The organism is Nocardiopsis valliformis DSM 45023 (assembly GCF_000340985.1).
Taxonomy (GTDB): domain Bacteria; phylum Actinomycetota; class Actinomycetes; order Streptosporangiales; family Streptosporangiaceae; genus Nocardiopsis; species Nocardiopsis exhalans.
In genome coordinates this window covers 1-45,004 of sequence record NZ_ANAZ01000049.1, presented here as the reverse complement: position 1 = coordinate 45,004, position 45,004 = coordinate 1, and the positions used below count along the sequence as shown (strand labels likewise).

The window sequence follows — 45,004 nt, the reverse complement described above, 5'->3', positions numbered from 1 at the left end:
CGGTCGTGGAGTGACTCACAACCAGCCTGGCAAAGAGGGCCAGGAGCGAAATCGGCGCCGAACTTGCTTCTGGTAGCAAGATCACCGGGGATACAGGGGTTTCGGAAGCAGCGGACACGCATCCGCCCGGGTTGAGGACAGCCCGCGGGGCGCCCAACCGACTGCGGTGAGGCCCGCCATCGCCCCCGCGCACCCCACGTCGGAGAAGCCCGGGTTCGACCGCGCATAACCGCAGTGGCCTCTGAGTAGTCGCGCGATAGGGACCTGAACAGGGGTTCCCCGCCGAGGAAGTCCATCGTGAAGGCGCATCCGGGGCCAAGGTACCGGCTCCGATGACGAGTACTCAGGGTGCCTGGTGATGGAAAACCACACCTTTATCGATCAGGTGCCGGCGCGAGCACGCCTGAACAGCCGGGGTGCCGCGAACGGGGTCTCCCTGGTCGAAGCCCAGCGGAACTACCGGGACTTCGGCGCTGATGAAGAGCGCCATCTGGTGTTTGTCAGGCCGCCGAACTCCGATGAGCCGCTTGATCCGGAGTGGCGTCCGATCGATCTCGCGCGCGGCTCCTTCGAGGACTGGGAGGCGGCGGACCGCCTCCCATGGCCCGAGGATCGTTCCGTGCTCTGCTGGTGGCTTCCCACGTTCTGGCGCCGCGGTTAGGGCTGGTTCAGTCGGCTTCGAAGCGGCGGTGCCACCAGGGGTGGTCGAGGTCGGCGAAGGGGTTGGGGAGGGTACGGCGGAGGTAGAGCTCGTCGAGGGGGGCCAGGTGGCGGTGCAGTTCGCTGTGGGCTCGCTTGGGGAGCTTCCGCAGGACGAACTCGAGGAGGTCGCGGGCGTGGCGCACGTCGTCGAGGTCGCAGCCGGGACAGAGGCAGGCCGCGTTGGCTGGGAAAAGCGCCCCATAACCGCCGGTCCTCACGAACCGCTCGTACTTGTCCAGGGCTATGGCGGTGAAGCCGACGGAGTGGGCGGCGTTGCGGGAGCGCCGCTCGATCAGGTGGATGGCGTGGCAGGTCCCGGAGGAGATCCCTCGGATGTGGGACCGGGAGGACTTGGTCGGGGGCTGTTCCGCGCGTAGGGCGCCGGGGCTTCTACGCGGCATCTCCCTTGTGAGTGGTCATGTCGACATGGTGCCAGGTGTTCCGGGCGAAGGCCAGGGAGGCTGCCTCTGTGGCTCGTTCCGTGCTCTGGGCCCCACGAAGACCGTCGACGGGTCGCTTCCAGGGCGCGGTACGGGTCCCGGATTCGGGAACGGACTTCGCGTCCGGGAGGCGGGATCCGTTGCGAATTCGGGGAGTTCGCGCTCCGGCTCCGTGCAGGTGGGGAGGATTTGCTCCCGGCCAGACCCCATATACGGCTGACGGCGGTGGTTTGGGCCGCTCTGACGCAGGTATGCCCCGGAGTCACCGCTTCGATACACCCAGCCCGGCGGTACATTCACGAGAGTTCGAGGTGAGGACGATCAGAAGAGCTCCTTGGAGACAGAAGGTCCTGTGGGTCATCCTCGGGATCGTCTTCACGGCCGGTGCCCTGGCGGTGCTGGTCCCCTACTTCGGAGGGACGTGGGTCGTCTACTTCTTCGTGCTCGCGCCCTTCGTCGTGAGCGGCGCCTATGTTCTGGCCAGTCACGGCGGCCGTGAATCAGGCGGGCCCGATCGCGACGGGTAGGCCCTTTCGACGCGGTCGGGGCCGTCCGCGATTGCGGACGGCCCCGGCCGGTGAGACGAACCCCTAGTTGTCTTCGTCGGCGTGCTTGGGGAGCACCACCACGGGGATCTTGGAGCGGTGCAGGACCCCCTGGCTGACGGAGCCGAGGAGCAACCCCCGGACCGTGCCCCGGCCCCGGGATCCCACGACGACGGCGTCGGCGCTCGCGGAGGCCTCCAGGAGGGCGTCGACCGGGTTGGACCGGGTCCGCACCACGGTGACATCGATGTCGACGTCGTCGCGCTGCTCGTCCATGACGTCGGCGATCAGTTCGGCGACCAGTTCCTCGGAGTGCTTGTCGAAGACGTTGTCCTGGGGCAGGTAGCCCGCGGCGGTCATCGCGACGGGGTCGTACGGGTAGACCACTTCCCAGCTGTTGACCACGACGAGTTCGGCGTCGGCCTCGGCCGCGAGGCTGACGGCCAGGCCCAGGGCCCGGCGGGCGGTCGTGGAGTCGTCGACGCCGACGACGATCCGGTCCAGCTTGGTGGTCGCGGGCTTGCCCTCGTCGTCGGAGGGGACCACCACGACGGGGCACGGGGCCTGAGCCGCCACACGCACGCTCACGGAGCCGACGAACATCGACGCGACGGTGCCCAGACCGCGGGTGCCCAGGACGATGAGGTCGCCCGGGTGGGCCTGCCGGATCAGTGCCAGCGGAGCCTCTTCGAGGGCGGTCAGCGAATCGACCTCAAGGGTCGGCTGGGACTTCTGGACCTGGGCGACGGCGTTGGTGAGCACGACGGTGGCCTGGTCCGAGATCTCGTCGGTGGGTCCGAAGCGGGTCGGTCCGCCGTAGGCCGAAACGATCAGCGGCATGCCGAGCGCGTGCACGATGTGCAGTGGGACCCCACGGCGTACGGCCTCGGCTGCGGCCCATTCGAGTGCCGCATGCGAGTGGTCCGAACCGTCCGCACCCACGATGACCTTGGCCTGCCGGTCCTGGCTGCTTGCCATTCTTCCCCCTTTGGGACGTGATCCAGCGCTGCCCACCATCATCACCAAGTAGAGCAGGATCATGCGGGAACGGCGCGGGGAAAGCGACCCCCGTAACAGGGACCTTCGCCTCTGGGCAGTCAGTCGGTCTCGTCGGAGTGCGGCGGGAGTACAGCGACGGGGCCGCGGGCGTGGTGCAGGACCCCCTGGCTGGTGGAACCCATGACCAGGCCCCGGACGCCACCGCGGCCGCGGGAGCCGACGACGATGAGGTCGGCGTCCTCCCCGGCTTTGAGCAGGGCCTCCACCGGGTCGGCCTGCATGCGGACGGCGCTGATGTCCAGGTCCTGGGTCCGGTCGTCGATCACCTCGGCCAGTACCCCGGCGACGACTTCTTCGGACTGGCGGTCGAAGACCTCCTCGTGCAGCGACTGGGCGTCGGCCGCGAGGGAGGCCTCGTCCTCGGGCAGCGGCACCTCCCAGCTGTTGACCACCATGACCTCCGAACCCGTGGCCAGCGCGTGGTTCAGGGCGAAGCGCAGGGCCCGGCGGGAGGAGTCCGAGCCGTCCACGCCCACGACCACTTTCCCCCGGTGCCGGTCCCGGTCGTCCGATTCGGGAACGACCACCACCGGGCAGGGCGCGTGTGAGGAGGTCCGTACGCTCACCGAACCGAGCATGATGGCGCGTATAGCGCCCAGACCGCGGGAGCCGACCACGATCACATCCCCGCGCCGGGCCTCGTTGAGCAGGACCGCCGGTGCGTCCTCCGGGGCCAGTACCGTGGCCACGTCCAGATCCGGCCGAGCGCCGCGCGCGTAGGCGGAGCTCTCGGTGAGGACGGTGTGACCGGCCTCCCGGGCCGCCTCGCCTGCCTTGTACCGCTCCGACTGGGAGTCAGAGAAGGTTCCCATCACCATCGGCACACCGAGGCCGTGCACGATCCGGAGTTGTTCCCGGCGCCGGGCAGCGGCCTCCGTGGCCCAGATCAGTGCCGCGTGGGCGGTGGGTGAGCCGTCCACCCCCACGATGACCGCGGGCGGGCGTTCCTGTGCGTTCATGTCCACCTCTTCCCCTCTCTTCCATTGTCGGGATCGAGTCGTGAGAAACCAGAGCGGGGAGGCCCGCGCGTTTTGGGATCTCCCTCTCTCCGGAGCGCCGCCCCACCCGTTCCCCGAACCCGATCCGGCTGTCGAGGCTAGCGGGCGAAGGCCTCGCCCACGCTCGCGGCCAGTTGCAGGTAGGCGTCCTTGGTGGCGGGCGCGAGCTGGTCCAGGTCCACTTCGGCACCCTCCTCCAGGTGGCCGTCCCAGGGGACCCGCACGACGGAGCGGCAGCGTCCGGCGAAGTGCTCCTCCAACCGGTTGAGATCGACGCTGCTCTTGGCGTTGGAGCGGACCATGGACAGCACCACGACAGCGCCGCGGACCAGGTCGACGTGGCCGTGGGCCTCCAGCCAGTCGAGGGTGGCGCTGGCGCTGCGCGCCCCGTCCACGGAGGCCGAGCTGACCAGCACCACCTGGTTGGCCAGGCCGAGCACCCCGCGCATGGCGTCGTGCAGGAGTCCGGTGCCGCAGTCGGTGAGGCAGATGGAGTAGAAGTGCTCGACGATCCGGGCCACCTCGCGGTAGTCGGCGTCGCTGAAGGCCTCCGAGACCGCCGGGTCGCGGTCGGAGGCGAGGATCTCCAGGCGGCTGGGCGACTGGGAGGTGAAGCCGCGGATGTCGGCGTAGCGGGACACCAGGTGGCGTTCGTTGAGCAGGTCCCGGATGGTCGCCGCGGTCTCCAGGCGCACCTTGTCCGAAAGGGTCCCGCGGTCGGGGTTGGCGTCAACCGCCAGGACCCGGTCGCCGCGCAGGGAGGCCAGGGTGGCGCCCAGCGCGACCGTGGTGGTGGTCTTGCCGACCCCGCCCTTGAGGCTCAGGACCGCCACCCGGTGGTGGCCGGAGGCGACCGGGGTGCAGGCTCGGGCGACGAGCTCGCGTTGGCGCAGTACGCGCGCGGACTCGCCCGGGTTGATCAGGCCGAGGCTGGCGGTGTGCACGGCCTTGCGCCACCCGGTGCTGGGGCCCTGGCGGCGGTTGCGGACCAGGGTGGCGGCGTTGAGGGAGTCGGAGGTCTCGCCCTGGTCCGCGCCATTACGGGTGGCGGGCGCGGGGGAGGACGTGGGCGCGGGCGGCCGCCCCGGAGCGCCGGTCCCGGCCCAGGGTGAGGGCGCCGATCCGGGGTCGCGCGGCCCGGTCAGGGATCGCGGCGGGTCCGGACGTTCGGGGAGCGGTTCGGTCCGCTGCACCGCGTTCCCGCCGCTGGGGGTGCCCCAGGGGTTGGGCGTGCCCAGGCTCTCCGTGCCCGTGGCCTCGGTACCGACGGACCCGGTACCGACCGACTCAGCTTCGGTGGGCCCGGCGCCGGCGGATGGGCCGCTCGAGGGCCCGGTGTCTTCGGTGCCCCACGGTGCCAGGGGTGCGTTTCGGGGAGGGGCGCCCGGCCCCAGGCGCTCGGTGCGCTCGGCCTCCAGCGGGGGCAGCTGTTCGGGTTCGGGGACGTCGGAGTCGCCGCGCAGCTTGCGCGGGCCCAGCGGGTCCTGTCCCAGACGTTGGGGGCGCTGCGGGCGGCGTTCCTCCTGCCAGGGCCCCGAGGGCCGGGGACGGTTCCGGCTGCCCGGCATCAGGCGGACTGTGCTACTGCGCATCTCCTCCGGGTCGTCGGCGTCGTCAGCCGAGTCGTCCGACGGCTCGTCAAAGGTGGCCTCGTCGTCCTCGGTGCGGTCCGCGGCCTCCTCCGGGGCCGGTGCCCGGAAGGGGGTCCCCCGCGGCGGGGGCGGGGTGTCCTCCGGGATCTGGGCGTAGGGCGGCGGTGGTGGTGGCGCACCCTCGAACCCGCCGAACCACTGTTCCCTGGGCGAGGGGGCGGGTGCGGGTTCGGGTTCGGACGTGGATGCGGCCGTGGACGGGCCCTGGGTGACCTCGGTCGCCGACTCGCCGAACTCCGCCGAGTCGTCCGTCCGGCGCCGGATCGACTCCGTGCGCTCGTGCGACTCCGATTCGGCGCCTGACCCGTTCTGTTCGTGCTGTGCCACCGGGGCTACTCCTGCGTCAAGGGGGCGTGCTGTGGAGGTCGGGCCCTTTCGGGGTGTCGGGGTGGGCCCTCGGGGTTCTCTTACCCGCACAGACCCAGCAAAGCATCCCTTCATGGGCGCTGAACAGTGTTCCCCCACTCCCGTCCCCTCCAGAGGCTGGGTACTGTCGGCCCCATGCACGCGATCCGAATCACCGAACCGGGCGGACCCGAGGTCCTGTCCTGGTCCGAGGTCCCCGACCCCGTCCTCCAGGAGGGCGAGGTCCTGGTGGACGTGGCAGCCACCGCGGTCAACCGGGCTGACGTGGCCCAACGCCTGGGCAACTACCCGCCGCCGTCCGGCGCCTCCGAATATCCGGGCCTGGAGTGCTCGGGCACTATCACCGAACTCGGCCCCGGAGCCGAGGGTTCCGGCTGGTCCGTGGGGGACCCGGTCTGCGCCCTGCTGACCGGCGGCGGGTACGCCGAGAAAGTCGCCGTCCCGGTCGGCCAGCTCCTGCCGATTCCAAAGGGGGTGGACCTGGTCGAGGCGGCCGCGCTGCCCGAGGTGGCCTGCACGGTGTGGTCGAACCTGGTGATGGTCGGCGGCCTGCGCTCCGGGCAGACCGTCCTGGTCCACGGCGGCGGCAGCGGGATCGGCACGTTCGCCGTCCAGTTCGCCCGCGCCCTGGGCGCGCGGGTGGCGGTGACCGCGGGCAGCGACGAGAAGCTGGGGCGCTGCCGCGAGCTGGGCGCCGAGATCACGGTGAACTACCGGACCGAGGACTTCACCGAGCGTCTGCGGGCCGAGGGCGGCGCCGACCTGATCCTCGACATCATGGGCGGTTCGTACCTGGATGCGAACCTGCGTTCGCTGACCACGAACGGCCGTCTGGTGATCATCGGGCTGATGGGCGGGCGGCGATCCGAGATCGACCTGGGCCGCATGCTGGCCAAACGCCTCTCCGTCCAGGCGACCACACTGCGCTCCCGGCCCGGGGCCGAGAAGGCGGCCATCGTCTCGGGAGTACTGGAGCAGGTTTGGCCGTTGGTAGAGGGAGGAGCCATCCGCCCCGTCGTCGACCGCACCCTGCCCCTGCGGGACGCGGCGGAGGCGCACCGTGTCATGGAGTCGAGCGCGCACACCGGCAAGATCCTTCTCACCCGTTGACCGCGTGCCGTACACAGCCGAACTAGGGGATCGATGAGCAACGCAGACAGCCAGAAGGAACCACAGGTCCTGGTGGTGGGGACCGAGGACAACCACGGGGCCGGGGCCGAGGACGGCTCAGGGGAGCCGCGCTCGCTCGCGGACATGGTGGAGCAGCCCGCCAAGGTGATGCGGATCGGCAGCATGATCCGCCAGCTGCTGGACGAGGTGAAGGCGGCCCCGCTGGACGAGGCCAGCCGCGCCCGGCTGAAGGAGATCCACACCTCCTCGATCAAGGAACTGGAGGACGGGCTCGCCCCCGAGCTCATCGAGGAGCTGGACCGGCTGACCCTGCCCTTCGCCGAGGGTTCCGCGCCCAGCGACGCCGAGCTGCGCATCGCCCAGGCCCAGCTGGTGGGCTGGCTGGAAGGGCTCTTCCACGGCATCCAGACCACGCTGTTCGCCCAGCAGATGGCGGCCCGCGCCCAGCTGGAGAACATGCGCAAGGCGCTTCCCCCGGGGATGTCCGGGCTCCAGGCCCAGGGCCCCGGCGCCGACGGCCCGGGACAGGATGAGCAGCCGCACATGGGTTCGGGCCCGTACCTGTAGGCCCCTACAAGGAATCCGAAGCCTGTCGTAGACGCGAGCGGAGCCCGACCCCCACCGGGGACGGGCTCCGCTCGTGCGTTTCGGACTACTGCTGTGCCTACTTCTTGGCCTTGGGCGCCTGGACCGGTTCGAGGACGTCCTTGCCCAGGTAGGGCCGCAGGGCCTCGGGGACGACGACCGAGCCGTCCTCCCGCTGGTGGTTCTCCAGGATCGCGACGATCCACCGCGTCGTGGCGAGCGTGCCGTTCAGGGTGGCGGCGAAGCGGGGCTTGCCGTCCTCGTCCCGGTAGCGCACGTTGAGGCGGCGGGCCTGGAACTCGGTGCAGTTCGAGGTGGAGGTGAGCTCGCGGTAGGTCTCCTGGGTGGGGACCCACGCCTCGCAGTCGTACTTGCGGGCCGCGCTGGTGCCGAGGTCACCGCCGGCGATGTCCACCACGCGGTAGGGCAGTTCGAGCTTGTCCAGCATCTCCCGCTCCCAGGCCAGGAGCCGCTGGTGCTCCTCGTGCGCCTGCTCCGGAGTGGTGTAGACGAACATCTCCACCTTGTTGAACTGGTGAACGCGGATGATGCCGCGGGTGTCCTTGCCGTAGGAGCCGGCCTCGCGGCGGAAGCAGGACGACCAGCCGACGTAGCGGTTGGGCAGCGCGTCGGCGGGCAGGATCTCGCCGCCGTGGTACCCGGCCAGCGCCACCTCGGAGGTGCCCACGAGGTAGAGGTCGTCGGCGGGCAGGTTGTAGACCTCGTCGGAGTGCTCGCCGAGGAACCCGGTGCCCTCCATCGTCTCGGGTTTGACCAGGACCGGCGGGATCATCGCGGTGAAACCGGCCTCGATGGCCTGGTTCATCGCCATGTTGAGCAGGGCCAGCTCCAACTGGGCGCCCACGCCCTTGAGGAAGTAGAACCGCGCGCCGGAGACCTTGGCGCCGCGCTCCATGTCGATGGCGCCGAGCATCTCGCCCAGCTCCAGGTGGTCGCGCGGGGTGAAGTCGAACTCGCGGGGCTCACCCGCGGTCTCCAGCACCACGAAGTCGTCCACACCGCCGGAGGGAGCGCCCTCCTCGACGAGGTTGGGTACCCGCTTCAGGACGGCGTCGAGCTCGTCACCGAGCCGTCCGGCCTCGGCCTCGGCCTCCTTGACCTCGGCGGAGAGCGCCTTGGCCCGGGTGAGGAGCTCCTCGCGCTCCTCGGGAGAGGCCTTGGAGACGGACTTGCCCACGCTCTTCTGCTCGGCGCGCAGTGTCTCGAACCGGGTCAGCGCGGAGCGGCGACTGGCGTCCAGTTCGAGCAGCTTGTCGGCCACAGCGGGGTCCTCACCGCGGGCCCGCTGCGATGCACGGAGTTGTTCGGGGTCTTCTCGAAGAGCGCGAAGGTCGATCACGTCTTGCAGGTTACCGCCCGCCCCGGCCCGGGCCCACATCTTTTGCCGACAGTCACGTCATGAAACGTCCCGCGCCCCGTATCCCCTTCGAAGGGCCGACCGGGGAGTGAGGGCTTCCGGCGGCACACCGACCATGGGGAGTAGTCGTGAAACCGCTGGGTGAGATGACCACGGAGGAACTCGCCGAAGCGCTGGAGGCGCTCGACGACGCGCGCCCGGAGGACACCGCGCTGCGGCTGGCGCTGTACCTGGAGCTGCGCCGCGCCGCCGCGGAGGAGTGGCTCTTCGAAGAGGAGCAGACCGAAGCCGAGGCCCCCGCGGACGCCTGAGGGCCCGACGTTCGATTGCCTGTCAGTCCATTGTCTCTCTCAGCCCACCGTGCCTCTCAGTCCATGGCGCCGGCGCGGATGCGGGCGAGCCAGAGCTCGGCCTCGGCGAAGTCCGCGTCGGTGGTGGAGCGCGGGCGCATCTGCGGGGTGATCTCGGTGGCGCGGCCGCCGCGCGGATAGCTGCCCAGGAAGCGCACGTCCCGGCAGACACGGCGGATGCCCATGAGCGCCTCGCCCACGCGGGCCTCGGCGACGTGGCCCTCGGCGTCGATGCAGAAGCAGTAGCTGCCCAGGCCGTCGCCGGTGGGGCGGGACTCCAGGCGGGTGAGGTTGACCCCGCGGACGGCGAACTGGTTGAGCACCTCGATGAGCGCACCGGGGTGGTCATCGGCGATGAAGGCGACCAGGGAGGTGCGGTCGGCGCCGGTGGGTTCGGGAAGCGTTCCGGCGCGGGAGAGGTAGATGAAGCGGGTGGCCGCGTCGGAGCGGTCGCCCACGCCGGAGGCCAGGGCGTGCAGCCCGTAGCGCTCACCCGCGATGACCGCGCAGATGGCGGCGTCGTAGGGTGCGCCCGGCTCCGAGACGGCGCGTGCGGCGGCGGCCGTGGAGGAAACGGTGTGGGTGTCCGCGTCCGGGATGTTGCGCGCGAGCCAGCCGCGGCACTGGGCGAGGGCGTGAGGGTGGGTGGCCACCCGCTTGACGTCCTCGAGCACGGTGCCGGGCCGGGCGAACAGCGCGAACTCGACCGGGACCGCGGTCTCACCGGTGATGAGCAGGGGTTCGCCCTTGATGAGTTCGGCGATGGTGGTGGTGACGCCGCCCTCGACCGAGTTCTCCAGCGGGACGACCCCGCCGTCCACGACACCGGCGCGGACCGCGTCGAAGACAGCCACCACCCCGTCGCACGGGACGCGGGACCGGTCGTCGGCGTCGGGACGCAGGTCGCGGAGGGCGGCTTCGGTGAAGGTGCCCTCGGGGCCGAGGTAGGCGTAACGGTTGGGCATGCTGTTCAGGCTATACGGCCGGGGCAGCCGGGGGCGGTCAGTTCTCGGGGCGGGGTTTCGGTGCCCGGGGTCCGCTGTCCACGCTGACCGGTTCCTCGGCCGGTTGGCTGTCCCGATCACCGTCCGCTGCCCTGACCCGCTCCTCGGCCGATGCGCTGTCCGGTTCACCTTCGGCGCCCTCCGGTCCCTGGACCACCGTGACCAGCGCTTCCGAATCCGTATCCGGGGCGGGGTCGGAGGTCGCGGCGCGGGCCGGTTCCGGGGCGGCGGGTTCGGGCATCCCGAAGCCGATGCCGTTGCCCAGGCGGGCCGAGCGGATCACCCGGTACTCCTCGGGGCTGAGCAGGTGGTCGGCCTCGCCCCGGGTGACGGCCTTGGCGTAGGTACGGGTCTCGGTGCGCCCGTTGATGGAGGTGACGACCACCCCGTCACCGTGGGCGTTGAGCATGGCCAGGGAGAAGGAGCGGGCGCCCGACATCTCCTCCAGGGCGTCGTAGTGCAGCACGGCCACGTCGCGGACGGCCCGGGGGTCGGCCCCCGAGGAGTTGACCGCGAGGGCGCGCTGGGCCAGGGCACGGTACTCCCCCTGGACCTCGCGGGTCCGGTACAGCGCGTACACGCCGAGGGCGAGCCCGCCCAGCCCGATGAGCAGAGCGATGGAAGCCATGATCGTAGTGAACACAGCGCGAGCGTATCGCTACACATCGCACCCATGGGGTCGCTCTTAGCGATTTTTGCGAGTAATGTGCCCGATTTTTCTGGTCAATTCATGACCAGTACCGCGAGTCCGTCCCGCCACTCCCTGCCAGGCCCGGCTCAAGACCGGCCGCAGCTCCCGCGCGGCCAGGGCCCGCGCCACGTCCGTGAACTGGTGCGCCCGGTGCAGCTGGGCCCGCAGGTCCGTGCCGGTCGCGCGGTGCTCCAGGGGGACCTCGACCTCCACCACCCGCATGCCCCCGCGCAGGACGTCGATGGTCAGCCCGGTCTCCACCCCGAACCCGGGGGCGAGCGGACGGGCCTCCTCGAAGGCCTCCCGGGTCAGACAGCGCTGGCCGTTCAGCGGCTGCTCGGGTTCCCAACCGGTCGTCCTGCGTACACCCTCCCGGGCCAGGCGGACCACGAAGCCGTGCCCGCCCAGACGCATCCGGGTGGCCGGGAACAGCGCGACGGTCATGTCCGCCACGCCCTCCAGCACCGGCTCGACCAGAGGTGCCGCGTCCTTGGCGGTCACCCCGAGGTCGGCGTCGAGGAAGAGCAGGTGGCGCGGGGCGCGGGCGACACCCTCGGCCGCCTCGATCCGGCGCACGCCGTCGGCGCCGGACTCCATGGCCGCGCCCTTGCCCCGGTTACGGCCGTGCTTGAGCACCCTGGCCCCGGCTTCCAGGGCCAGGGCCGTCGTCCGGTCGGTGGAACCGTCGTCGACCACCACGACCAGGTCGACCCCGGGCAGTGTGCGCGCCGCGGTGACGGTGGTGCCAATCCGTTCGGCCTCGTTCTTGGCGGCGATGACCACGGCGACCCCGGCACTGCCCGGGTCCCGCGGCGCCGGCCGCGCTCGTGCCACCGGCGCTACTGCGCGGTGCCGGTCCCCGCGGCCACCGGCAACGCGTCGAGGTCGGGGTGAATCACGAAAACCTCGTCCAGGCCGGTGACCTGGAGGACCTTCATGACCGCCGGTTTGGGCGCCACGAGTTCCAGGTCGCCGCCGCGGTCGCGGGAACGCTTCATCGCGGAGAGCAGGACGCTGATGCCGGTCGAGTCACAGAACTCCGCCCTGGACATATCGATGACCAGCCGCCGTGTCCCTGCCTCCAGGGACTCGACGAGCTCGTTGCGCAACTGGGGTGCCGTGTACAGATCGATCTCACCGCCAACGGTTACCACTGCGACGTCATCTTGAGATCGGCTTGATATCTTCAACTCCACAGACGTGACTGTAGCGGCCAAGGCCAGGCCGGGCCACCTCGTTGGCGGCGTTTCCCCACATCGGTCACGTTCCTCCGCCCAGTATCCCAGGGCGTGAGACGGGGGTCCGGTGCAAAGGCGGCGAAGGGGTACAGCGGCGCTGCTCAGCGGCGACTCAGAGCGGACCGCTCCAGGCGGGTTCGCCCCGCTCGATCCGCAGCTCGAGCTCGACCATGTCGGCCGCGTCCGCATCCAACGCACCCGTGTCCACCGCGTCCGCGTGCACTGTGTCCGCGTCGTTCGGGTCGAGGCCGCCGTGCTCCTCGGTGGTGACCTCCAGGACCGCCCACACCGTGGTGGTGGTCGCGTCCATCTCGGTGCCCCAGCGGCCCGCCAGCATCTGCACGATGCTCAGCCCGCGGCCGCCCAGGCCGGACAGGGAGGGCCGCGACACCCGCGGCATGGTGCTGGAACCGCCGTCGCGCACCGAGATCTCCAGCCAGCTGTCGGCCGGGTCCGCGCCGGGGGCGACCTCCACCCGCCAGGACACACCCACGGTGTGGTCGGGCAGGGGGCTCGCGTGTCTGAGGGCGTTGCTGACCAGTTCACTGAGGATGAGGGCGGCGTCATCGACCCGGTCGGCGCACACGTCCAGGGCGCGCAGGTCGGTACACAGCCCTTGTCGGGCGAGGGTGACGCTTTCCGGGGCATAGGGAAGAACGACGCTTCGCTCGACCTTCAGAGGGTTCCGGAGGTCCCCGTTGTCGCGTGCGGCGTTGTCTCCTGACACAGCTTTCGTCCCTGCGAGTTCGTACTTCTCGGTCAGCCCGGAACCCGCCCGTTGTGTGCCAGCGAATTCCACCAGGGGTGGAAATGCCCCGATCCCCCACAGCGGAAACCCGCCGGGAGGTGAATCCGCCGGGACGATCCGCGCTTCGGACGCGCGTATCCGCGACGTGACAGGACTTCTGGGGCCCATGAGGTTTTTGTTGTTTCCCGTGACGCCCAGTGTCCGCTCTACGCCTTTACTGACGAAACCTCCGTTCCGCCCCTCCCCTGAGGTGTTTCGGACACGACGGCGCCGAGTTCGCCCTCCTCGCCCCGGTGCCGAGGCAGTGTGACCCGCATCCGGGTGCCGTTCTCCAGACGGTGGGCGGTCACCTCACCGCCCTGTTCACGCACCAGCTGGCGCACGATGTACAGGCCGATCCCCAGCCCGCTGTACCCCCGGCGGTCGCCGCGTTCGCCGCTCTGGAAAAAGCGTTCGAAGATCCGCTCCTCGTCGCCGGGGTCGATGCCGATGCCCTCGTCGTCGACGTGGATGGTGACGGTGTCCTCGCCCTCCTCCACCTTGACCCGCACCGTCCCGCCGCTGGGTGAGAACTTCAGGGCGTTCTCCAGCAGCTGGTCGATGACCATGCCGGTGACCAGCGGGTCTCCGACGGTCCAGAGGGTGCCGTCGGTGTCCAGGGTCAGGTCCTGGAGTTCGGCCAGCGGGCGGAAGGCGGTGACGGACTGGCCGAGCAGCTCCACGAGGTCGAAGGGGACCCGGTCCACAGTCATCTCGCCGCTGGCCACGTCCGACCCCAACCGGAGCCGCTCCACCAGCTCGGCGAGCGATCGGGCGCGATCCAGGATGATCTCGCTGGCCTCCTGTCGCCCCTCCGGGCCCAGCCGCTCGCCCTTGCGGGACAGCAGGGCCGCGTACCCCTGGATCACCGTGACCGGGGTCCGGAGTTCGTGCCCCGTGCTGGCCAGGAAGAACTCCCGCTCCTCCTCCAGCGCCTTCTGCGCGGAGATGTCGCGGAAGTCCACCACCCACTCGTCGGTGTCCGGGATCCGCGCCATGAGGATCTCCAGCCACCGGCCGCCCTCGTTGCGGTGCTTGACGGGTTCGCCGTGCGCGTCGGGGATCGGGAACGGCGGGTGCCGCCCCTCCATCATCTCGAACGAGTAACCGGTGAGCTCCGCCGCCGAACGGTTCCACTTGCGAACCCTGCCGTGGGAGTCCAGCACCGCGATCCCGTCCGCGCTGGAGTCGACGACCGCCTGCTCCCTGAGCCGCTGGAGCTTGAGCTCCTCGTAGGCCATCGCGTTGCCGATCGCCACCCCGGCGTGCGCGGTGAGCAGTTCCAGGAGTTCCAGCTCGACGTGCCCCACCTTGCGCTGGCTGTACAGCGCGTACAACGCGCCGTAGGGGCGGCCCCGCACGTTGGACACGCACAGGGCGATGGTGTGCAGCCCGGGCAGGTCGGCCCAGATCAGGTCCTCCAGGCTACGGGTGTCGCTGTTGGCCAGCAGCACGGACTTGCCACTGCGCAGGAGCTCGCCGAACAGGCTGGACTCCAGGGACGCGCTGACCCCGTGCAGCTCCTCGGACAGGTGGGTGAGGCTGACCAGCTTCACCCGGTTCTCGTTGAGCAGGACGAATCCGCCCGCGTCAGCTCCGGTGAGCTCGGTCAGGCTGCTAATGATGCGGTCCAGGACCGATTTGAGGCTGAGGTCGGCGTTGATGTCAGCCACCACGTCGGTGAGCCGGCGTACCAGGCGGGCGCGCTCCATCGCGGAGGTCTGCGCCTGCCCCTCCTTCTCGCTCGGATAGAGCACGAGCGCCCACCCGGCGTGCCGCCCGTGGTCGTCGTGCACGCAGCTGGTGCTGACCCGCACGTCGACGGCGGTGCCGTCCTTGCGCAGGCGGCGGGTGAAGATCGTCAACGGGGTTCCGGCGCGCACCTGTTCGAGCACCGCGCTGTACTCCGGCCGCAGCTCGCGGGGGATGATCGGCAGCCCGCCGCCGATCACCTCGGCCGCGGTCCAGCCAAACATCCGCTCGGCTGCCGGGTTCCAGAGGGTGACTCTGAGCTCGCCGTCGATGCCGATCACCGCGTCAGCCGAAGAGGCCAGCACGGCTTCGGCGCTGAGGGGCGCGCGCTCGGAACTCACGTCGCCATAGTGCCACCCGAAGGGCCCCGAGTGGCAGGGCTTCGCACAATCCGACCAAATTCGACGCGCGCGCCCCAGCCGAACCGGTCGGACGGGCCGACCGAAACCTCAGATGACCCGGGGCTCGCCGTCGTCCTCCGCCTTCATGTCCCGGGCCGCGTGGTCCCAGGCCTGCATGCCGCCCGCGACGTTCACCGCGTCCCAGCCCGCCTGGTTCAGCGCCATGGTGGCCTGGGCCGAGCGGCCGCCCGCCCGGCAGATGACGTAGACCTTCTTGTCCTTGGGCACCTCCGCGGCGCGCTCGCCGAGCGTGCCCAGCGGGATGTGCACGGCGTCGGGCGCGTGGCCCGCCCGCCACTCGTCGTCCTCGCGGACGTCGAGAAGGTATCCGTCCTCGGGAACCTCGTTCACGAGAACCTCTGCGACCTGTCCACCGAACATGATGGTGACCCCCTGTGTCAGGCGTGTCCGAAAAAAGTGAGAATCCGTGGAACCGCGGGTGGGCGCTCCACGTCCAAACGGTATGCGTAAGCACACCTTCGCAACGGCCCTGCCGACCCGCCTCGCCGCACTCGCAGCTCTTGGCCTGCTTATCACGGCCTGCGGCAACGAGCCCACCGAGGTGAACGCGCCGGCACCCGAGACCGAGAACGAAGCCCCCAACGAAGACACCGCCGCCGAGGACGGTTCCGCCGAGGTGGAACTGGTCATCGAACGCTCCGTATCCGATGAGGACGGCCTGACCGCCGAGGAGGGGTTCGAACCAGGCGAATGGACCCTGACCTGTGCCCCCGTGGGCGGTGACCATCCCGACCCCGAGGCGGCCTGCGCCGAGATCGAGGAGGCCGGGACCGAGCCGTTCACCATGGACACCAGCGACATGATGTGCACGATGCAGATGGGCGGCCCCGAGGTCGCGCATGTCACCGGGCACGTGAACGGCACCGAGATCGACACCGAGTTCAACAAGCGCAACGGTTGCGAGATCGACCGCTTCGAGCAGGTCGAGACGGTACTCAACCCCTGAAGCCCCCCGATAACCCCTGAATCCCCCTGACAACCGATGGCCCCCGAGGGAGGGGCGGACCACCCGGTCCGCCCCTCCTCTCCTTTGTCTGGGGCCTGCGTGCGGCCTACGTGTAGGGCGTGTCCCAGAAGGCGACCTCGTGGCGCATGCCCTCCAGGAAGAAGCGCTCGGCGCGCTCCGGGTCGGGGTCTGCCTCCTCCAGCATGCGCCCGTACTTCTCGGTCAGCTCGGTGAAGCCGGGGTCGGCGTAGGTGTCCACCCAGCGGCGGTAACGCGGCTCCTCGGGCCGGGTCCTGGACAGCTCGATGCCCAGCTGGTTGTAGCCCCACATGCAGGGGTAGACGGCGGCGAGCCCGTCCCGGTAGTCGGCCGCCGCGTCCAGGATCCAGGACGTGTACGCCTCGCAGGCGGGGCCCTTGTCCTTGGTGGTCAGGTCGGCGCCGAACTCCCCGGACAGGGAACGGTGCAGTTCCAGTTCCTCGGTGAGGGTGCTGTGCGCGATCCCGACCAGGTCCGCCAGGTGTCCGTCCGGCGCCTGCCAGGCCAGCCGGGAGAAGGCCCGGGCGTAGTCGAGCAGGTAGAGGTGGTCCTGCTCCAGCCAGTAGCGAAAGGCCCGCTCGTCGAGGTCGCCGCGGGCGATCCCGGCGACCGTCGGGTGCGCGAGCTGTTCGGCGACCAGCGGCCGCCCGATCTCATGAAGTCTCTCGATGATTCCCACGCCCGGAGTGTCCCATCCGGGTGGTTTCGACCCAAGCCCTGAGTCCCTGCCAGAGCATTGCCTTCGAAACTTCTCGAAGATTCGGTCGCCACACTCCCGGAAATTTCGGAACCCGATTTCCCAGAACACTGACCCCGCTGAACAGGAACAGCACGGATTCGATGTGATTTGAGCCTCTAGGTGGGTTGACCCTGTCGGTATCGCGGACGTACATTCACCGCCAATAAGTTTCGCGAAAATTTACGAAACTTTCGGTGCGTCCCCATGCCCTTGGACGGCCCCGGACCCCCACCCGAGGAAGGCATTCCTTGACCCGATCCACCGGTGACACGAACACGGCGGACCAGACGTCGGCGGCCCCCGGCTGGCGAGACCCCTCCACCCCGATCGACCAACGCGTGGAGCTGCTCCTGGCCGCGATGACCCTGGAGGAGAAGACCGCCCAGCTGCACGGGCTGTGGGTGAGCGCGGACACCTCCGGCGCCCCCGTCGCACCCCACCAGCACGACCTGTCCCAGGAACTGCCCGTGTGGGAGGAGGCCATCGCCCAGGGGTTGGGCCAGCTCACCCGCCCCTTCGGCACGGTCCCGGTCGACCCCGCCGCCGGGCGCGCCTCCCTGGCCCGAAGCCAACGGGAGATCATGGCGGCCAACCGCTTCGCGATCCCGGCCCTGGCCCACGAGGAATGCCTGACCGGCTTCGCCGCTTGGACCGCCACGGTCTACCCCGTCCCCCTCGCCTGGGGCGCGAGCTTCGACCCTGACCTGGTCGAGCGGATGGCCGCGCAGATCGGGCGGAGTATGCGCGACGTGGGCGTCCACCAAGGGCTCGCCCCGGTCCTGGACGTCGCCCGGGACCTCCGCTGGGGCCGTACCGAGGAGACCATCGGCGAGGACCCCCACCTGGTCGCCACCGTGGGCACCGCCTACGTCCGCGGCCTGCAGTCCTCCGGGATCGTGGCCACCCTCAAGCACTTCGCCGGGCACTCGGCCTCCCGCGCCGGACGCAACCTCGCCCCGGTCTCCGTCGGCCCGCGCGAGTTCGCCGACGTCCTGCTTCCTCCGTTCGAGATGGCCCTGCGCGAGGGCCGCGCCGGTTCGGTGATGCACGCCTACAACGACAACGACGGCCTCCCCGCCGCGGCCGACCACGGCCTGCTCACCCGCCTGCTGCGGGACACGTGGGGCTTCGAGGGGACCGTCGTCGCCGACTACTTCGGGGTCTCCTTCCTGCACACCCTGCACGGGGTGGCCGAGTCCCCCTCCCGGGCCGGGGCGCTGGCCCTGGCCTCGGGCGTGGACGTGGAACTGCCGACCGTGGCCTGTTACGGGGACCGGCTGGTCGCCGGGGTCCGCGCCGGCCGGGTCCCCGAGGAACTGGTGGACCGGGCGGCCCGGCGCGTCCTGCGGCAGAAGTGCGCGCTCGGCATGCTCGACCCGGACTGGTCCCCTGAAGGCCCCGCCACCGTACAGGTCTCCGACAACGGCGGTGTCTCCGTTAACAGCAGAGCCCTCGACGCGGACCCGGCGGAGCACCGCGTCCTCGACCTGGACCCGCCCGAGCACCGCGCCCTCGCCCGGCGCCTGGCCGAGGAGTCCGTGGTCCTGCTGGACAACCCCGCCGGGCTGCTGCCCCTCACCCGAACCAGGACCATGGCCGTGGTCGGTCCGCTCGCGGACACCGCCGACGCCGCGCTCGGCTGCTACTCCTTCCCCGCCCACGTCGGCCGCCACCACCCCGACGTGGCCCGGGGCGTGGAGATCCCCACCCTCCTGGAGTCCCTGGCCGAGGAGCTGCCGAAGACACACATCGACCACGCCGAAGGCTGTTCGGTGGACGGCGAGAGCACCGAAGGGTTCGCCGAAGCCCTGACCTCGGCCCGCGCAGCCGACGTGTGCGTGGCGGTGCTCGGCGACCGCTCCGACCTCTTCGGCCGGGGCACCACCGGCGAGGGCTGCGACGCCACCGGCCTCACCCTGCCCGGGGTCCAACAACAATTCCTGGAAGAACTGGTGGCGACCGGCACACCCGTGGTGACCGTACTCGTCTCCGGGCGTCCCTACGCGCTGGGCACGGCCGCCGACCGGCTGGCCGCCTCCGTGCAGGCCTTCTTCCCCGGCGAAGAGGGCGGGAGCGCCCTGGCCGGTGTGCTCTCCGGACGGGTGAACCCCAGCGGCCGCCTGCCCGTGTCCGTCCCCCGCGACCCCGGCGGCCAGCCCGCCACCTATCTGGGCCCGCCCCTGGCCCACCGCAACCAGGTCAGCTCGGTGGACCCGACCGCCCGGCACGCCTTCGGCCACGGCCTGTCCTACACGAGCTTCGGCTGGGAGAACCCCCGGATCGACGACACTCCCCCCGACCCCGGCCAACCGGCCCCGACCACCACCGACGGCTCAGTGACGGTCGAGTGCACCGTCCGCAACACCGGGGCCATCACAGGCACCGAGGTCGTCCAGCTCTACCTGTCCGACCCGGTCGCCCAGGCGGCCCAGCCGGTCCGCCGCCTCATCGGCTACACGCGCGTGCCCCTCGAACCCGGCTGTGCGCGCACCGTGCGCTTCACCGTCCACGCCGACCTGGCGTCCTACACCGGTCCCGCCGGGCAGCGGATCGTCGAACCCGGCGAGCTCGTCCTCACCTTGGCCGCCTCCAGCGCGGACCCCGGACTCCCCTTCCCCGTGCTGCTCACCGGCCCTGTCCGTCCCGTGGACCACACCCGCAGACTCACCTGCGACATCCAGCTCGGCTCCGGGGCTCCCGCCGATCCCTTGCCCCGGTCGCCCCGGAGGTGACCGTGCCCGGCCCACCACCCCGCACCCCCCTGTCCCGAACCCCGAGGAAGCCCCGTCATGAGCTCTCCGTCGTCGGACCCCGCCCCGGTCCCCGCATCAGCCCCGTCCCCTCTCCCCGAACCACTGCGCGTGGCGATCGTCGGTACCGGGAACATCGCCCGGTTCCACGCCCAGGCCCTGCTCGCCGAACCCGGGCGCGCCGCACTCGGTCTTCCAGCACCGCTTCGGTTCGGGGGCGCTGCGCCTGCGCGCGCTCATGGACTCCGGTGTGCTGGGGCGTCCCCTGCTGGCGACCTGCCACACCACGTGGTTCCGCCCGCAGGAGTACTTCGACCTCCCCTGGCGCGGGCGCTGGAAGACCGAGGGCGGCGGCCCGACCCCGAACCCCTCACCGATCTGGGCCTACAGAACCTGGCCGCAACCGGCCCCACCTAACAATCCAACTAAGAAGAAGCCGGGTGGTGGCCGCTCAGCCCTCGACTTCGTGGCCACCACCCAGACAGGGGCCGTAAGGATCCTGGTTTCAACACGCCCACCCAAGGAACCTCAGAAAGCCGAAACCCCCGCGAGCGGTCCAACAGCCTCAATCAAGGTGAGTCCCTGCCGCACGGGACCGCGAAGCGCGACGACCGCAGGCCGAGCAGCGCACCGGGGGCCGTCCAGGGTCGAGAGGGGGCTTCGAAGGCCGCAGGCCCGTAGTTCAAGCAACCCCCGCCAAGGAGCCAGCAGGTGCCAAAAGACCAGCTCAGCCACAACGGGCCGCGAAGCGCGACGGCCGTAGGCCGAGCGGCACACCGGGGGGTTTGGGGGGTCGTCCCCCCAAAGGGCACGACGAAGACGACCCTGGGAGCAAGCGCTAGCTTGCGACCAGGGTCGTCTTAGAGTTGAGTGGGCGAGGAGGGATTTGAACCCTCACATCCTTTCGGACACACGGACCTGAACCGTGCGCGTCTACCGTTCCGCCACCCGCCCGAGTGACATGCATTCAGTTGTTTTGCCAGGCGGTTCGGGCTTTTTGCCTGTTCCCCCTGGCGACATGAATAAGGCTAGCACGGCTTGGAGGTGGGTTGCACACCGTTTGTGCTGGCCCCTGTTCCGGGCCTCGGGAGGGCCTTCACGGGGGTGCGCCTGAAACCAGGGGCACCTGGGCCCGGTTACGATCGTCTACACATACGGAGTGGAGTACAAAAGGGAGGTACCTCGTGGGAGTGCTCCAACGCTTCGAGCGCAGGCTCGAGGGCATGATCGAAGGCACCTTCGCGATGGCCTTCAAGTCGGAGCTCCAGCCGGTCGAGGTCGCGAGCGCGGTCCAGCGGGAAATGGACGAGCGGGCAGCGATCGTGGCCCAGGGACGCACGTTGGTCCCGAACGATTTCATCGTCGAGCTCTCGGCCAGCGACAAGGAGCGCCTTGAGGTCTACGCGGACAGCCTCGGTCAGGAGCTGTCCAAGCTGGCCCGTGACTACGCGACCGAGCAGGGTTATTCGTTCGTGGGTCCGGTGCGGGTCCAGTTCAGGTCGGACGACGGCCTGAAGACGGGCCGTTTTCGGATCCGTTCGGGTGTGGTCCGCGGAACGATGGTCAAGGACGGCGAGGTCCGCCAGCCGGTCGGTGACCCGGGTCCGGGCGGAGGGCAGCGCCAGACCGGCCGTCCCCGTCTGCTCATCTCACCCGGTGGCGCGACCGCTGAGGGCAACATCGCCAGTCAGGGCATGCAGCAGTCCTTCGAGCTGACCACACCGGTCACTCTGCTGGGCCGTGGTACCGACTGTGACCTGCGTCTGGTCGACAACGGTGTCTCGCGTCATCACGTGGAGATCCGAGTAGACGGCGACGAGGTCATCCTGGAGGACAAGGGGTCCACGAACGGGACCTTCGTCAATGGCCAGCAGGTCCGGCAGGCGAGGTTGGTGGACGGGACCAGGATCAGCCTGGGTCGTACCACGATGACCTTCCGCCGCGACTGAACCTCAAAAGTCCGACCAGTTGGACGATCCGGGCCAACCGGACCGCAACCAACGGCCCGGATCCGGCGTCTGAAAGGTCGACGTCCGGGTCAGGACCGATAGTGGGCCCGTGTCGGATATCCGGCCGGGAGGGTAGTCTCCGCAAGACCTGACCGATCGGGCAGAATGGCCGCGGCCGGCTGGACCGCGGACCAGCGACCTAGACTCACCGACTCGAAGGTGGGGCAGACACGGTGGCGGCGCCGATGACCGCCACCCCGGCCGAAGCACGACAGGGGCTGAAGAGCAGTTCGATGTCCAACTTGACCCTCATATTGATCAAGATCGCGTACCTCGCGGTGCTTTGGCTGTTCGTCCTCATGGCGGTCGGCGTCATTCGCACGGACCTCTTCGGTCAGTCGAAGAAGAAGGCCAAGAAGAAGCCCCGCCCCTCGGCGCGTCCGGCCCCGCGCCGTGCTCCGTCGTCGGCACAGCAGCCCCGGCCGCAGCGCCAGCGCCGCAACGATCCCACGGTCCTGGCCGTTACTCAGGGCCCGCTGTCAGGGACCACGGTCGATCTGGCCTCCCAGCCCATCCTCATCGGACGCGCCCCCGACTCGACCCTGGTCATCACCGATGACTACGCGTCGGGCCGCCACGCGCGCGTCTACTCCGACAACGGCCGCTGGTTCGTCGAGGACCTGAACTCCACCAATGGCACCTACCTCGGCCAGCAGAAGCTGAACCGCCCCCAGCCCATCACGGTGGGTCAGCCCATCCGTATCGGCAAAACCGTCCTGGAACTGCGCAAATGACAATCGCTCTCCGATACGCGGCGTACTCCGACGTAGGATGCCTCCGCGAAGGCAACGAAGATTCCGGCTACGCCGGCCAACACCTCCTCGCGGTAGCCGACGGTATGGGCGGTTACGCGGGCGGTGAGGTGGCCAGCTCCATCGCCATCTCGTCCATCCGCCAGCTCGACACCAAGGACAACCCCAGGGCCGAGGAGATGGCCGAGGTCCTCCAGCGGGCCGTCGAGCGAGCCAACGAGTCCCTGGCCGTCCGCATCCGTCAGGAACCCCAGCTGGAGAACATGGGCACCACCCTGACCGCCATGCTGTGGTCGGGTTCCCAGGTCGCCCTGATCCATATCGGCGACTCGCGCGCCTACCTGCTGCGCGGTCCGCGCTTCGAGCAGATCACCCACGACCACACCCTGGTGCAGACCCTCGTGGACGAGGGCAAGATCACCGAGGAGGAGGTCGCCACCCACCCGCAGCGGTCCCTGATCCTGCGTGCGCTGGACGGCAAGACCCCGGTCGACCCGGACATCTCCATCAGCAAGGCGAAGGTCGGCGACCGCTACCTGCTCTGCTCGGACGGGTTGTCCGGTGTGGTCAGCAAGAAGACCATCCACGAGACCCTCGCGACCGTGACCGACCCGCGGACGGCCGCCAAGAAGCTCATCGAGCTGGCCATCCGCGGCGGCGGTCCGGACAACATCACCGCGGTCATCGCGGACGTCATCGAGACGGACACCGACGCTGAGGGCCCCACTCCGTCCTCCCAGACGGTGGGCGCCGCGGACCAGCGGGACGAGTCGACGGGGCCGAACGAGACCAGCCCGGCCAGACGAGCCCAGGAGCTGCGCGGCAACGGCGGCGACACCGCCGAGATGGACCCGATCCCGGCCGACATCCCGGGCCGGCAGGACCACTCGGGCCCGGGGGACGCCGCCTACGACGCCCCCTACGAGGAGCAGCCGTACGGCACCCACGACGACTACGACGCCCCGCCTGCGCGCGGTCACTCGGCCGAGCCCGAGTACCGCAGGCGCGGCTGGTGGCCGATCATCCTGGTCTTCCTCGTGGTGGTGGGTCTGGTCGCGGGCGGCGGTTACTACTTCGGCCGCCAGTACGTGGAGAGCCAGTACTACGTGGGACTGTCCCCGGACGGTCAGACGGTCAGCGTCTACCAGGGCATCGACACCAGCATCGGAAGCATGGACCTGTCCGAGGAGATCGAGAGCACCGACATCCAGGTGGATTCGCTCACCCAGGCCGACCGGGACCTGCTGCAGAACACCATCACGGTGGAGGACGAGGCCGACGCGGCCCGCGTCGTCGGTGAGCTCGAGGAGGCCTCGGGCGAGACCGCCGCGAACGCCGACGACGATGCCGAGGAATCGGGGTGACCCTGTGAGCACCACAGCCCCGGAGGCACCCACAGCGCTACCCCCGGTCCAGCGCCGTAACGCGGAGCTGGTCCTGATCGGGGTCACCGTCGTCATCACCATGGGCGCGATGATGATCTCGGGGCTGAACCTCAACGGCCAGGTCCCCGGCGCCATGTGGGGCTACGGTCTGATTTTCGGCGCGATGGCGCTGGCCACACACGTGGCGCTGCGTTTCATCGCGCCCTACGCCGACCCCCTGATCCTGCCCTGCGCGCTGTTCCTGAACGGCATCGGCGTCGCGATGATCTGGCGGCTGGACGCCGCTGACTCCGGCGACATCGAGCACGCCGGTGTCGGTATGCAGCTGATCTGGACCGCGGTCGGCATGGTCATGTGCATCGCCCTGCTGTTCTTCCTCAAGGAACCGCGGGTGCTGCAGCGCTACACCTACATCAGCGCCCTGGCGGCGCTGGTCCTCATCGCGCTGCCGATGGTCCCCGGGCTGGGCATCTCCGAGTTCGGCGCCCGCCGCTGGATCGGTTTCGGCGGTTTTACGGTGCAGCCGTCGGAGTTCGCCAAGATCGCGCTGGTCGTCTTCCTGTCGTCGTATCTGGTCACCAAACGGCAGGTGCTGTCGTTGGCGGCCAGGCAGGTGAAGATCGGCCGGTTCAAGATCCTGGACCTGCCGAGGGCCCGAGACTTCATGCCGATGGTCGTCGGCTGGGTCGCCGCGATCGGCCTGTTGGTCATCACCAAGGACCTCGGTACCTCACTGCTGCTGTTCGGCACCTTCCTGGCGATGCTGTACGTCGCCACGCAGCGCTCGTCCTGGGTGATCATCGGCGTGACGCTGTTCCTGGCCGCCGCCACGGTCGCCTTCCGGCTCTTCTGGCACTTCCGCCAGCGCGTGGACATCTGGTTCCACGCCTACGACCCCGACGTCTACGACCGGCTGGGCGGTAGCGCGCAGCTGGTGCAGGGCCAGATAGGCATGGCCTACGGCGGTATCTTCGGCACCGGCATGGGCGGCGGCCAGGCGCACCACATCTTCGCCGCGGACAGCGACTTCATCCTCGCCTCCCTGGCCGAGGACCTGGGGCTGACCGGAGTGATGGCGATCCTGCTCGTCGTCTTCATCCTGGTGGAGCGGGGCATGCGCATCGCGCTGGCCTCCCGTGAGCTGTTCATCAAGATGCTGGCGAGCGGCCTGGCCTTCGTCATGTGCTTCCAGGTGTTCGTGGTGCTCGGCGGCCTGACCAGGATCATCCCGCTGACCGGTATGACGACGCCCTTCCTTGCCGCGGGCGGTTCCGCCCTGATGGCCAGCTGGCTGATGATCGGCCTGTTGCTCCGGATGAGCGACAACGCGCGGCGTCCCGCCCCGCAGGCCATCCAGGACGAGGGGGCCACCCAGGTGATCCGACGATGAACACACCCATCCGACGCCTCAGCGTCTTCTCGATGATCCTGTTCGGCGCCCTGATGCTCCAGCTCACCTGGATCCAGGGGTTCCAGGCGGAGGCGATCCGCGACGATCAGCTGAACCGGCGCCAGTACACCGAGCGGCTCACTGAGCAGCGCGGCCCGATCGTCATCGGTGAGGACAACGTCGCCTTCTCCACGGACATCTCCGAGGGCGACGACCCGGCCCGCTTCCAGCGGGAGTACGCCGGCGGCGCCATGTACACCCCGATCGTCGGCGCCTTCCGCAGCTTCGGCGCCTCCGGGATCGAGTCCACCGAGAACTCGCTGCTGGACGGCAGCGACGACCGGCTCGCCGTGCGCAACTTCCGCGACGTCATCACGGGCCGCGAGCCCGAGGGCGCTCGGGTCGAGCTGACTATCGTTCCGGCCGTGCAGGAGGCCGGGTTCAACGCTTTCCAGGAGCAGGGCTTCAAGGGCGCCGCGGTGGCCATCGAACCCAGCACCGGCGCGGTCCTCGGTTCGGTTTCCTATCCGTCCTACGACGCCAACGACGTCGTGAGCATCACCGATGGCGAGCAGGCCAACGCTAACTACGTCGAGCTCGAGAACGACCCGGACCAGCCGCTGCTCAACCGCGCGCTGCGCGAGCGGTACGCGCCGGGTTCGACGTTCAAGATCGTGACTGCCGCGGCCGCCATCGAGCACCTGGACGCCGGTCCGGACAGCACGATGGACGCGCCCGACACCCTGCAGTTCGCCAGCGGCCCGGCGCTGCCCAACGCGACCCCGGGCGGCACCTGCAACGGCGGCGCCCCCGACACCCTGGCCAACTCGGTCAAGATCTCCTGCAACACCTCGTTCGCCAACTGGGCGATCGAGATGGGCGGGGACGCCCTGGCCCAGCAGTCCTACGCCTTCGGGTTCACCCCGGAGGGCGAGGAGTCGGATCTCAACATCCCGCTGAACGTGATCCCGAGCCGGTCCCCGGTGGAGGCCGACGACAGCATCCTGGGCCGCGCCGGCATCGGCCAGTCCAACGTGGAGTCGACACCGCTCCAGATGGCCATGGTCGCCGCCGGTGTGGCCAACTCGGGTGAGGTCATGCACCCCTACCTGGTGGACTCGGTCCGGGACAGCGACCGCTCGGTGGTCACCCAGACCAGCCCTGAGGTGTACAGCCAGGCCACGAGCGCCAGCACCGCGGCGACGCTCACGGACATGATGGTCCTGGTGACCGGCCCGGGCGGGTCCGGCACCAACGCCGCCATCGACGGCATGGACGTCGCGGGCAAGACCGGTACCGCCGAGACCGGTGGCAGCCTCGGAACCCACAACTGGTTCATCGGTTTCGCCCCCGCCGACGACCCGCAGATCGCGGTCGCGGTGGTGATCGAGCACGGCGGTGGCAGCGGTGGCTCCCTGGCCGCGCCGATCGCCCGCCAGATGATGGAGGCAGTGGTCCTGTAGTGAGCGCCTACGAGCCGTCTTCACAGAACGGCCCCGGTGGACTGGCCGGGGCCGTTCTGAGCAACCGTTACCGCCTCGAGGAGCAGATCGGCTCCGGCGGGATGGGCACCGTGTGGCGGGCGACCGACACACTGCTCAACCGCTCCGTGGCGGTCAAACTGCTCCACCCGGCCCAGATGGCCGAGCCGACGGCACGAGAGCGGTTCCGGACCGAGGGCAGAATCACCGCCGGCCTGTCCCACCCGGGCATCGCCCAGGTCTACGACTACGGCGAGGAGGACGGCCGCGCATACCTGATCATGGAGCTGGTGGTCAGCGAACCCCTCTCCCAGGTACTGCGCGAACAGGGCCACCTGAGCGCTGACCAGACCCTCGACTTCGTGTGCCAGGCGGCCAAGGCGCTCGCCGCGGCGCATGCCCGCGGTGTGGTGCACCGCGACATCAAGCCCGGCAACCTGCTGGTCACCGAGGACGGCCAGCTCAAGCTGACCGACTTCGGTATCGCGCGGGGCGACACGTCGGTCACCCTGACCCAGACCGGCATGGTCATGGGCACCGCCCAGTACATCTCACCCGAGCAGGCGTCGGGGCGGCCCGCGAGCGGCGCCTCCGACCTGTACGCGCTCGGTGTGGTGGCCTACGAGTGTCTGGCCGGGACGCCGCCGTTCACCGGGGACAGTCCCGTGGCGCTGGCGCTGGCGCACACCCGTGACGATCCGCCCGAGCTCCCCGAGCACGTCCCCGCCGAGATCGACAACCTGGTCTTCTCGCTGCTGCAGAAGGACCCGGAGGACCGTCCGTCCTCGGCCGGCGAGGTCGCGCACCTGGCGGCGGTGATCCGTTCCAACGCGGGCACCGGCCCGCCGACCCCGTCCACCGGATTCAACGGCATGGCGCAGACGATGGTGGTCGGTGCGGTCCCGGACAGCGGTCCGCGCAGCGGGGCGTCCGGAACGGCACGACGAACCGCCGGCCAGCCCGCTGTCTCCCCTGCTCAGGACGGTGATTCGGCTAGGCTGGCCGAGGATTCGGGGTCTGGGCGCCGAGTGAAGGCACCCGTCGTCCTGGCCGCGGTGGCCGCGACGGTCCTGATCGTCGCCGCGGCCGTGGCCGGGTTCGTCTTCGGCGATTTGGGCAGCGGCGAGACCGTCAACAAGAGCACGGAGCCCCCGGCTTCGGAGGTCTCCCCCTCGCCCACTCCCACCGAGGAGCCGGAGGAGGAAGAGCCCTCCGAGGAGCCGGTCTACATCGAGGACACCCCCCAGTGGACCCCCGAGCCCGACTCATGGGAACCGACGGAGGACCTTGATCACGGCGAGGGTGACGAGGAAGCCACGGATCCGGAGCACGACGAGGGCGACGGCACCGAGGACCCGGATCCCGGTGACGGGGACCCCGGGGAACCGGACCCCGGGGACAACGGTGGTGACAACGGTGGCGGCGACGGCGGCGGCGGCGACGGGGACGGAAGGAACATTCCGTGGCCGGGCGATGCGTGACCAGTTCATGAGCGAGAGACGATCAGGGTAGGCGGCGGCCCGCGGGCGGCTTCCGGAAGACACGAGGATTAGTGCACGACATGTCCCAACCCCGGCTTCTCGGTGGCCGCTACGAACTCGACACGGTGGTCGGGCGCGGCGGTATGGCCGAGGTATACCGCGCACGCGACCTAAGGCTCGATCGGCTCGTCGCGATCAAGACGCTCCGACACGACATGGCCCGCGACCACGTTTTCCAGGCGCGCTTCCGAAGGGAGGCGCAGTCGGCGGCCTCCCTGAACCACCCTGCGATCATCGCGGTCTACGACACCGGCGAGGACATGGTCGACGGGGTGTCCATCCCGTACATCGTCATGGAGTACGTGGACGGGCGCACGCTCAAGGAGCTCCTGGACGACGACCGCAAGCTGCTGCCGGAGCGTTCGGCGGAGCTGGTGGACGGCATCCTCAAAGCTCTCGAGTACAGCCACGACAACGGGATCGTCCACCGGGACATCAAGCCCGCGAACGTCATGCTGACCAAGGCCGCCGACGTCAAGGTGATGGACTTCGGCATCGCGCGGTCCATGGACGACAACCAGGCGACGATGACCCAGGCCTCGCAGGTCATCGGTACCGCCCAGTACCTGTCCCCGGAGCAGGCGCGCGGTGAGCGGGTGGACCCGCGCAGCGACATCTACTCCACCGGTTGTGTGCTCTACGAACTGCTCACCAGCCGTCCGCCGTTCACCGGTGACTCTCCCGTCTCGATCGCCTACCAGCACGTCCGTGAGGAGCCGGTACCGCCGACCGAGGTGGACCAGCGGATCCCGGACTGGCTGGAGGACGTCACCCTCCGCGCGATGACCAAGGACCGCGAGGAGCGGTACCAGAACGCCGCGGAGATGCGTGCCGACATCCAGCGCGGCCTGGCCGGAATGCCCACCCAGGCGGGCACGATGGCGATGGCAGCGGCCGGGGCGACCACGGCGCTGCCGCCCGCGGACAGCGGCCGGTACGACGATGACTACGACGATTACGATGACGACTACGACGACCGGGACCAGAAGAAGGGCGGCGGGGGCAAGGCCGCCCTGTGGGCCCTGCTCGCGCTGGGCGTGATCGGCTCCCTCGTCCTGGTCTTCTTCCTGTTGAACCGCAGCAACGTGACCGAGGCTGAGACGATCGCCGTCCCGGACCTGGCCGGGAGCACGCTGGAGGCGGCGGAGTCCCAGCTCACCGAGGACGGGTTCGAGAACTACCGCTCCGAGGAACGGGCCGACGACGAGGTCGAGGAGGGGACGGTCATCGAGACCGATCCCGAGGCCGGTACCGAGATCGAGGCCACTGACACGATCGTCATCCACGTCTCCTCCGGGCCGGGCGCCCTGGAGGTCCCGAACGTGGAGAACCAGGCCGAGTCCGATGCGAGGAACACGCTGACCGAGGCCGGGTTCGAGAACGTCACCACAGAACGCAGGGCCAGCGACACCGTCACCGAGGGCAACGCGATCGGCACCGAGCCGTCCGCGGGTACTGACGCCGACCCCTCCGACGAGATCACGCTGCTCATCTCCTCCGGCCCCGAGCAGGTGGCGGTACCCGACCTACAGGGGATGACCCGTGAGCAGGCGCAGAACGCGCTGAGCCAGGCGGGGCTGAACGCGGAGTTCCAGGAGCAGCAGAACGGCGGGGCGCCGGAGAACACCGTCGTCAGCCAGTCGCCGGGCGCCCAGCAGAACGTGAACGCGGGCACCACGGTGACCGTGACGATCGCGGTGGCCCCGGACGAGGAGCCGACCGAGCCCGAGGAGCCGACGGACCCGGAGGAGCCCACGGATCCCGAGGAGCCAGGGGACCCGGAGGACCCGCCGCCGGGTGAGGACGGTTTCGTCTTCCGACGGGATTAGGCGGCCGGTAGGCAGGCGGTAGGAACGAGGACGGGCGGGGCTCCGCGGAGCCCCGCCCGTCCTCGTGTGCGCGGGTCCTGTGCGGGTCCTGTGCGCGGTTCCGGAGTCCCGCGTCCGTTGGGGGATTGGAATCTCCCGCCGGTGACTCGTGCCCCGCCCTGCGCGTAGACTGTGTTCCGTTCTGAACCGCCCCACATCCTGGAGCAGCGACCGTGCCCAAGTCCCGCAACGATCGCAAGAAGAAGGCTGTTTACACACCGCCTCCTTCCAAAGAGAAGCCGAAGGTCAGTCCGCGTTGGCTCGTGCCGACGATGCTGGGCTTCTTCATCCTGGGCATTCTCTGGATCGCGGTCTACTACATCGCGGGGTCCCAGGTGCCCTTCATGCAGGACTGGCACAACTGGAACCTGCTGATCGGCTTCAGCGGGATCATCGCGGCCGTCATCCTGTCGACACGCTGGCACTGACCCGGCCCTCCCGCACGCGGCTACGACGCCCCCTGTCGTAGGCGGGATCCGACAACGGCACCGACGTCCCCTCATGGGTGTTCGTTCGGCCTTCACCATGTTTTCCACAGGGTTATCCACAGGCTGTGGGTAGCTCTGTTTGCATGCCCTGAACCAGGTGCCACAGTTCGGTCGTACCGCCGGTCCGCCGGGTACTCCGACCGGTTCCGGCACGGTGTGCACTCAGCACGAAGGCCCTGGGAGAACCCGAGCTGCTCGGGTTTTCCCAGGGCCTTCGCCGTGCCCGGGTCACCCCGCCAGAGCCGCTCAGGCGGGCACCAGCGTGAACCAGACCGTCGGGGCCAGGAACACCAGGACCACCAGCAGCGCCACGTACAGGGCAACCATGAGCGCGTGCACGAGCGTGCGCCGCTTCGCCTGGCCGGTACCGGTACCTGTGCTGCGGCCGGCGCCGGTCGGCAGGTAGGCGAACACCGCGCCGACGGCCAGCCCGGCCACCAGACCGCCGATGTGGGCGGTCCAGGAGATGCCGGGGACCAGGAACGTGATGCCCAGGTTGAGCGCGAGCAGCACCAGGATCATCCGCATGTCCAGTCGCAGCCGCCGACCGATCACGAACACCGCGCCGAAGAGGGCGAAGATCGCGCCGGAGGCGCCGACCGAGAGCTGGTCCGGGGCGAAGAGCAGGCTCATGACGGACCCAGACAGGGCGCCCACCACCCACAGGGCGAGGAAACGTCCGTGGCCGAGCCAACGTTCCAGCTGCTGCCCCAGAAGGTACATCGCGTACCCGTTGAACAGCAGGTGCATGATCCCACCGTGCAGGAAGGCCGCGGTGATCAGCCGGTACCACTCGTCGTTGAAGAACGCGGCCCCGCCGTGCATGCCGAACGCCACGACCAGCGGCGACTGTCCGGCCTGCCCGACGGGGTCCGAGGTGCCCATCTGGACGAGGAAACCCACCACCATCATGACCAGGATCGTCCAGGTCACGTACGGCTTCTCGACGACCTTGCCCCCGAAGGTGGTCCGTGCGGACCGCACCTTCCGGTTTCCCTCCGCCACGCACTCGGGGCACTGGAACCCGACCGACGCCTCGACCATGCAGTCCGGGCAGATCGGCCGCGAGCACCGGGTGCAGCTGACCCCGGTCTCGCGGTCGCCGTGCCGGTAGCAGGTGCGGGGCGCGCCCGGCTCGGAGCCGGGCCCGGACGGGGTTCCGGGCGGAGGGGGAGATGCGGTCATGGGTGGGTCGTCACTCCTTCAGGGTCTCACCGCTGGAACTTCCGCTCTATCGGGTGATCTCGATGCTGTTGATCACCACGTCCTCGTGGGGACGGTCCTGAGCGTCGGTCGAGACCTTGGTGATCTCGGTGACGACGTCAGTGCCCTCGACGACCTCGCCGAAGATGGTGTGACGGCCGTTGAGCCAGTTGGGCTCACCGACAGTGATGAAGAACTGCGAGCCGTTGGTGCCCGGGCCCGCGTTGGCCATGGCCAGCAGGAACGGACGGTCGAAACGCAGGTCCGGGTGGATCTCGTCGCCGAACTTGTAGCCGGGGCCGCCGCGGCCGGAACCCAGAGGGTCCCCGCCCTGGATCATGAAACCGTCGATGACACGGTGGAAGATCGTGCCCTCGTAGAGGCTGTTGTTGGACGGCTTGCCCGTGCTCGGGTCCATCCACTGCTTCGAACCGTCGGCCAGCCCGATGAAGTTGGCGACCGTCTCCGGCGTCTCCTTCTCGAAGAGCTTGACAACGATGGTTCCCTTGGAGGTGTTCAGCCGCGCGGTGGGCTGACCCGTGGAGTCCGACACCTCAGTGCCTTTCGTCGAGTGAGATTTACGTGCTCACGTTACCGTTCCGTCCACCGCGTTTCGTCTCAACCCGACCGGCCGCGGCCGGTGGCAAGACCGTGTCGGGGTCATCCCGGGTCGAGTGGAACCGTCGGCGAAGACATGGAGCGGCGGCCGGTGTCGAAACGTAGATCACAGACGCAGAGGACGTATGTTGAGATAACACCCGGATAACGGGGAAGGACGACGAGAAGCCGCCCAGATCGGGGTCATGACGCGTCGGCCCCCGGGGTGGTGGGACCGTACGAACCGGTGAACGATCAAAGGAGCTGACGACGTGCCTATCACTGCCAAGCGTCGCAAGGCACGCAAGGAGGCGGAGGCGACCCTCGCCCGCCTGCAAGACCTGGCCAAGGAGCAGGCCGACCGGCTGGGCCCCTACGCCGACCAGGCGCGGGACCAGGCCGCAATCAAGCTCCTCCAGGCGCGTGGCTGGACGGCCCCCCGGCTGGAGACCGCGGCGCTCCGTGTCGAGGACACAGTGGCGCCCCGGGTGGCCGAACTCCTGACCACCGCCGCACAGCGAATCGACCCGAGCCCGGGTCGCCGCGGTCTGCGGCTGTTCCGTCGAGGAAACCGCCGCATCCCCCGCGGTGTCCTGATCGGCGGCGCGGCCGTGGCGGGCGGCGTAATCGTGTACTCGCTGATCCGCATGCGCCAGGCCTCCCAGGACGCCGAGTGGCAGGAACACCTGGACCAGGCCCGCGAGCAGGTCCGTGAGACCCGCGAGAACCTAGAGGAGAAGGCGGAGGACGTCGCTGACAGCGCGGCCGAGACGGCCAAGGCCACTAAGGCCAAGGCGAAGGAGAAGGTGCGTGCGGCGACCGCAGAGAGCCGCGCGCAGGACAACGGCCGCTCCGGAAGCTGACAGCCGACTGAGCCGTGCCGGGAGCCCCTGATCTGATGGGGCGCTCGGTGCGGCTCAGCTGTTTCTCTAGGTGTTCGGGCTCAGCTGCTGTCCCTGATCAGTTGTCGTCCTTGATCAGGCGGTAGACCATCGGGTACCTCCACCTGGCGCCCTGCAGACTGGCGATGGTCGCGATGATCGGCAGGACGACCCAGCCCAGGCCGATGAGGACCAGGGCCATCAGCGGGACGACCAACCAGAAGAGCAGTACGCTCACAACCCCGCCGATGAGGCAGAAGAGCTGGAAGTTGAGCGCCTCCATCGCCTGCCGCTTCAGGTAGGGCGACAGTTCCCCGCCGATGATCATCAGGACCAGCGGCGCCAGGAAGGGCAGGAACCAGGCGGACAGGTGCCCTGCGGCGGCGCCGACCTTCTCCACCGGGTTGTCCGTGGTCGGTCCGCGGTCCTTGGCCTTGTCCTTGGACTGGTTCCCGTTCTGCTGGGTGACGCCGGGGGCGTTCCCGGTCCCGCCGGGGGAGACCTGGACCCCGAGGTCGGTGGTGAGGGGTGCGAGGTCGTTGCTGACCTTGGCCCGCATCGCCTTGTCGAGCCGTTCTTCGAACTCGTCCTCGTCTAACTGCCCCTGCGAGTAGGCCTCGCGCAGCACCTCGGCCACGGCGTCCCGATCTGCGTGGGTGAGCCGAATCTGTGGTGCGTGCGTGGCGGGGCTTCGATCCCACGGGTTCCGCCACTGCGGGTTCTGCGGGTTCTGCACGGCCATCCCCACTCCCAAGCTGCTCTGGTGAGCACGGCCGTACGAGGATGACCGCGCCCTCCTCCATGATGCGGCATAACGCGGGGTACCGATATGGGGGGCGTCCCTGATCCTCCCCTGATCCGTCCCTCCCCCGAAAGGAGGAGGACGGCATCGACTTTGGTCGGGACGCGCCACGCACCACCGCGATCGCCGTCACGCCCGTGGGCGTGCCACGCGGACATCCTCGTATCTCCAGGGCGGGTTCGACGAACTCGCCCTCGGCCTCAGCAGCTTGCTCTCATGCCGTCCAGCTCAGCCGCCCGGGCTCCCCTCCCCGGCGGCGGTCCCCGTCACTGGTGTGCGACGGCGGGTACCGCGGGCTCTGCGGGCACCGGGGGCACCGCAGGCGTACCGGTGCGTACCGGCTCCGGCTGGGTCTGCTCCTCCTCATAGCGTTTCTCCGCGCTGGTGAGCAGGTCGTACCAGCTGGTGACGTCCTTGCGCCGACGCAGCAGGGCGCGGCGCTCGCGTTCGGTCATGCCTCCCCAGACACCGAACTCGATCCGGCTGTCCAGTGCCTCGGCGAGGCACTGGGTACGTACCGGGCAGCCCCGGCAGATCAACTTGGCGCGGTTCTGCGCGGCACCCTGAACAAACAGTGCGTCGGGGTCGATTTCGCGGCACTTGGCACGAGCCGCCATCTTCTCATTCCACATGTTGCCCCACTCCCAAGATCAGCATGTGTGGTGATCGGAACCCACCGGGCGGTACGACCGCCGGTGGCACGAGGGACAGTTGGCCGATGCGAGGACGGTGCACGATGCCGGGCGGGGGGCCGCGCGGCTCGTCTTCGGGGGTCGATCGTTTCGGCGCGCTGTGTTCCTCGTTGTCGTTGGTGTCGAAACTACGGATCGCCGGAGTTCACCAACAGGCCCCAAGAGGCCTATTTCTCATATGGCCCACTAGGACCATTGCCTCTTAAGGAAGTGTCATCATACACACACGGAGAGTCACTGCATGTGATACAAGCACCCCCACGCAACCGCAATGAAAGGTCAGCCTCAGACCATTACCCTGAATCGGCTATGACCTGCGACTTCATGTCATCCCATGAGGGACTCACCCCACTGCGACAGGCCCACCCCAACAGGACACCCCGTCACCGACCCCACCCGAACGGGCTATGCGGCCCCCCGGACAGACACACTGCGCAAACCCACAGGTCACCCATTTCCCACCCACACGAACAGCTCCAGAACTACTGTTTAGTAACCTCGAAAAATTCTCCCTCTTTGAGCAGGAGGTCCCTTATCAATCTGACCAAAGGTCCCAGAATATGGTTTTCCGCCCGAATAGTTCATAGGCTGAGATTCGAGACAACCGTGCCCTCAGGAGGGCACCCGGTAGCGGGCGGCCATCGCCAGGGCGCGGTCGCGCAGGGCCGTACGCAACCACCCGGGGGCCAGGACCTCGCCCGCCGCACCCAGCTGCCACAGCGCCCATTCGGCGTGCCGCGCGTCCTGGAAGGTCACCTCCAGCCGCGGCCAGCCGTCCGCGCCGGTTTCCTCCCCGGTCTCCCCGTTCTCCTCGGTGCGGACGGCCAGAGCGCTGCTCACCAGTTCCTCGCGCCGCGCCGGATCCACCCGGGCCCGCACGATGACCCGGTCGACACCGGACAGGAACTGCGCACAGCGCTCCCGCCAGACCCGGTCCAGATCGACCCGGTCCGGCCGCCGCGCAGGCTCGGCGAGTTCCTCGGCGGCCAGCACCCGCGACAGCCGGTAGGTGCGATCCTGCCCGGCTCTCGTGGCCAGCAGGTAGCTCCGGTCCCCCACGGTGACTAGACCGACCGGGTCCACCGTGCGCCATTTCGGGGCCTGGTCCACCGCCGCGTAGCGGATGCGCAGCCGGCGCCCGGCGAACACCGCGCGCCGGACCTCGGCCATGGCCGTTTCGGGAGCCCCCTCGGTGACCACCGGGCGGGAGAGCAGGTCGGTCTCCGGGTCGACGAGCAACCGCTGGACCGCGTCGCTCGCGGTGGACCGGTGGCCTTCGGGCAGCGCGTCCACCACCTTGCGCATGGCCGAGGCGAGCGGCGACCCGAGACCGAGTACCTGGTCGCCGCGGGCCGAACCGGCGACCAGCAGGGCGAGGGCCTCGTCGTGGTTGAGTCCGGTGAGCTCGGTCTGGAAACCGGGCAGCAACGCGAAACCTCCGTGCCGGCCGCGCTCGGCGTAGACCGGCACCCCGGCCGCGGACAGCGCCTCGATATCGCGCAACACGGTGCGGGTGGAGACCTCCAGCTCCCGCGCGAGCGTGTCCGCGGTCAGCTGCCCGCGCTGGCGCAGCAGCAACACCAGTGAGACCAAGCGATCAGCACGCATGGAAAAAACCTACTGAATACCCGACAGGGGATGTCGTGATTTGTGGAGAGGCTGATCAGAGCAACGGCAAACGACACCTTTGGGAGCTGACATGGCCATCGAGCGAACCGCGGTCAACCCGTGGACCTGGTCAACGGAGCTGGGCTACAACCAGGGCGAACTCGTCTCCGGGCACACCCGGACCCTGTACTGCTCCGGACAGACCGCTATGAACGCCGAAGGCAAACCAGAGCACCCCGACGACATGGCGGCGCAGCTGACGCTGACCCTCGACAACCTGGAAGCGGTGCTCGCGGAGGGCGGCATGGCCCTGGCGAACCTGGTCCGGCTCAACGTCTACACCACCGACGTCGACCGGCTCTTCGAGCACTACGGCGTCCTCGCCGCCAGGCTGGGCGCCGCAGGCGCGGCCCCGTCCACCACGATGCTCGGCGTGACCCGCCTGGCCATCCCGAGCCTGATCGTCGAACTCGAGGGCACCGCCATGGCGTAATCCGGTCCGCAAAACACCACAGGGCCCGAATCTCAGTGGAGGATGCTGTTGGTTAATCCCGGAGTGGGGCCTGTGTGGGGCTTGTGTGGGGGCCTGTGTGGGGGCCTGTGTGGGGGCCTGTGTGGGGGCCTGTGTGGGGGCCTGTGTGGGGGCCTGTGTGGGGCCTGGGGTTTCGTTTCTGGGTTCGGGTTGCGGTTCCCCCGTTTCCCGCCGCTTGATGGTTGCCGTCTCCGCTGCGCGCGTCAAGGTAGTCGCGTCAAGGGCTTCGCCCGGAGCGCTCCACCTTGACCCGCTTCGCTGCGACGGCGGTTGGCGGCTATCGGGAAACGGGGGAGGAGTGGTCGGGGTGGTAGACGGGCCCCAAAGGGCCCAACGGCAACTGCCAACTGCCTCGGCCTTCGGCCGGCGCCTTCCCCAGCCCGGCGCCCACCGCCTGGCCGTGTCGCGGCCGGTCACTCGCCCAGACGGAAAAGCGGCAGCGAGGGCACCAGGCTCCCCAGCCCGGCGCGAATCGGGTCGCGTGTCGCGGCCGGTCACCCGTGCCAGCGAACACCACCAGCGGCCCGCCAGGCCCCCGGGAACGGTTTCGGCCCCTTTCCCGAAGATGATCTTGCTACCAGAAGCGAAATCAGCGCCGAACTTGCCTCTGGTAGCAAGATCACCGGGAATGAGGGGGTTTCGGAAGCAGCGGACAGCCTCCAGGTACAGGTTACGGACACCCCGGCTTGCCCAGAGCCAACACCACAGCGCTGAACCCCACCCTCGCCGCCGCTTGTCCGATGGCACGCATAACCGGCCGCGACACGTGGCCCGGTCCGCGCAGGCCTGGGGAAACCGGGGCCGTCGCTGCGGCTTTTCGTTGCCCGCCTTGACCGGCCGCGACACGCGACCCGATCCGCGCAGAGCTGGGGAAGGCACCGGCCGAAGGCCGAGGTAGTGAGTAGTTGGCCCCTTTGGGGGCCCGTCTGCCACCCCGGACCACACCTGCCCCGTTTCCCGATAGCCGCCAACCGCCGTCGTAGCGAAGCGGGTCAAGGTGGAGCGCCCGCAGCGAAGCGAGGACGAACGACCTTGACGCGCGCAGCGGAGACGGCAACCATCAAGCGGCGGGAAACGGGGGAACCGCAACCCGAACCGCAGGCACCAGGCACCAGGCCCCAGGCCCCAGGCACCAGGCCCCAGGCACCAGGCCCCAGACCCCAGACCCCAGACCCCAGACCCCACCCAGGATGCCCTACCCGAGCCTGACACAGAGAAGCCTCCCTATGTCAGCCTCTCCGCTCCTCCGGACCCCAACGCTGCGGATTCGCCAACAGCATCCTCAGTGGAGATTCGGGCCCTGCTGAACACAGTGAGGGTCTGGGGGTCGTCCCCCAGGAGAAACAACGGAACGACCCGGCGAAGAGGCCGAAGGCCCCGAGCAGGGTCGTTCCAGAGTGGAGTGGAGCCAAGGAGATTCGAACTCCTGGCCTCCGGTATGCAAAACCGGCGCTCTGCCAACTGAGCTATGGCCCCTCCAGACCAGGGATGGATTCCTGGTCACCAAGAGAGCATACCCGCATCGGAAAGCTGCCCCGGTCACGGAGCGGGAAAACCCGGGGTCCGGGGGCTGCCAGGGACCCGATGCAGCACAAAGCCGTGGGTCGCACCACGGGATTGTCGGCCCACCCACGTCTTCGTGTCACTCTCAAACGGACGTTCGGTGACACACGCGGGTGTACACCGTTGACCCGTTGGAAACCTCCCGGCCCCCTGACGGTGGCCGTTGGGATCCGCTGATCAGCTCTCGCTGGCCGCGGTGGCTTCCGTCCACAGGTCGAGCTCGGCACGGTCCGCCTGGATCTTGCGGTAGACGGCGAAAGCCCCGAGGGCCACCAGCGCCAGAACGATGATCTTCTTCACTGTCCGGACCCTTTCTCTGTTGGAAAACCGGTCGTACTCACGGACTCCCGCCCGGGGGCGGGGCTCCGAGGGCAACTTTATGAGGTTGTCACCTAGCAGACTAGCAAGCCATGGCGAGCTGTCCCCGCCATGGTGGACCGATTCACACCGGCTTCTGCGCCTGATCCGCGCTGAGGCGGTTCCGTACGGTCATGTCAGCAGCGCCATCCGACGCAGAATACCGACCGTGGCCTGCGGAGACGCGGCGATTCGGGTCAGATCCTCCCAGACCAGACGACAGGAGCGGACTGATTCCTCGGCTTCGATGATTCCGCCACCCTGGGTGGCCTCGACATAGGCGAGGTCGGCCTCGTCCTCCTCGAACTCCAGGATGGAGAAGGGTCCGGCCAGGCCGGCGTGCGGACCGGCGGAGGTCGGCAGCAGCTGAACCGTCACGCGTTCGGACTGGGTGGCCAGCTCGACGATCCGGTTGGCCTGGGCCCGCAGCAGGCCCAGATCGGCGGAGACGCGTTGGAGGGCGTCCTCCTCCACCACCGCGTGGTAGCGGACCAGCGAGCCGGAGTCGAGGATCTCCTGGCGTTTGAGGTGGGCGGCGACCATCCGTTCGGCGGCCCGCCCGTCGCGGCCGAGGGAGCGCGCCAGGGCGGCGGTGTAGTCCGGGGTCTGGAGCAGGTCCGGGACGAGGATGCCCGCGTAGGACTGGATGGACACCGCCCCGGCCTCGTTGCCGACGTAGGCGGAGGAGAGGACATCCTCGTACTCGGTCCACCACGGCCTCAGCCGGGACTCGCGGACGAGCGTCAGAATGGCCTCGCGCTGCCCCCCGGTGACCCCGTAGAGGCGCAGCAGCGCGGAGATCTCCATGACCGAAGGCCATTTACGGATCCCGGTCTCGATGTGCCCGAGCTTGGCGGGCGACCACTCGAGCTCCTCCGCCACGTCGTTGAGGGTCAGGCCCGCCTGCACACGGCGACGGCGGAGCTCGGCGGACAGTCGCCGACGGCGAACCGTGGGGCTGGTCATAACACTGATCCAATGACGCAGAGTGTCGGGATTATCTCACCAGAGAAACACGGCATCTAGCATCTAGCAATGAGTCTCTAGAAAAGAGCGACCGTTTCGATGCATTAGGGGAGGGGCGGGATACGCGGCCCTCCGGGAAAATCCGCAGCTTTGTTACAATGAGTGACTGGATTTGCGTACCAGGGAGTCACACGAGAGTGAGCGTCCAACGCCCTTTCCTCGGTTCACAGTCCTCGGGCCACATCAGCCCCACCGGCACCCGGGTACGGCCGGGCGGGAAGAATGGGCCGGGAGTGGGAGGAGCCGCACACCCCGCCAATGCCCGCGGGGCGCACTTTGTGACCTTGTGTCGTGTTTGCCGTATTCCACTGTTCAGGGGAGGAAAGCGCGTACGATGCTTGAGGCGCCCGTCCCGGCGGGCGTACCCGCACACGTAGAGGAAACCCATGAGCTACCCGCTTGACGACGCCGAGCAGCTGATCGCGAACGCGGAGGCCCAGATGCCTCCGAGCACCCGGTCACGCCTCATCGCGAAACTCCGTATGGGTAAGCACATCGACGACGCGGCGGGAGAGCTGGGCATCAGCCCCAAGCAGGTCTTCTCCACCGCGCGCGTCCTCAAGCCCTTCGGTGAGCAGCTCGACGCCACCCTCACCGACCAGCGCGACCCGTCCCTGCCCCACGGCAGCGTCACCGGGTACAACAAGCGCTGCCGCTGCCCCGAGTGCAGGAGCGCCCTCCAGCAACGCGTCTGAACCGTTTGAACCGTTCGGGGCCCGGTCCGAAACCCGGCCCCGAACACCTCGGCCCATTCCGGCCACTTCCATGACCTGCATAAACGCGCTGTTAACCCAGACTTCTCGAACCAATACGCCCTACGGAGGCTTATGGGGCGAGAGTTCGGGGGAGACCGCTGACATGAACGAGCACGTGGACTGGTCGGCGATGAGCGAGGACGACTTCGTTGCGCTGCTGAGGCAGCTCATCGATATTCCGGAAGCCGACGAGGACTAGCGCGGGACCCCGGCGGTCCCGTACCGCCGTCCGGTCCCGTCGCTACGACGGTTCCCCCTACCCCCGGTGCGTGTTCGGCAGACACGCCCCTGCCCGCCCCGTACCCCTCGGAGACAGGGGCGGTAACTCCCCCGAAGGTTCGGGCGAACGCACAGCTGGTGTTCTCAGCTGTGCCCCGCCGTCACCGTCGGCCGGGTCTCCCAGCCGTGCGCCCTCGCCGCCTCACCGGTGAAGAAGGCGACCTCCCCGGAGACCCGGATCCGCACGCGCGCGCCGATCGCGGGGGCCGGATGACGGTGCGAGCGCGCCCTGACCCGCGTTCCGGAACCGTCCACCGCCAGGTAGACCACGCTGTCGTGCCCGGCGAAGACCACGTCCGCCACCCGGCCGGGGACACCCCCGTCGAAGTCGGCCGGCACCTCGTCCGCCAGGTCGAACTCGATGCGTTCGGGCCTCAGCACGACCGATCCCTCACCCCGCTGGCCCTCGGTGTAGGGGGCCAGTGTTCCCAGGGCGCATTCCACCCCCGCGGAACCCAGCTCGCCCGGGATCACCACGGTCTCCCCCAGGTACTTGGCCAGTCCCGCGTCGCCCGGGCGTTCGTACACCTCGCGGGGTGTCCCGCTCTGCATGATCTCCCCCTCGCGCATCAGCGCCACGCTGTCCGCGGTGGACAGCGCCTCCTCGGGGTCGTGGGTCACCAGCAGGGCGGTCACCCCAGCGGTGTGCAGTACCTGCCGAACCTCCTCCCGCAGCCCCGACCGTAGTGCAGGGTCGAGCGCGTTGAAGGGTTCGTCCAGCATGATCAGGGCCGGTTCGGGGGCCAGGGCCCGGGCCAGGGCGACTCGCTGCTGCTGACCGCCGGACAGCTCGTGCGGCATCCGAGCGGCGTACCCGGTCAACCCCACCAGCTCCAGGACCTCCTCGGTACGGGCCCGGCGACGGGTGCGGCCGCCCACTCGCTCCCGCCACCCCCGGCCCAGACCGAACGCAACGTTGCGGGCCACGGACATGTGCGGGAAGAGAGCGCCCTCCTGGGGCACCACGCCCACGCCCCGGCGCTCGGGGCGCACGTGGGATCCGAGCCCCTGGGCCAGGACGCGTTCACCGATCCGGATCGTTCCGGAATCCAGCCGTTCGAACCCGGCAACCAGCCGGAGCAGGGTGGTCTTCCCGCAGCCCGACGGGCCGAGCAGGGCACCGAGCGAGCCCTCGGGAACCGACATGTCGACCCCGTGCAGCACACCGGTGCGACCGAAAGACTTCTCCGCCCCCTCGACGACGAGACCGCTCACGGGGATCACCTCTCCATTGCCGTGGCCTTGCGGCCGAGTACGAACGCGGGCACCGAGGCCAGGACGATGAGCATCATCGCGTAGGGCGCTGCGGCAGCGAAGCGGCCCACGTTGGTGGCCGACCAGAGCCGCATCGCGATGGTCTCCATCCCGGTGGGGTGCAGCATGAGCGTCACCGGGAGCTCTTTCATGCAGGTCAGGAAGACGAGTGTGGCACCGGCCGCCACTCCGGGGAAGGCCAGGGGAAGCGTGACCCGGGTGAACACCTGCGGGGGAGTGCGGCCCAGCGAACGGCCGATTTCCTCCAGCCCCGGCGGGGACTGGGCGACGGCGCTGCGCACCGAGCCGACCGCCGCGGGCAGGAACAGCAGTGCGTAGGCGAAGATCAGCAGGGGGAGCTGCTGGTACAGCGCGAAGGCGTGGTTCACCGCGAAGTAGACCAGCGCCACGGCGACCACCACACCGGGCATCGAGTAGCCCATCCAGGTGGCCCCCTCCAGCAGGCGGGGGACCCGGCCTCGGTGGCGGGCCGCGAGGATGCCGACGGGCAGCGCGAGGACCAGGGTGACGGCGGCACCGGCCGCGGAGACGCCGAGCGTGGTCAGCGCGGTCTCCACCATCCGGGGCAGGTCGACCCCGGCCGAGGAGCCCCGGGCGATCCAGTAGCTGAGGCTGACGACAGGGAAGACCAGGGCGGCCGCGGCGACCAGGACGAACGGTAGCACCAGCAGAGCGCCGGTCAGCGCCCGCACGGCGGGGGCCAGACCCGGCGCACGGGTGAGTTTGGGGGGGAGCTGTTCGAGGAGTTCGGCCGACACGTCACGGGGCGGGCGAGTCCGCGTGGCACCCGAGCCGACCCGGCTGAACCGAGCGCGGCCGCGGGCCCGGGCCTCACCCCACAGCACCAGGAGGGTGACGGCGACCAGGACCGCGCTCAGCGAGGCCGCACTGGCCATGTCGAAGCGGTTGGCGTAGTCGTTGTAGATGGCTCTGGTGATGGTGTCGTAGCGCATGGTGGCCACGGAACCGAAATCGGAGAGCACGTACAGCGCGACCAGCAGCGAACCCGCCGCGGCCGAGGGCTGTACGTGCCGGAGCGTCACCCGGGTCAGGACGTACCAGGGGCCGCGGCCCAGGGAACGGGCCACCTCCTCCTGGTCCCGGTCGGCCAGGCTCAGGGCGGCGACCACGGGCAGGAAGACGTAGGGGTACGTGCACAGGGTGAGGACGATCGCCGAACCGACGAAACCGCGGACCTCGGGGACCGCCTCCATCCACACCATCGCGGCGACATAGCTCGGGATGGCCAGGGGGAGTGTGGCGACCAGAGCCCAGAACCGGTTTCCGGGCAGACGTACCCGCGACACGAGCAGGGCCAGCCCGACCCCGAGGACCAGGCAGCCCGCGGTGACGGTCGCGGTCAGGGTGAGGCTGTTGACCAGGAGTTCGACGGTGCGGCCCCGGGTCAGCGCCTCGACCAGGGCGGACGGGCCCTCCGAGAAGGCCTGGAAGAGCACGTAGAGCAGCGGCAGGACTGCCAGTACCGCTGTCGCCCCCGCCAGGAGGTACAGGGGCAGAGCGAGCGGCAGGGAGAAGGGTAGGGAGACAACACGGCCGGAGCCTCCCCTCTTCTGGGAAGGCTCCGGCTTGGTGCGTCCGTGGTGGACGTCGGTCACTCCAGGCCCGCCTCGCGGAGCATCTCGACCGTCTCGTCCAGGGAGTGCAGGTCGCTCAGATCGATGTCGGGCTGCTCGAGGGTGCCGACCTCGGGCAGGCCCTCACCCAGCTCCACGCCGTCCACCAGCGGGTACTCAGAGGTCTCGTTGGTGAAGTAGCCCTGGGCCTCGTCGCTGAGGAGGTACTCCAGAGCGGTCTGGGCGCCCTCGGGGTTCGAGGCGTTGGCGGTGATGGCCGCACCCGCCACGTTCACCAGGCCGCCGGCGTCGCCCGCGGGCAGGTAGTGCAGCTCGGAGGTGACCTCGTCCGGGGTCTCCTTCATGCGCTCGTACCAGTAGTAGTGGTTGTTCAGGCTGATGTCGATCTCGCCGGTCTCAAGGCCGTCGAGCATCGAGCGGTTGTTCTCGAAGGTCTGGACGTCGTTGGCGACCATGTCCTCCAGCCACTGCTCGGCGGCCTCTTCGCCCTCGATCACGCGCAGGCCGGTGACGAAGGCCTGGAAGCTGGCGTTGGTCGGGGCGATGCCGACCCGGCCCTCCCACTCGGGGTCGGTCAGATCCAGCACGCTGTCCGGGACGTCGTCGACGTTCTCGGGGTTGTAGGCGATGACCCGGGAGCGTCCGGAGATGCCGACCCACTCGCCGTTGGTGGCCCGGTACTCGGCGGGCACCTGGTCGGTGATCTCGGACGGCAGCTCAGCCAGGAGGCCCTCCTGGACGAGGAAGCCGAGAGCGCCCGCGTCCTGCCCGATGAACAGGTCGGCGTTGGTGTCCTCGCCCTCGGTCTCGATCTGGTTGGCCATCTGGGCGGTGTCGCCGTAACGGACGTCGATCTCCAGGCCGGTGGACTCGCGCATCATGTCGATGAGCGGGTCGATGAGCTCCTGGTCTCGGCCGGAGTAGATGGTGATGGCCTCGTCGGCGTCACCGTTCTCGCCGGACGCGGAGTCGTCGCCGCCACAGGCGGTGGCCATCAGAGCGAAAACGGGCACCGCGACGAGCGCGAGCCTGAATCGCTGGGGGAGGGCGTTCATCGGGTTCTCCTACCGAGGTTCATGGGTATTAGACTCGGCCGGCCCGAGTACACAACGAAGGCGAGCCTAACTCAGGGAAGGCTGTCCTTACAATGTTAAACCCGATGGTAATCAACGTTTACCCCAGTGACACGCATTACAAATAAGGTCAACAGTCACCATCTGCACATTAGTTCACAGGAAGAACACTAGAAACAAAAAAGGGATCATCCGATAATAGGATGACCCCATGAAAAAAATAAGAATAATAAAAAAGGAGGAGGCTCGTTCCGAAGAACGAACCCCCTCCCCTCAAG

42 protein-coding genes, 2 tRNA genes and 1 pseudogene are annotated in these 45,004 nt (G+C 69.2%); 19 read left to right on the top strand and 26 right to left on the bottom strand.

Features of this window, described 5'->3' with window-relative positions; genetic code table 11:
• Nucleotides 1-358 precede the first annotated feature (358 nt).
• A complete protein-coding gene (locus tag D457_RS33725) occupies nt 359-661 on the top strand; it encodes a CPCC family cysteine-rich protein (RefSeq protein ID WP_017584243.1) in 303 nt (100 codons plus the stop codon).
• Between the two features lie 7 nt (nt 662-668).
• On the opposite strand, the gene D457_RS0129375 is transcribed toward D457_RS33725, so the two are convergent.
• Nucleotides 669-1,103 carry a hypothetical protein gene (locus tag D457_RS0129375; protein WP_017584242.1) on the bottom strand — a complete coding sequence of 145 codons (435 nt, stop codon included), beginning with the start codon at nt 1,101-1,103 and terminating at the stop codon, nt 669-671.
• A 350-nt stretch (nt 1,104-1,453) separates the two neighbouring features.
• Here D457_RS0129375 and D457_RS0129370 point away from each other — a divergent pair, with 350 nt between their 5' ends.
• Nucleotides 1,454-1,669, top strand: coding sequence for a hypothetical protein (locus D457_RS0129370; RefSeq protein ID WP_017584241.1), 216 nt, complete (start codon nt 1,454-1,456; stop codon nt 1,667-1,669).
• A gap of 63 nt (nt 1,670-1,732) precedes the next feature.
• On the opposite strand, the gene D457_RS0129365 is transcribed toward D457_RS0129370, so the two are convergent.
• From D457_RS0129365 to D457_RS35185, 3 genes are all read right to left on the bottom strand, one after another.
• Entirely contained in the window at nt 1,733-2,665 is a 933-nt protein-coding gene (locus D457_RS0129365; protein ID WP_017584240.1) for a universal stress protein, read from the bottom strand.
• 119 nt (nt 2,666-2,784) lie between these two features.
• Nucleotides 2,785-3,705 carry a universal stress protein gene (locus tag D457_RS0129360; RefSeq protein ID WP_017584239.1) on the bottom strand — a complete coding sequence of 307 codons (921 nt, stop codon included), beginning with the start codon at nt 3,703-3,705 and terminating at the stop codon, nt 2,785-2,787.
• 137 nt (nt 3,706-3,842) lie between these two features.
• Nucleotides 3,843-5,723, bottom strand: a complete 1,881-nt coding sequence (locus D457_RS35185) for a MinD/ParA family ATP-binding protein (RefSeq protein WP_017584238.1) — start codon at nt 5,721-5,723, stop codon at nt 3,843-3,845.
• 174 nt (nt 5,724-5,897) lie between these two features.
• Here D457_RS35185 and D457_RS0129350 point away from each other — a divergent pair, with 174 nt between their 5' ends.
• Both D457_RS0129350 and D457_RS0129345 read left to right on the top strand, forming a co-directional pair.
• Complete coding sequence (locus D457_RS0129350) at nt 5,898-6,872, top strand: NAD(P)H-quinone oxidoreductase (RefSeq protein ID WP_017584237.1); 975 nt, start codon at nt 5,898-5,900, stop codon at nt 6,870-6,872.
• A 33-nt stretch (nt 6,873-6,905) separates the two neighbouring features.
• Nucleotides 6,906-7,460 carry a bacterial proteasome activator family protein gene (locus D457_RS0129345; RefSeq protein WP_017584236.1) on the top strand — a complete coding sequence of 185 codons (555 nt, stop codon included), beginning with the start codon at nt 6,906-6,908 and terminating at the stop codon, nt 7,458-7,460.
• A 97-nt stretch (nt 7,461-7,557) separates the two neighbouring features.
• Here the strand turns inward: D457_RS0129345 and serS are convergent, their stop codons facing one another.
• Entirely contained in the window at nt 7,558-8,838 is a 1,281-nt protein-coding gene (gene serS / locus D457_RS0129340; RefSeq protein WP_026117155.1) for a serine--tRNA ligase, read from the bottom strand.
• Nucleotides 8,839-8,984: 146 nt separating this feature from the next.
• On the opposite strand from serS, the gene D457_RS0129335 reads away from it, so the two are divergent.
• Nucleotides 8,985-9,167, top strand: a complete 183-nt coding sequence (locus D457_RS0129335) for a hypothetical protein (RefSeq protein WP_017584234.1) — start codon at nt 8,985-8,987, stop codon at nt 9,165-9,167.
• A 56-nt stretch (nt 9,168-9,223) separates the two neighbouring features.
• Here D457_RS0129335 and pheA read toward each other — a convergent pair whose 3' ends face one another.
• The 7 genes from pheA to D457_RS0129300 all read right to left on the bottom strand — a co-directional run bounded on the left by pheA (nt 9,224) and on the right by D457_RS0129300 (nt 15,460).
• Nucleotides 9,224-10,171 carry a prephenate dehydratase gene (pheA, locus tag D457_RS0129330; RefSeq protein WP_017584233.1) on the bottom strand — a complete coding sequence of 316 codons (948 nt, stop codon included), beginning with the start codon at nt 10,169-10,171 and terminating at the stop codon, nt 9,224-9,226.
• Between the two features lie 37 nt (nt 10,172-10,208).
• Nucleotides 10,209-10,853 carry a DUF4446 family protein gene (locus D457_RS0129325; protein WP_017584232.1) on the bottom strand — a complete coding sequence of 215 codons (645 nt, stop codon included), beginning with the start codon at nt 10,851-10,853 and terminating at the stop codon, nt 10,209-10,211.
• Nucleotides 10,854-10,895: 42 nt separating this feature from the next.
• Nucleotides 10,896-11,684 carry a glycosyltransferase gene (locus D457_RS0129320; RefSeq protein WP_017584231.1) on the bottom strand — a complete coding sequence of 263 codons (789 nt, stop codon included), beginning with the start codon at nt 11,682-11,684 and terminating at the stop codon, nt 10,896-10,898.
• Between the two features lie 56 nt (nt 11,685-11,740).
• Nucleotides 11,741-12,097: an STAS domain-containing protein gene (locus tag D457_RS0129315; RefSeq protein WP_193374554.1), complete on the bottom strand. Its 357-nt coding sequence runs from the start codon at nt 12,095-12,097 to the stop codon at nt 11,741-11,743.
• A gap of 154 nt (nt 12,098-12,251) precedes the next feature.
• Nucleotides 12,252-12,866, bottom strand: coding sequence for an ATP-binding protein (locus D457_RS0129310; RefSeq protein WP_017584229.1), 615 nt, complete (start codon nt 12,864-12,866; stop codon nt 12,252-12,254).
• A 227-nt stretch (nt 12,867-13,093) separates the two neighbouring features.
• Entirely contained in the window at nt 13,094-15,019 is a 1,926-nt protein-coding gene (locus D457_RS0129305; RefSeq protein WP_017584228.1) for a sensor histidine kinase, read from the bottom strand.
• Nucleotides 15,020-15,127: 108 nt separating this feature from the next.
• Nucleotides 15,128-15,460 carry a rhodanese-like domain-containing protein gene (locus D457_RS0129300; protein ID WP_017584227.1) on the bottom strand — a complete coding sequence of 111 codons (333 nt, stop codon included), beginning with the start codon at nt 15,458-15,460 and terminating at the stop codon, nt 15,128-15,130.
• 82 nt (nt 15,461-15,542) lie between these two features.
• On the opposite strand from D457_RS0129300, the gene D457_RS0129295 reads away from it, so the two are divergent.
• Complete coding sequence (locus D457_RS0129295) at nt 15,543-16,046, top strand: SSI family serine proteinase inhibitor (RefSeq protein WP_017584226.1); 504 nt, start codon at nt 15,543-15,545, stop codon at nt 16,044-16,046.
• Between the two features lie 106 nt (nt 16,047-16,152).
• Here the strand turns inward: D457_RS0129295 and D457_RS0129290 are convergent, their stop codons facing one another.
• Complete coding sequence (locus D457_RS0129290; RefSeq protein ID WP_017584225.1) at nt 16,153-16,764, bottom strand: TenA family protein; 612 nt, start codon at nt 16,762-16,764, stop codon at nt 16,153-16,155.
• A 308-nt stretch (nt 16,765-17,072) separates the two neighbouring features.
• On the opposite strand from D457_RS0129290, the gene D457_RS0129285 reads away from it, so the two are divergent.
• Nucleotides 17,073-19,556, top strand: coding sequence for a beta-xylosidase/alpha-l-arabinosidase (locus D457_RS0129285; RefSeq protein ID WP_017584224.1), 2,484 nt, complete (start codon nt 17,073-17,075; stop codon nt 19,554-19,556).
• Between the two features lie 96 nt (nt 19,557-19,652).
• On the opposite strand, the gene D457_RS36705 is transcribed toward D457_RS0129285, so the two are convergent.
• Complete coding sequence (locus D457_RS36705) at nt 19,653-19,814, bottom strand: hypothetical protein (RefSeq protein ID WP_193374553.1); 162 nt, start codon at nt 19,812-19,814, stop codon at nt 19,653-19,655.
• On the opposite strand from D457_RS36705, the pseudogene D457_RS37865 reads away from it, so the two are divergent.
• A pseudogene (locus D457_RS37865) lies at nt 19,762-19,935 on the top strand (Gfo/Idh/MocA family protein); the annotation flags it as partial. The gene D457_RS36705 and the pseudogene D457_RS37865 sit on opposite strands and share 53 nt — an antisense overlap.
• A 510-nt stretch (nt 19,936-20,445) precedes the next feature.
• On the opposite strand, the gene D457_RS0129275 reads toward D457_RS37865, so the two are convergent.
• A tRNA-Leu gene (locus D457_RS0129275) sits at nt 20,446-20,528 on the bottom strand.
• A gap of 230 nt (nt 20,529-20,758) precedes the next feature.
• Between D457_RS0129275 and D457_RS0129270 the strand changes: the two genes are divergently transcribed.
• The 8 genes from D457_RS0129270 (at nt 20,759) to D457_RS0129235 (ending at nt 30,428) form a co-directional block, all read left to right on the top strand.
• Nucleotides 20,759-21,523: an FhaA domain-containing protein gene (locus D457_RS0129270; protein ID WP_425572587.1), complete on the top strand. Its 765-nt coding sequence runs from the start codon at nt 20,759-20,761 to the stop codon at nt 21,521-21,523.
• Nucleotides 21,524-21,816: 293 nt separating this feature from the next.
• Nucleotides 21,817-22,317 carry an FHA domain-containing protein FhaB/FipA gene (locus D457_RS0129265; protein ID WP_193374552.1) on the top strand — a complete coding sequence of 167 codons (501 nt, stop codon included), beginning with the start codon at nt 21,817-21,819 and terminating at the stop codon, nt 22,315-22,317.
• On the top strand, nt 22,314-23,699 hold the full coding sequence (locus D457_RS0129260) for a Stp1/IreP family PP2C-type Ser/Thr phosphatase (RefSeq protein WP_017584220.1): 1,386 nt from the start codon (nt 22,314-22,316) through the stop codon (nt 23,697-23,699). The genes D457_RS0129265 and D457_RS0129260 overlap by 4 nt, the downstream gene beginning before the upstream one ends.
• A 4-nt stretch (nt 23,700-23,703) precedes the next feature.
• Nucleotides 23,704-25,110 carry an FtsW/RodA/SpoVE family cell cycle protein gene (locus tag D457_RS0129255; RefSeq protein WP_017584219.1) on the top strand — a complete coding sequence of 469 codons (1,407 nt, stop codon included), beginning with the start codon at nt 23,704-23,706 and terminating at the stop codon, nt 25,108-25,110.
• Nucleotides 25,107-26,573 carry a peptidoglycan D,D-transpeptidase FtsI family protein gene (locus tag D457_RS0129250; protein WP_017584218.1) on the top strand — a complete coding sequence of 489 codons (1,467 nt, stop codon included), beginning with the start codon at nt 25,107-25,109 and terminating at the stop codon, nt 26,571-26,573. Before D457_RS0129255 ends, D457_RS0129250 begins: the two co-directional genes overlap by 4 nt.
• A complete protein-coding gene (locus D457_RS0129245; RefSeq protein WP_017584217.1) occupies nt 26,573-28,072 on the top strand; it encodes a serine/threonine-protein kinase in 1,500 nt (499 codons plus the stop codon). The genes D457_RS0129250 and D457_RS0129245 overlap by 1 nt, the downstream gene beginning before the upstream one ends.
• An 80-nt stretch (nt 28,073-28,152) precedes the next feature.
• Nucleotides 28,153-29,961 (top strand): Stk1 family PASTA domain-containing Ser/Thr kinase, encoded by a 1,809-nt coding sequence (pknB, locus tag D457_RS0129240; RefSeq protein WP_026117154.1) that lies wholly within the window; start codon nt 28,153-28,155, stop codon nt 29,959-29,961.
• A gap of 212 nt (nt 29,962-30,173) precedes the next feature.
• Nucleotides 30,174-30,428, top strand: a complete 255-nt coding sequence (locus tag D457_RS0129235; RefSeq protein ID WP_026117153.1) for a cell division protein CrgA — start codon at nt 30,174-30,176, stop codon at nt 30,426-30,428.
• 306 nt (nt 30,429-30,734) lie between these two features.
• Here D457_RS0129235 and D457_RS0129230 read toward each other — a convergent pair whose 3' ends face one another.
• A complete protein-coding gene (locus tag D457_RS0129230; protein WP_193374551.1) occupies nt 30,735-31,673 on the bottom strand; it encodes a rhomboid family intramembrane serine protease in 939 nt (312 codons plus the stop codon).
• A gap of 46 nt (nt 31,674-31,719) precedes the next feature.
• Nucleotides 31,720-32,244 carry a peptidylprolyl isomerase gene (locus tag D457_RS0129225; protein ID WP_017584212.1) on the bottom strand — a complete coding sequence of 175 codons (525 nt, stop codon included), beginning with the start codon at nt 32,242-32,244 and terminating at the stop codon, nt 31,720-31,722.
• 316 nt (nt 32,245-32,560) lie between these two features.
• On the opposite strand from D457_RS0129225, the gene D457_RS36015 reads away from it, so the two are divergent.
• Nucleotides 32,561-33,151: a hypothetical protein gene (locus D457_RS36015; protein ID WP_017584211.1), complete on the top strand. Its 591-nt coding sequence runs from the start codon at nt 32,561-32,563 to the stop codon at nt 33,149-33,151.
• 97 nt (nt 33,152-33,248) lie between these two features.
• Here D457_RS36015 and D457_RS0129215 read toward each other — a convergent pair whose 3' ends face one another.
• The 3 genes from D457_RS0129215 to D457_RS0129205 all read right to left on the bottom strand — a co-directional run bounded on the left by D457_RS0129215 (nt 33,249) and on the right by D457_RS0129205 (nt 36,271).
• Nucleotides 33,249-33,911: a DUF1707 and DUF4870 domain-containing protein gene (locus D457_RS0129215; RefSeq protein ID WP_017584210.1), complete on the bottom strand. Its 663-nt coding sequence runs from the start codon at nt 33,909-33,911 to the stop codon at nt 33,249-33,251.
• A gap of 326 nt (nt 33,912-34,237) precedes the next feature.
• Nucleotides 34,238-34,603 carry a WhiB family transcriptional regulator gene (locus D457_RS37620; RefSeq protein WP_017584209.1) on the bottom strand — a complete coding sequence of 122 codons (366 nt, stop codon included), beginning with the start codon at nt 34,601-34,603 and terminating at the stop codon, nt 34,238-34,240.
• 672 nt (nt 34,604-35,275) lie between these two features.
• Nucleotides 35,276-36,271: a helix-turn-helix transcriptional regulator gene (locus tag D457_RS0129205; protein ID WP_026117151.1), complete on the bottom strand. Its 996-nt coding sequence runs from the start codon at nt 36,269-36,271 to the stop codon at nt 35,276-35,278.
• Between the two features lie 97 nt (nt 36,272-36,368).
• Here D457_RS0129205 and D457_RS0129200 point away from each other — a divergent pair, with 97 nt between their 5' ends.
• On the top strand, nt 36,369-36,764 hold the full coding sequence (locus D457_RS0129200) for a RidA family protein (protein WP_026117150.1): 396 nt from the start codon (nt 36,369-36,371) through the stop codon (nt 36,762-36,764).
• 1,442 nt (nt 36,765-38,206) lie between these two features.
• Here D457_RS0129200 and D457_RS0129195 read toward each other — a convergent pair.
• The 3 genes from D457_RS0129195 to D457_RS0129185 form a co-directional block, all read right to left on the bottom strand.
• Nucleotides 38,207-38,279 (bottom strand) — tRNA-Ala (locus D457_RS0129195).
• A 264-nt stretch (nt 38,280-38,543) separates the two neighbouring features.
• A complete protein-coding gene (locus D457_RS37350; RefSeq protein ID WP_014912962.1) occupies nt 38,544-38,666 on the bottom strand; it encodes a DLW-39 family protein in 123 nt (40 codons plus the stop codon).
• A 189-nt stretch (nt 38,667-38,855) separates the two neighbouring features.
• A complete protein-coding gene (locus D457_RS0129185) occupies nt 38,856-39,689 on the bottom strand; it encodes a helix-turn-helix domain-containing protein (RefSeq protein WP_039832023.1) in 834 nt (277 codons plus the stop codon).
• A gap of 446 nt (nt 39,690-40,135) precedes the next feature.
• Here D457_RS0129185 and D457_RS0129180 point away from each other — a divergent pair, with 446 nt between their 5' ends.
• Nucleotides 40,136-40,444: a hypothetical protein gene (locus D457_RS0129180; protein WP_017584205.1), complete on the top strand. Its 309-nt coding sequence runs from the start codon at nt 40,136-40,138 to the stop codon at nt 40,442-40,444.
• A gap of 423 nt (nt 40,445-40,867) precedes the next feature.
• Here the strand turns inward: D457_RS0129180 and D457_RS33710 are convergent, their stop codons facing one another.
• The 3 genes from D457_RS33710 to D457_RS0129160 are packed head-to-tail and all read right to left on the bottom strand — an operon-like array spanning nt 40,868 to nt 44,708.
• On the bottom strand, nt 40,868-41,998 hold the full coding sequence (locus D457_RS33710; protein WP_051073069.1) for an ABC transporter ATP-binding protein: 1,131 nt from the start codon (nt 41,996-41,998) through the stop codon (nt 40,868-40,870).
• 5 nt (nt 41,999-42,003) lie between these two features.
• On the bottom strand, nt 42,004-43,674 hold the full coding sequence (locus D457_RS0129165; RefSeq protein WP_017584202.1) for an ABC transporter permease: 1,671 nt from the start codon (nt 43,672-43,674) through the stop codon (nt 42,004-42,006).
• Entirely contained in the window at nt 43,671-44,708 is a 1,038-nt protein-coding gene (locus D457_RS0129160; RefSeq protein ID WP_017584201.1) for an iron ABC transporter substrate-binding protein, read from the bottom strand. The genes D457_RS0129165 and D457_RS0129160 overlap by 4 nt, the downstream gene beginning before the upstream one ends.
• Nucleotides 44,709-45,004: the final 296 nt, after the last annotated feature.

Excerpts from the sequence above, each read along its gene's own strand:
- D457_RS33725 (WP_017584243.1), top strand. The coding sequence starts at position 359 with ATGGAAAACCACACCTTTATCGATCAGGTGCCGGCGCGAGCACGCCTG.
- D457_RS0129375 (WP_017584242.1), bottom strand. The coding sequence starts at position 1,103 with ATGCCGCGTAGAAGCCCCGGCGCCCTACGCGCGGAACAGCCCCCGACC.
- D457_RS0129365 (WP_017584240.1), bottom strand. The coding sequence starts at position 2,665 with ATGGCAAGCAGCCAGGACCGGCAGGCCAAGGTCATCGTGGGTGCGGAC.
- D457_RS0129360 (WP_017584239.1), bottom strand. The coding sequence starts at position 3,705 with ATGAACGCACAGGAACGCCCGCCCGCGGTCATCGTGGGGGTGGACGGC.
- D457_RS0129350 (WP_017584237.1), top strand. The coding sequence starts at position 5,898 with ATGCACGCGATCCGAATCACCGAACCGGGCGGACCCGAGGTCCTGTCC.
- D457_RS0129345 (WP_017584236.1), top strand. The coding sequence starts at position 6,906 with ATGAGCAACGCAGACAGCCAGAAGGAACCACAGGTCCTGGTGGTGGGG.
- pheA (WP_017584233.1), bottom strand. The coding sequence starts at position 10,171 with ATGCCCAACCGTTACGCCTACCTCGGCCCCGAGGGCACCTTCACCGAA.
- D457_RS0129300 (WP_017584227.1), bottom strand. The coding sequence starts at position 15,460 with ATGTTCGGTGGACAGGTCGCAGAGGTTCTCGTGAACGAGGTTCCCGAG.
- D457_RS0129295 (WP_017584226.1), top strand. The coding sequence starts at position 15,543 with ATGCGTAAGCACACCTTCGCAACGGCCCTGCCGACCCGCCTCGCCGCA.
- D457_RS36705 (WP_193374553.1), bottom strand. The coding sequence starts at position 19,814 with ATGAGCGCGCGCAGGCGCAGCGCCCCCGAACCGAAGCGGTGCTGGAAG.
- D457_RS0129265 (WP_193374552.1), top strand. The coding sequence starts at position 21,817 with ATGTCCAACTTGACCCTCATATTGATCAAGATCGCGTACCTCGCGGTG.
- D457_RS0129260 (WP_017584220.1), top strand. The coding sequence starts at position 22,314 with ATGACAATCGCTCTCCGATACGCGGCGTACTCCGACGTAGGATGCCTC.
- D457_RS0129250 (WP_017584218.1), top strand. The coding sequence starts at position 25,107 with ATGAACACACCCATCCGACGCCTCAGCGTCTTCTCGATGATCCTGTTC.
- pknB (WP_026117154.1), top strand. The coding sequence starts at position 28,153 with ATGTCCCAACCCCGGCTTCTCGGTGGCCGCTACGAACTCGACACGGTG.
- D457_RS0129230 (WP_193374551.1), bottom strand. The coding sequence starts at position 31,673 with ATGACCGCATCTCCCCCTCCGCCCGGAACCCCGTCCGGGCCCGGCTCC.
- D457_RS0129215 (WP_017584210.1), bottom strand. The coding sequence starts at position 33,911 with ATGGCCGTGCAGAACCCGCAGAACCCGCAGTGGCGGAACCCGTGGGAT.
- D457_RS37620 (WP_017584209.1), bottom strand. The coding sequence starts at position 34,603 with ATGTGGAATGAGAAGATGGCGGCTCGTGCCAAGTGCCGCGAAATCGAC.
- D457_RS0129205 (WP_026117151.1), bottom strand. The coding sequence starts at position 36,271 with ATGCGTGCTGATCGCTTGGTCTCACTGGTGTTGCTGCTGCGCCAGCGC.
- D457_RS0129185 (WP_039832023.1), bottom strand. The coding sequence starts at position 39,689 with ATGACCAGCCCCACGGTTCGCCGTCGGCGACTGTCCGCCGAGCTCCGC.
- D457_RS0129180 (WP_017584205.1), top strand. The coding sequence starts at position 40,136 with ATGAGCTACCCGCTTGACGACGCCGAGCAGCTGATCGCGAACGCGGAG.
- D457_RS0129160 (WP_017584201.1), bottom strand. The coding sequence starts at position 44,708 with ATGAACGCCCTCCCCCAGCGATTCAGGCTCGCGCTCGTCGCGGTGCCC.